The organism is Elusimicrobiota bacterium (assembly GCA_016706425.1).
In the GTDB taxonomy this organism is placed as follows: Bacteria; Elusimicrobiota; Elusimicrobia; order FEN-1173; family FEN-1173; genus JADJJR01.
Genome location: JADJJR010000001.1, coordinates 57,672 through 115,342, shown reverse-complemented (window position 1 = coordinate 115,342; position 57,671 = coordinate 57,672). Strand labels below are relative to the sequence as shown.

Below are 57,671 nucleotides of genomic sequence, written 5' to 3'. Positions count from 1 at the left end.
GAGTCGAAATGGCGGGAGGCGTTGGCCGATGTTGACCCCGTCAAGGCCCTGGGGGACCGCTTCACCGTGTTCGGCAAAGACGGGTCCCGGGACTACTTCACGGTGCAAGGGGCCAATGTCCTCCACATCCGGACCACGGCCGATGGGCAGAGGGCCCTGGACACCCTGCCCCGGGCGGAGGCGATCGCGTTATTAAAGGCGGTTGATGCCGAGGGCGTTGACGCCGTGGTGCGTTGGGGGCGGGGGGGCTGGGGCAAGAAATTGGGGAACGTGGCGGGGTTGGAATGGATCAAAGCCGGGCATACCCGCCCGCCCGCTTACACCAACATCCGCGCCCACGAGCATTTCACGAACCCGGACGCCCCCATTTTCCCCAACGCCGCTCAACTGGCCGGGGACATTTTGGGGTATTTCCGCAACGAGGTTCTCGTGCACCGAATGGACGGGACCACCGTTCTGTTCAAAAGCGCGCTTTCCGCGGATGTTGTCCAAGTGACCGAAAACGGCCAAACGCGCTCCCTCTCCCGGGCGGATGCAAATAAGGCTCTCTCGGCGGCCATCTCCGCCTTCACCACCGACCGGCTCTCGGACGCGGAAGGTCGCTCGTTGGAGCCTGACGATTTGAGCGTCGTCATGGACGACAAAAACTCCATTCTTCCCGGGGCCGTGGAAGCGGCCATCGGCGTGGCCGAGCACCCGGCCAACCAGGGGGTGGTGGGTTTCAACCCCGCCATCGAAGTGGACGCGCCGCGAAACACCCGGGGCGGCTTGGCCGGCGTTTATTTCGCCAGTATCCTGCTCGATTATTTGGACAAATCCCGCTTGATTCATAACCAATACGACGCGCGGTTCAAGGCCGACCTCTTCGGTCGAATGTCCGCGATGTACGGAAAAGTGTTTAAGCGGGCGGCCTACGGCGACTCCTTTACCGACGAGCGTGTCACGGTGGCCCGTGCCTTGTCCCACGACTGGCAGGAAAGCCAGTTCTCCCCGACGGAAGCCGTCTACGGGGACGTCGCCCACACCTTCCAACTGATGTCCCGGACCCAGGACAGGGAAACCAAACAGGCGTTCCAAACCTACCGGATGCAAATGGGCGATCGATACGATCTCCTGCGGTTGGTGATGACTCCCGTCGCGGGCGGGAACGGGGCGATCTCGGTCGAAGTGCAACGGATCAATGAGCAGGGGGAATGGACGACCTGGCGGATTTTTGACGCCGCCGCCGACGAGGGCCCGAGGCCGGTGGTGCAACGAATCGCGGCCTATTTGACCAACGCCATCGGTGTGCGCGAGCGCGACCTGTTGACGTTGGCCGGCGTCGTCGACCGCGATTTCCGTTGGCTGCGGGGCGATCTGCAAATGCAGGCCACCGCCAAAGCCTACGCCCGGGACGCTTTGCCCCACGCCCACCGGTACCACTTGGGCGGAATCGATTTTCGGTTGAACGGCGACCCGTCTTTCTTGATCGTTCTCGCGGCTTTGGTTCCGTTGTGGCTCTTTATGGATCAAGCGATCCTGACCAACGAGACCCTGGCCTACGTGTTGTTCGGCATCACCATGCTGGGCGTCGCGTTCCGCGGGCATTTCTTGTACCCGGCCTACTACGACGCCATCAGTCGCGTCCGAATCGTCACCACCTCGCCGGCGGTGGGGAAACTATTGTTCGCGGGTCTTTTGGTGGTTTTCGGGATCAAAAATTTCTTCATGTCGCTGTTGTCCATTTCCGCGACGACCTTGATGTCCCTGCCCATCGCGATCAAACGCACCTTCTATCTTGAAAGGGTCGCCAAAGTCATCGAATTCGTCAAAAACGTTCCGTCGGTCTGGGTGACCTCGTCGGCCACCGTCGTCCGGGAAATGCTGGGCGTAAAAATCGGCGACACCTGGCGCAGCGAGATCTCCATGATGAACCTGGTGCTTTTTGGCACCCTGAGCTTCGCCGTTTTCGCGGGGTTGATCTACACCGGGAACATTTATTTCGGGGCGCTCTGGCCCCTGGGCATTTCGATCCTGGTGGCGTCCATGCTCACGGGGTGGGTGGTGGCGCATTTCGCGGGGCAGGCGTACCGGCGGGACGATAAAAAAGCCATGCGGTGGCGCTGGCTCCAGGTCTACGGCCTCTCGGCGTTGATTGCCGGCGTCATTTTCTTTTCCCCGGTCACGACGTTTTTGACGGATTCGAAAATCCAGGCCCTGCGCACCCCGCCCGCGGCGGAAGTGGTTCTAAAACAGTTGGCGGATCCCGTCACCAACCCCCGGCCCTACGCCGGCGTCGACATTTCGGGCGGGTTGGCCCTCCAGGTGCAGCGGACCGAACCCATCGCTCAAGAGGCCGCTCCCAAAATTTTGCAGGCGGCCACCAACGTGGGGGCCGGCATCAAGGCCGAGGTGTTCCCCGGGGTCGAATCGCTTCGCCTCACCGGGATCCCGAAACTCGATTTGCCCTTGCCCGGCGATGTGAAAACCAGCCCCTACTCGACCGCCCGGTTCGAGCCGCCGGAGCCCCTCGGCATGCTCAAGAAGCCGCAATTGACTGAAGAACAGACCAAGAAGCTCGCCTATCTCCTTTCGCAGTTGGACCTCATGAACACCGATCTGGTGAAATGGGAGAACGTCGGCATCTACGGCGGCGCCACGGCCCTCATCACGCTGGAGCCCCACGCCGCCGTCGCCCTGAAAGTCGTGGACGTGGGCACCTACCTCAACATGTTGTCCAAGGGGTACCCTTGGCTGCGCGAACCCATGGTGGCCAAGTATTGGGCGCAGACGGCCCTGCTCATGGACATCAACGCCGCCCTGGGCGACACGAGCACGACACCTCAATCGCGGGTTCGATCGGTGGATGAGATCGCCCAGCTGTTGCTTTGGGACAAGATCAAATCCCTCTGGGACCACGATTACACGACCCAGGTCCAAAACGGCCAAACCATGAAGCACCCCAAGAACGACACCGTCTTGATCACGGAACAGGATTACCGGGACCTGGCCGAGAAGGCCTCCGATTCCCTCGACAAATACGAGGTTTTGTCCACCGCGGTCATCAATCTCCATTACGGATTGGGCTACCCGCTGGAAAAGATCACCCCCGACTTGGTGTGGCGGTTCACGAAGCTTTCCTACGAAATTGAGCGGGCCTGGGAAGTCGTGGTGCCGAGCGTGGACGTTCGGCCCGTTCAACTGTTCCCCAAACCCGCGGCGAAATTCCTGCGGGTCATGGGCAACATCACCTTCGTCCTGCCGGTGCGCATCCCCTTCCTTTCGGACGCTCACCTCGAAATGGTTCCCATGGTGACGGCTTTCTACCAGGAGCCCGGGGGGTTGCAGGAATTCCTGACCCAAATGCTCGAGCACAACCAAAAAAACATCACCGACCCCTCGTCCGCGGAATACATGACGACTTTCCTGGAGCGCATCGGGGCGGATTACATCCAACAATTCAGCGACGCGGCGAAACACCCGGTCGACGCAACGCTTTACGGCCTCGTCAAGGACCGGATGACCGAGGATTTGAAAAAGTTCAACAAAACGCCGTCCGAAAAGGATTTGCGTCTCGCTTACCTTCAAACCGAATACAACCTGGGTCGGATCGCATTATTCAACCGCACCAAGGTCCAATCCAAAGACATGGGCGAGATCCGTGCCGCCGCTTTGTCCGTCGCCCGGGAACTCGCCACGGTCCAGACCCTGGCCCAGTCCCTGGCCCCGACGCTTTACGGCACCCACATGAAAATGGAGCCCGGGGTGCTGGAGGTGGAGGGCATCATGCTTTATCTCCTTGAGGGCCAACCCGAGCGCAAGGCGGAGTACCTTCGCGTGTTCCGCGACGTTCTCAAAACCTCGGAGTCCATCGCCGCCGACATGGCCCGGCGGGGCTGGAAAATATCGGACGCCTACACCCAGCACGTGCTGTCGCTGCTCCCGCCCGCGTTGGTGGCGGACATGACGCCCAAAGCCCAGGAGTACAACGTTCTGCGCGACCTCGCGATGCTCCACTTAAACATCCAGAAAAATGAAATCGTTAAGGCGGACCGCACCCCGTACACCTACCAGGAAACCATGCGGGCCCTCTTGGGTGTGCGGGAGCGGGTCAAGGATTTGCGGGTGCCGGAAAAACCAGGCATCCTGGCTACCCTTTTGTTGCATTCCTTGAAAATGAGAACGTTGCACCCGGAGGTGTCTGAAAAGACCTACTGGGAGGGGAACGTTCTTCCCATGCTCCGGTATTGGGCGGCCTGGAGCTCTTCCCCGAAAATCATGGCCACGATCGACGCCAGCCCGGCCTGGGATTGGTACCGCAACAAAATCAACGCCGAAATCGAAAACGAAATGGGCGCGGCCATTGAAGACGCCGAGGTCCGTCAATTCAACGCGGTGCAAAGCATGGCCCAACTGGTGGACGGGATTTACACCGCCTTCCCGAAGTTGAAAACGGAGCACGCGGGGAAACCCAAGCGCGTCGCCGAATTGATGATCACCCTCGCCGAGCGCGCGCGGGCGTACGACGCCCTGTTCGACAACCTCCACGATCTGCCCTCCGACGCGGTCGGTTTTCGGGAATACTACGTGGTTGCCGGTTACGAATTGAACGGCATGGAAAAAAAATTCGACCCCAAAGCGGGGTTCACCAAGGAAGTGGAAGGGTTTGTGCTCCAGCCCATCAACGACCTGTGGAACGCCGGCGTTTACGAATCCCTGCCCGAAAGTTTCATCGAAGCGGTCCGCGCCCGGATGCGGGACACCCAGGAACAGCTGGGAATCGGCGGTCGGGAAATCAAACCCATGGATTTGAAAATTCAGGTGCTGCAGGCGTTTTACAAAATGGCGACGTCCGCGATCTTCAGCGAAAAGGCCCCGGCTCCCCTTCCCGCCTATTCCCCGGCGTTTCTGAAAACCGTCACCGCGGTGGGCCGGGAGCTGATGGGCTACACCCAACTTATCGGCCAACAAACGCGGGGATTGCCGCGGGTCAACAACTACGTCCTTAAAGAGCCCGGCATTCTGGAGAACGAGGCGATTCAAATTTACCTCCTGAAAAAGCGAGGTGGGACGAACTTCAACCAGGGCAATTACATCGCCCACACACGTTTGATATTCCAAAAAATCGACAACATCCTGAGCGATCGACCGGGGATTTTGCGGTCGGAGTCGTTCGGCGCCTATCGGGCCGTCAAATCCGGCCTGTTGTCCCCGCAAGCCAACGAACGCATGACCGAACGGGGCCGGGACTTCCTGGCTCTGCGCTCCTTGGCCAACCTTGTGGTCAACGCTGAGCACAACGGCATGCGGCCCGGCGGGGCCCTGGCCGCGCGGGGGCTTTCGCCCGAAGGCTGGATGGCCGCCTACATCGACGCCTGGGATCATTTCGCGAACGCGCCGAAATACGGCGGTCGCCAATACCAACACGTGCCCTACCGCGAGGAGGGGTTCGTGGATATGGTCGCCCTTCTCAAACAGAAATGGGGGTTCGGGAAATTCTGGGAATCGTACTACTACGAGCGATTGAACCAGGTGGAGCGGTTTATGTCCGACCCGGCTTTTGTCAAATTCATCCGCACGTCGGGGGGGGCGGGCGAAAAAATGCTCTGGGTCATCAACGACGATATTTTCCGCAAATCCGGCATTCGCTTCGCCCCGGACCATCCGATCTTCACGTTCAACGGCGTCATCGGCCTGACCGAGATGTTCATCGACGCCGGAAAAAAGTTCCCCGGCGCGGAAATCAATTATCAGCTTTTGGCCTCGCGGTATCTGCGCTATTACGACCTGTTTTACACCGCCTCCCCGGCGACCGGGAAAACGCGGTTTCCGCATTTGCCCTACCAGGAAGAGGGGTTCATCGAATCCTTGGTGACGGGGGGGTACAACTTCGAATCGAACGGCGGCCGTTTCGAGGACGAGTTGCGCATTATGAAATTGCAAGACGTCGACGCCCTCATGGGGGCAAAATTCCTGGACCTGGACGAGAAACTCGGCGACACGTTCGTCCGGGGCTACCTCGAAGGCATCATCCGGTCGGAATCGACGGTACCGCCGGGGGTCAGCATGCCGGTGATCGATTTCTTCATCCTGCAGAAAATCGTGGGATTGGGCCAAACCTACAACATGTTGACCGGCCCGTCGGCCGGCCCCGGCCAGCCGAGTTCCGTGGACGTGGCGGCGGACGTGCCCGTCCTCAAAACCGCCGCCCGGGCTTTGGTGCACGTCCATCAAGGCGTCCGCCAAAAAACGGCCGACGGCAAAGACCTGTACCCCCGCCTGCGCCCGATCTTTGAAATCCTGGGCGAGTCGGAGAAATGGGTGGGTCGTATGAAGGCGACGGGGTTGATGGAGGAGTCCCGGTTCTCCGAAATCTTCACCAATTACATCGATGTCCTGGAGCGGCACTACGAGGAGTTGAAGGGGACGTACCTCCAGCCCGAACAGGGGCCCGCGGGCGGGCGTTACTTGGGCGAGTTGGGCACTTATCTTCGGGTGCTGAAGGAGAACCTCCGCAAGGACGCCGCGGCCATTGAGGCGCGCTTTGTGACCCGGGCCCAACAGGACCGGCGTTTCGGCATGGCCGCCGAACTGGAAGACGAAAAAGCCGGCGCCGCCGACGAGGAAAAGCGCGCGCAAATCGTTTTCGTCCGTCCGGAAATCGACGAGAGCCAATTCATCCTGGACGCGGGTTACACCATGGATGAGATCGTCCGCGACATGAACAACGAAATCGCGGCCGCGGGCGCGCCGGCGATGAAAGGCGTGACCGTGGACGGCCTCCTCACCCACTATTTCAAGACGCTCAAATATCTTAAGACCGGGCAATACAAGGACGAAATCATTCGCGTGCAGAGCTACCGCGACGCGGAGCGCCTCGGCCGGCTGAACGGCAAAATCAACAACTACGCGATGCGATTTGCGTTCATCGACTACTTGGTGTACTCCCCCCAGGCGGACGCGCGGTTGAAAGAATTTTTCGCCGGCAACGGGATCGCCTCCGTTGAAGAGTTCGTGGACCGTTTCTATGTCAATTTAAAAACCGTCCAATCCACCGAGGGTCTGCGCCAGGCGTTGGACGAGCTGCGCAACGCCAACGAATACTCGGCCGAGGGGGTGGAATTCAGCTACGCCATGATGTTGACGTTGAACCACCGCATTTCGCCGGAAACCCTTCAAAAGGTGGCGGGGCGGATCCCGGACATTTTGAGGGATTACAACGATTTTCTCCTGCGGGATTCCGCGGGCGGCCCCGGGTTGAAATTCCGGGTGGACTCGGCCGTCGTCCTTTACGAGGCCTTGGCGCGGGAGCTGGCCGCCGCGCGCCCTCTGGGCGAAACGGGCGATCGCATTGAAGTCAAACAAAAACGAACCAACTCCCCCTGGATGACGAACACCGTGGTCAAAGCCGTCTACGGGAACCTTTTCGGCGTCTATCTGGACGACGAGATTCCGGAGCACGCAAAATTTTTAAAGGAATGGGAACGCAAGGCCTTCGGGCGGGATTTGAAATCGGTGGTCCAGGAACTGGCGTCTCAGGAGAAGGTGTTGGGGCAAAAGAACCCTTATCTGGACGAGGTCGCCAAAGTGGATCGGGCCATCGGGGAGTTGACCGTTAAGATGGAAACCGCCAGGCGGGATCTGCGGGAATCGCTGGCCGAGGATTATCAAACGCAAATTCGCATCCTCCAACAGATCCGGGCGGGTTTGGAGGAGCGCCTCGGTTACCTGATCCAATTGGGGGAATCCCTGGACCGAACCTATGTTCAAGGCGTCAGCGAGAAAAACCAGGCCGCTTTTGAAATGCTCCTTTTGCTCGCCCTGGGTGGGTTTGGGGTTGGGTTGTGGGGCCTGGCCCGCCGGGGTCGCCTGCCCGCGCGAGATGGGCTGCCCGGCCTGGCGCGCCTGCGGGCGGATTTGGAGGAGCTCAACAAACGGCGCGGCGGAGTCCCCGCCCTGAGCAACACGGCGCTCGCCCTTTACCTGGGCCTGCCCGTGGCGTACGGTTTGATTTTTGGCGTGGGTTTCTCCCCGCGTCTCTACCAGGACACCCAGTCCGTGCTCACGAAAGCCCCCTATGTTTTTGAGGCGCCCGCCGCCACGCGCGACCGTGTGTTCCAGGAATCGGGTTTTGAGGTCCGCCAAAACGAAGAAACGCGCGGCGGTCGGCCGGTGGTGGAACACAAAATCATGAGCGGGGGGTATTTGATCGGTCGGATCGAGGTGTCGACCGGCTACGCGGAATTTATGCCCGGAGCGATTCCCGGAACCGCCGGGGTGGCTTACCCCTTGAGCCCCGGCCCTTCCCTCGTGGTCATGGGTTACGGGGAGACAACGGCCGCCGGTAAAAAAGCGTACCGGTACGGGGCCGAAATGACCAACGTCAAATACCGGGTCGACGAAAACGGTCGGTTGGTGTTGTCGGCGACGCTTCGCGACGCGGCGGGGGTTTTCACATCGAATAACTTCCAAATGGCCATCGGGGTGGTACCGGGCAACACGCGGGTGACCGTCGCGGGCGATTTCGGGGCGCGGCGGGATGTGACCCTCAGCGAATTCAACGTCGGGAGCCTGAATTCCCAAAGCTACATCGGGAAGCCCAACGGGCCGCCGTCCCCCTCCGACCGGTCCCTCTTTGTCGAGGCCCTGGGGGTTTCGGGAGATCGCTACTATTCGTATTTCGGAAACGACCAACCCCTGCCGGCCAACGGCTTGACCACCTGGAACGTCCGCTCTATATCCCTGGGGGGGACCGCCTACAACAACACCCCGAACGTCAAATTGCTTCCGGACACGGTCACCATCACCGATCCTTCGGGGAAGGTCACGCGCGTGGCTCCGGTCGCCACCTACACCCTGCTGCCCCAGCAGTCCACCGCGCGCGACAACATCGCGATCGCCCCCGTCGTGGGCGGGGCCGCCGATCTCACCTTCCGCACGGGGGGCACGATCCAGGTGCGCTACACGGTGGAATACACCCCCGTGGAACTGAAACAAGACGGAACGCCGGCCGCGATCAACGGCACATCGGCCCGGCCGACGACGCCGACGGCCCCGGCCGCGCCGAAGGCGACCGCCTCGGCCCCCGCGCCCGCCGCCGACGTCGATACGGGAACTCCGTGGGCGCGAAACGTTCTGCGGTTTGCCCCCGCCGCGGCGGCCCTGCTCGCCAGCCTGGTCGTGGGGGCGTTGTTCGTCCTGTGGTTCCGACGGGGCCCCAAACCTTCGCCCGAGACGGCGGAACGGACCGACCCGACCCTCGTGCCCGGGGGAGCGACGGGGGCGGAGGACGACTTCGACATCGACTTTAACCCGGACGATTGGAACGCGGGTCCGGCCCTTGATGTCGACGTGCCTATCCCCGGCCTGGAAGAGGAAGCGGGCGACGATTTTGACGTTAATTTTGACGTGGCCGGCGACGGCGGGAACTGGCAGAACGCTTCCGTCTTCGTCGATTTCGCGTTTATGACCACCCCCGGGGCCCCGGTCTTTTGGAATTACCGGACGAAGAACGCGGAATGGGTGCGGGTGGGCGACCTTCCCATCCAACGCGCCGCCACGACGCCGCTGGACATCGCGAAAGACGCGGCGGGACTCCCGAAATTTGGCCCGCGCGTTGAGGTCTTGAGCGAAGGGGCCGTGCGCGGTTTCGTGGTGCGCGCCGCGGCCAGGACGGACGACCTGTCCGCTGTGCTGCAGGCCGTGCTCGACGCTCTGGGGGACCGGGAAGTGACGGTGATCGGCAACAGCGACGAAACGGGCGTCACCATCACGGTGTTGCCCACCGTTCGGTCCCTAAACAGCGACGAGGGTCTGTTGATGGCCGGTGTCCCGGGGATCTTGACGGCTGAGGAGACGGAGCCGCGGCGGGCGTCGCTCTCCATCTCCGCCGAAGATTTTGACGTCGCGCGCCGCGCCGTCACCGAAAGGTTGAACGCCCTGAAATCCACCAGCGAACGGCTGGTGGGTTTGTTCGACGCGGACGCCGCCGCCGGCCGCATCGCCGCTCCCCGCTTGGCCGCTATGGAGACGCGGCGGGACGGCGCTTTCGCGGCGGTTTTGAACACGGCGCGCGCGGCGGCCTTGGCGGGGAATTACGTGGACGATCCCTTGAGCCCCGATCGGCTGGCCGCGGACCGGGCCCGTCTGCGTTTGGACGGTCGGTTGATCCGCACCAACGACAACCCGCCGTTGCCCGGCGCCCTGTTGGATGTTTCCGAGGAGACCAACGAACCCCAAGAATGGACCCCGCACGGGGCACGCCACTTCGTGAATTTACTCCGTCAGGCCGCCGGTCACCTTGTCTTCCGCAACGAAGGGCGCACGCCGGAATCCTCGGGCGCCTCCGTCCTGGATCGGGACCACAACCAATTGGTGCCTCTGGACGTCGTCAATTCCCTGACGGGGGGAACGCTGGCGATGGAATCCGCCCCCCGCGTCACCCTTTGGCAACAGGGGACGGCTAAAGTCGAAGAGCTTCGGGGCGGCTGGCACGGGTTCGTGGTGTCCTCCGATGACACGGGCGTGGGCCTCGAACGGGCGCTGGAATTGGTTTCGCGTTCCTTGAACCTGGGCGCCTACGGCCAGGGCCTGTCGGGCAGCGCGGCGGGGGCCGCCTTGCTTGGTTTCCGGACGGCCGGGGGGTACGCCATTTACGTTCTCCCGCGTCGCGCCGACGGCCACGCTCAAACCGGGGCTCTGGAAATGGCCGGGTTGTTTATCCTGCGGTCCCAAGACGACTTCGCGTCCTGGAACGCCGAACAGGCCATGGAACGGGTGCGGCGCGTCAATGTGACCGAACGTGAATGGAGCGTCTATCTGCGCCGCTTCCACGGCCAGGCACTGGTGGAGGGGCGGGGGTTGCCCGGCCGGGGCCGTTGGCTCGGCTTTTTCATTGGATTGACCGCCCTGGTGTTACTGCTCGCGAGCGGGAACGTCGCCGCCGCCACGGCCGCTGTGGATAGCCCTGTTTTGTCGGCCGGTTCCATGGGCGTTCTGCCCTTGGCGAGCCTGGCTTTGTTGGGGATGGTCGCGCTGCGGGCCCGCTCCTCGGCGGTGCGCGCCGCCTTGGCGATGGTGCGGACCAACGCCCTGTCCGCCGTCCGCGCGGCCGTTGGGCTTGTGGCCCGGGGGACCGAAAAACTGCTTCAAAACGTCTTGAACCGTCCCGTGGCGATCGCCCTGGCCTTCGCCGCCCTCTTCGCCCTGGCCGGGGCGCCGGCCGCCGCGGCCACCGTGGGCGCCGCCGAAACGGGCGCCGTCGCGACCTCGGCCCTTCCTCTCCTGGCCGGCATGGCGGTGGCCGCCCTCGCGGGGGTCGGGGTCTCGGCCGGTCTGTCCTTGCCGGGCCTGCCCAACATTCGGACCCTGTGGGATCTTTTGAAAAGGACCCCGCGGGAAGGTCCCGAGAGCGGGGTCGCCTGGGTGGTCGACCTGCCGCGCAATCAATTCGACCCCGAAGTGGGCGTCCGGTTGTTGAGCGAGATCCGCGGCGTCGCCCGGGAGGCGACCGACCTCAATCACAGCCTCACTCTGGCCATGCCCAACCCCCCGGCCACGGAGAAAGAGCGCGCTCGCCTGATCGCCGCCTTCCGCGAGCAAACCGCCCGCCTAGAGGGGTTAAGCGCCGCCTTTGTCGACCGTCTTCAGATCAACGTGGTGGCGCGGCAGGAAACGACGCTCCGAAACCGGTTGGCCCAATTGGCCGGTTCCCATCGGCTCGTGGTGATCGCCCCGGCCGCCGAAGGGGATTTCTGGCGGAACCTGGGATTTGCCGAGGTCCTTTACCTGGTCAACGCGCTTCTGAACGTGGCTTCCGACGTGGTGCTTTCCGGCGCCGCGGGCGAAGCCGTGGCCGCGGAAATGGCGAGAGCCGGACAGGTCGTCACGCGGGACGCCCAGGGTCGGGTCGTGCTCAAAGGCGCCGCCACGGTGCTCGAATCCATCGAAAACGAGAAACGGGCCATCGAGGCCATCAACCAAGCGGCGTAACCCCGTTTTTTTGCTACACTCCCGACGAGCGCGTCACCGCTGGAGCGCGCCACAAAACGTTGGAAGGACCCCTTGAAAAAAGCCCTTTCCGTCCTCTTGTTTTTGCCCCTGGCGCTGCACGCCCTGGCCGGGCGCACCCCCGTGCCCGAGGCCGTGCAACAGGCGCGCCTGGTCCGATTTAAACCCGCCGTCACCAAAGCGCTCAACCCCGACCTTACGGACACCGAATTCCTCACCGCCATCGCCCGGGATACCTGGGGTTATTTCCGGGACGTGGTGGATAAGGAAAACGGCATCCCCTTGGACAACGTGTTGGTCACCCCGACCCACACCAAGGTGATGAGCTACACCTCCACCACCAACGTCGGTTTGTATCTGATGAGCCTGACCGCCGCGCAGGACCTCGGATTCATCACGCCCGCCCAGGGGGAAGCCCGCGCGCGCAAGGCCATCGACACGCTGAAGAAGCTGTCCCGTTGGGAAGGGCAGTTTTTCAATTATTACGAGACGATCACCCTGAACCCCAGCAGCAAATTCGTCTCGTCGGTCGACAACGGTTGGTTGGCGGCGGGTTTGGTGGTGGCGGCCCAGGCCTACCCGCCCCTTCGCGAGGACGCCGAGGCCCTTCTGGAGGATTTGGATTTTTCGAAACTGTACGACGCCGACGCCGGGCAATTGTACGTCGGTTACGAGTCCGACAAACGCGCGCTGAGCAAGAACCATTATGGTCTTCTGTGCACCGAACCCCGGTTGTCGTCCTACATCGGCATCGCCAAGGGGGATTTGCCCAAATCCCATTGGTACCGGGTGTACCGAACGCTGCCCGCGGACTGGACTTGGCAAAACCAAATTCCCCGGGGGGTCAGCCGGGCGGTGGACGGGATCGATGTCTTTTACGGGTTTTACCGCCACGACAATCTTCGGTTCGTCCCCTCTTGGGGGGGCAGTCTTTTTGAATTTTTAATGCCCACGCTTGTGTTGAACGAGCGGGAGTATTCGCCCGAGGGTTTGGGGGCCAACAACCGGTCCGCCGTGGAGGCCCAAATCCATTACGCCCTGCAAACCAAGCGGTACCCGATCTGGGGCATTTCCCCCTGCGCCACGCCGGATTCGCCCCAGGGTTACAAGGAGTACGGCGTCCCCTTTTTGGGCGCCAAAGGCTATCCCGACGAGGGGGTCGTCACGCCGCACGTGAGCTTCTTGGCCCTGGACGTGGCGCCCGAAGAGGCGATCGCCAACATCCGCCGCCTCGCCGGCGTGAAGGATTTGTACGGCGAATACGGTTTTTACGACAGCGTGAACGTCCGCACCGGAAAAAATTCCCCCCGGTTCCTCGCCCTCGATCAGGGCATGACGTTGGTGGCCCTGGCCAACTATTTGAAAAACGGCAGCGTTCGCAACCGCTTCATGGCCCACCGGCTGATGAAAGAACAGGTGGGCCTGTTGGCGAACGAAACCTACTTCGGCTTTTGATGGCCGCCCGCGGGCCGGGGGCGTTGGGGTTGGGGACACACCCGGACCCGGACTTGACGGCGCCCTATTTCGCCGAGTCCTTGGCCGGCTTGGGGGACGCGTTGCCGGGCTGGGCGATCCGGGTGAATCCGTCGGAACCCGTGGACGCGTGGGTGTTGCTCGCCCCGTCCGAACGCCCGCTCGGGATTGCGCCGGACGCGCCGGTGGTGGTCGTCAGCGGCGCGCTGACGGGGTGGCCGTCCCTGGACGTGAACAACGCCGCCGCCGCGGCCGACATGACTCATTTTCTGTGGTCCCGCGGGCACCGGCGCATCGGTTTCGTGTCCGGCAAGCGGGAAATGCCCAACGCCCGCGACCGGGAAAAAGGATATTGGGAAGAGCTGGCGCGGCGCGGGGCCGGGAACGACGGCCGGGTGTGGGAAGGGCGCTTCGACCGGGCCAGCGGAAGGGCGGCCATGGAGGCCTGGGGCGCGGATGCCCAACGGCCCACGGCGGTGTTCGCGGCCAACGACCACATGGCCCTGGGGGTTTTGGACGTGTCCCGGGCCCGGGGTTGGCCGGTGGCCGTCGCGGGGTTCGATGACATTCCGGAAGCGGCGGCCGCGGGGCTCACCACGGTGCGCCTGCCCGTGCGGGCCCTGGCTCGCCGCGCCGGGGAATGGGTTCTTGGATGGCGGCGCGGCGGCCGCGGCGCCGTGCCGGATCGGGTTTTGCTCGCGACCGAGCGGGTGGAGCGCTCTTCGACGGATTTTCGACCGGCAAAGGACGGGACGGCATGAACCTGAATTGGCAGTTCCTCAAATGGATGAGCGTCTTCATCGTGGGCGCGATCTTCGTCGTATCGACGGAGAATCTCTCGGGCCGGGTCACCGACGCCGCGGGGCCGTCCGTTTACGCCGCCCTCAAAACCCTGCGCAGCCCCGACGCCTCCCACGGTTTCGCCGTGGACAACACGGGGCCCGGCGGTCGCACCTACACCAAACCCACCAACATCGGTCTGGACCTGCTTTCAACCCTGGCCGCCGTCGAGCGCGGCCAGGAGGACCCCTTCCACGCCCGGGAGCACGTCCGCCGGGTGGCGGCCGGCCTGGGCAAACTGCGGACCCACAAGGGGCTTTTTCCCGAATACATCAAATTGTCGACCGACGGGGCCTTCGCGGACACCGAAAACGGCCGCATGCGGGTCTCCTCCATCGATTCGGCCTGGTTGCACTTCGCCTTGAGCGTCGCGGAGTCCTATTACAGGAAAACCGACCCCCTCCTGTCGCGCCGCCTGGGCGACATGGTGCGCACCGCCGATTACACGGTCTTCGTGCGCGACGGGAACACCCGGTTCCGCCACGGAATGACGCTTTCCTCCGAAGACGATGTGGTCTTGGAAGAGTGGCCCTTCAATTACGACAACAAGAACAGCGAGGCCCGACTCCTGATCGTCTTTTTGACGGCCATCGGCAAGGTGCCGGAGACGGTGTGGCGCGAAATGACTTACAGCTACACCCGGGCCGCGGGCCTGCCGGTCGCCGAAGGGTGGGCCATGAGCGCCTTTGTGGAATTGGCCGCGAACGCCTATTTCGACGAATCCCGATTGGCGGCCCGCACCCTGGGCCGCAGCCACGCCAACTACGTCGCGGCGTCCCAGCGCATCGCCGCCGAGCGGGGCTACAAAATTTTCGGCTGGGCCCCCTGTTACAGCCCCGAGGACCAATACAAGGAGTATGGTTTGCACAACCCGGAGGTGGCCACGCCCTACGCCGCGGCGCTGCTCACCACCGTCGACGCACCCGGGGCCTCGCAAAATTTCTATAAATTGGTACAATCCTTGGCGTCCCCCGCGGGGCCCGCGCCCTTTCCGGACGCCGTGGATCCCCGCACGGGGCAGGTGTTGAATCGCCGCGCTCTTTCCCTGGACCAAAATCTTCTTTACCACGCCCTCGCCAAGGACACCCTGCGGGACCTTGTCTCCCGCACCGAATGGGCCCGCGAGGCCGCGCGCTTGATCTCCCGCGTGGACGAGTGGCACCGGCCGTTGCCGAATTAGCCCGCGCGGGCGTCGACACCTGTCGGACTTAGGGAAAACGAAAGGAACACGAATGCGAACAACGACGTTTCGCCGAAAACCGTTTCTTCTGGGCGCGGGCCTGACCTTCCTGGCGGGCTTCGCCGCCGCCACCACTCTGCACAATTTCGACAACGCCCCTCTGGTCACCACCTTCGCCGCCACGGGCGCCACCGTCACGGTGACGAACGTCGCCGGCGCCTCGGGCAACGCGATGAAATTGGCGTTCGATCTGACGGCGGGCGATTACGCCGGCGTCGGACTCAGCGTCCAGGGCTACGATTTCACGGCGTTGGGGGCCACGGCGCTGCGCTTTCAGTACCGCATGACCGGTCCCGCCCAAAACATCGAGGTGTTGCTGGTGGACGGCGACGACGCCAACGACGGCCTCAGCGATCGCCGTCAGGCGGTGTTCGCCCCCACGGTGGACGGCGCCTGGCACACGGCCACCCTTTTCCAGGCGAACTTTTCCGGCGTGCAAAACAACGGCAACGGCTCTTTCAACTGGCGGGAAATCTCCCAGATCATTTTTGTGGTGGCCCGGGGCGGGGGCGCCAACGGCACCGGCGCCCTTCACCTGGACAACGTGGAATTCGTCAGCGGCGGCACCACGGTGCAAGTACTGGACAATTTCTCTTACGACACGGCGGACGTGTACTTTATCGCGGGGTCCCAGGACCCCGGCACTCCGTTTCCGTTTTCCGTCGAGACGGACAACACGGTGCCCGGCGCCCCCGCCGGCAACCGCGTGGGCCGCCTGGATTACACCCTGTCCCCCGCCAACAACTTCAGTTTCCTCGTCCGCGCCCTCAACGCGAACTTATTGGCCGAGCCCCGGCTGCATTTCCTCTGCCAGGGCGCGGGCGCCAACGCCAACCTCGAGATCAAGCTTGTCGACATCGACAACACCTACTACATCCGTCGTTTGAGCGATTTCACCGACACGGCGGGTCGATGGCGGACCCTGTCCCTGCCGCCCACGAGTTTCGAGTTCAACGGGCTGGGGGCCGACGCGCTTTTGAACCTCAAACGGATCAAGGCGATCGAGTTCGTTCTGGCCCGGGGAGAGTCTTCCAGCGGGACGTTTTTGATCGACTCCCTGGAAACCCGGGCGTCCACGCCCATCGACAAGACGAACCTGGGAACGGTCCTGACGGCCGTGGCGACCCCCATCAACCCGTTTTCGCCCAACGGCGACGGCCGCAAGGACGATTTCTTCGTGAACTACACCCTCGGGGAAGCCGCCCGGGTGGTGTTCCGCGTGTTCGGCCTCCACGGCGCGCCCGTGCGGACCATCGAGGTGGGGACGGCCGCCGTCGGCGGCCAGTCGCTGATTTGGGACGGTTTGGGCGATGACGGGCGCACCGCGCAAAACGGCATGTACTTCTTCACGCTGGAGGCGGAGGGCGCGAGCGGCAAAGAGACCTTCCGTCACGTGGTCGGGGTGGTGCGATGAACATTCGAAGAAAAATCGCGGTGGTGTTGGCGCTGCAGGGGGTGGTTTTGACGGCCCGGGCCGCTTTTGACCCGCTGGGTTACGGCGCCGCGGCGAAGGGACTGGGCGGGGCCTACGTGGCCCTCGCCGAAGACGGCACCGCCGCCTACTGGAACCCGGCGGGCCTGGCCCAGGTGGAAGATTCCCAATTCACGGCGTCCCTGGAAGACCTCTACGGTTTGGGCCTGTTGCGCTACGCGACGGCCGGCTACACCCACCCCCGGGTCGGCAAGGGGGTCATCAGCGCCCATCTGCTCCACCTGGACACGACGGGCGAAGCCGATTTCGTGAACTACGCCGAAAGCACTTACCTCGTGGCTTACGGCCGCAAGATCTGCTGCCAATCCCTTTCGGTGGGGACGGGCCTGCGGTATTATAACGCGACGTCGGACGACAACACCGGCACCGGGTTGGGGTTTGATCTGGGCGTCCTGTTCCGCCCCTGGGACGGCCGTGTGCGCTTGGCCGCGGCTTGGCAGGATTTGAACCGGCCGCGCATCGATTGGGAAACCGGCGCCCGCGACCGCCTTCCCTACACCGTGCGGGCGGGGGGGGCCCTGCGGTTGGCCCGCGGCGCGGATTTGGCGGCCCAATACGACAAACGCTACGGCGAGGGCGCGGCCTGGAGGTTCGGCGTCGCCCAGCGCCTCTGGCGGGACACGGTGTCCGTCCGCGCCGGCCTGCACCGGACCCGGGGTCAGGGCGAATGGGGCGCGGCCCTCGGTGGCGGCCTGCGTTTCAAGAAAATCGATTTCGACTACGCCTGGGACACCCAAGACAGCCTGGGCGACGCCCAAACCTTTTCGATCACCGTGAGGTTCGGCCCATGAAGCGCTGGGGACTGATGTTGGCGTTGGTTGTCGGCTACGGGGTGGCTTTCGCGGCCCCGGTGGTCATCGACCAGTTCAACGACGGCAAAAAAGAGAACGCCCTGGGCGGCGCCACGGGCGCCTGGTTCGACCCCGAAGACAAAAGCATTTATTGCCGCGCCGAAAACGACCCGGCGGTGTTCTTCGGCCTGGCCGGCCAATCGCTGCGGCTGGAGTACGACATCCGCAGCCAGCGCGAGAACACCCAACGGCCGACGAATTATTCCGTGGCCTTTCCCGTGACGGTATCCAACCCCGCCTTCAACGGCTACTATTCAATTTTCCCGCCGCAAAACCTCGAACGGCATTCCCACCTGATCTTCTGGGCCAAGGGCGACGCCGAACGCGGCTACCCCCGCTCCTTTAAAGTGGAAATCAAGGACGGCCAGACCGCGGCCGGCTATGTGGTCGAAGGCCTGACGGACCGTTGGCGCCGCTTCGCCATCCCCCTGCGCGAGTTCCGGGGCATCCGGGACTGGACCAACATCAAGGAGTTCGTGATCGTCTTCGCCTCCGAAGCCAACCGTAAGGACGGGGCGATCCATTTGGACGACATTTACTTCGCCGAAAGCGAAGAGCAAAACCTGTCCTTGCCGGCCGAAGAAATGACGATCGCCGAACCGGACCGCCCTTTGACGGTGGACGGCGACCTGCGCGACTGGCCGAAAAAGGCCTGGCACGACATCGCCGACGCGACCCGCGTGGAGTTGGGCGCCCGGAGCGGCAAGAAAGACGCCGCCGCCCGCTTCGCCCTGGCCTGGGACGCGGACAACCTGTATTTGGCCGTTCAATTGACCGACAACGAAATCGTGAACAACGAGGAGGGCGACGCCCTCTGGAAGGGCGATTGCCTGGAGGTGTTCCTGGTTCCCGGGGGAACGGAATTCACGTGGGGGGACCCGGCCGTTTATCAACTGGGTTTCGCCCCGACGTCCGCCGCGGGCAACCCGGGCCGCTGGGCGTGGTTCCAGCGGCGCGCCCCGAAAAACGACGAGACCCGCGTGGTCTGGTCCAAGGACCGCCGCGCCGTGGAAATCGCCCTGGCCTGGTCGTTTTTGAAAATGGCCGGGGGCGTCAACCGGGATTTGGGTTTCACGTTGGCGTTCCATGACGCGGACGCCAAGGACGTGACCCCTGAATGCAAATTGAATTGGAGCTTCGGCACCACGGGCACGCGCCGTCACCGCGTTGGAAAGTTGGTGTTGCGATGAACACAGTCTCCCGTTCCTTCCTGGCGTTGGGCCTGGCCGCGGTCGCGGCCGCGGCGCGCGCCGAGGCCGTTTTGACGGTCGCCGATTTCGACGCGGCCACCCCGGACACCTTTTCGTTCAAAGACGAACGGGGCAGCGTTTTCGCCGTGTCGCCCGCCTACCGGGACGAAGCCAACAAAAAAGGCAACCACCTGGGCATCCGCTACGACATCCAACCCGGGGGCTACGGGGGTTGGGGCGTCGCCCTGCGCGGGGGCGGGGTGTCGGGCTACCGGTATCTGGCTTTTGACCTGAAAGGGGAAAAAGGCGGCGAGTTGTTCGAGATCGGTCTGCGGGACATGAAATCGCAGGAACGCCGCCGGTCCATCGCCCAGTTCACCGACACGCCGAAACGCTGGCAGCGGGTGTACATCCCGTTGACCGAATTCAACGGCGTGAATCTCGCCACCCTGGAAAATTTGAGCGTCACCTTCGCCCCCAAACAGAACGGAAAGGTTTTCCTCGACAACATCGCTTTCGAAGGCGCCGCGGAGAGCGCCGGGGCCGAGGCCGCCCTGGGCAACAAGCTGGTGGTGGACGGTTTCGACCGCACCAACCCCGACCAGGCCTACCGCACCTTCGCGGGGGATTCTTCCCAATTGACCCTGGCGTCTTCTCGGATCTTGTTTGACGGCGACTATTCCATGGAAATGCAGTACCGCCTGGTGACCGACCGGCCCTGGGGCAGTTGGGTGAGCGCCCTGCGCCAGCCGGACCAGCCCCTCAACTGGTCGGGGTTGGACGAAATCAAAATCTGGGTCAAGGGCGACGGCGGGGACAACTTTTTCCGGTTCCGTTTCACCGAGTCGGACGGGGAGATTTGGGAATTCGTCGATAAAAAGGCCCTTTCGGGCACGCGCTGGGTCCTGGTGCCCATGCCGGTGCGGGAGTTCAAAATCGTCGGTCAGCCGCCCAAGGACACGCCGCCCGACCTGTCGGGCGTCAAATCCTTCGAGCTGGGCATCGTCAGCCCCGCCTCCAGCCAGAGTGCCGGCGGAAAAACTTCGGCCGGACGGGTGTGGGTCGACCTCCTTTACGTGACCGGTTCGGCGTTGAAAGCCCCCGGCGTCGTCCCGGCGGCCGCGCCGGCGCCCGCGGGCGCCGCGGTCGCGGCGGCGGCCCCCGCCGTCCGCCCCCAGGGCCTGGCGGCGGGCAACGTCGACTTCAGCCTGTTGGCGTTCACGGAGTATTTCTTCTCGCCGGAGACCAAGTCCCAGGTGAACCATTACGCGAAGCTCATCACCACCGGGAAGCTCGGCAAGTTCAGCGCCCGGGTGGAGATCGGTTCCCAGTCCCAGGAGTTCGGCCAGGCGTCGGCTTTCGTCGGGACGTCCGAAGAAGCGACCGTCAACCGTTTCGCGGCCCTGGAGATGCCGAGCTACCAGGTGTTCGTCACCAACGTGCATCCCCAAATCACTCTTATGACCCTCGGGAATCAATTCATCGATTACGGCGTGGACGTGTTCGCGCCGGTCTTCGGGTTCAAAGGCCTCTCCGGGGAAGGAGACTGGGAGCGGTTCAACTACCACGCGTTTGTCTTGAAGCATTCCCTCAACGGGTTCACGGGCGGCGGACGGGTCGTGTACTTCCTGCCGGACTGGCAATTCAAGGGGCAGGTGGTGTATTGGGAGCACAACGCCAAAAACGCCGCGGCCAGCCAAGTCAACGGCGGACAACTGGAGCCGCCCGAGGACAGCGGCGTCCTGAGCCTGGAGCGTGTGGCCCAGGACGCCGTGTACACCGTGAACGCCACGGGCCGCCTGTGGGACCACCGCCTGCGCCTGGAGGGCCTGTACGGCTACAACGACTACCGCCAATCCGCCACGGCCGACTACACCGATCCCTTCAACCCCATCTTCACCGCCCCCTTGGACCCCGTGATCAAAACCGGCGGTCCTTTGGTGCGGCTCAAGGCCGAAACCGACGGCTGGCCCTGGCGGGGCCTGAGCCTCTCTTACAGCTGGCGCGACATCGGCACCGGCTACAAGCCCCATTACCGTCAAACCCCCGAATTTTACGACGACACGGATTCCGATCAGTTCGGCCACAACGTCATCGTTATCCAGCGCCGCGGGGGGTGGGTTGTGTCCGGGGAAATCGACCGGATGAAGCGCCATTCCAACTCCGATTATTACCGGAACAAAGCCAAATGGGGCGTGGGGTATTACGGATACCGGGGGATGGACGTCTCCGTCACCCAGGACGTCCGCCGCGAAATTTACAAGTTCACGAGCGACCGATCGATCTTCACCACCGACAAAAACGACAAGATCATCGGCACGGAAATCTACGTCCGCGCCCAAATGTCGTCGCGGGTCGCGGGTTGGGTGAAGCCCCGCCAGGAACGCATCTGGCACCCCGCCTCCAACAACAATTTCACCCTCGACAGCCTCCAGGCCCGCCTGGAATACTACATCGCCAACAACGCCAAATTGTTCGCGGACCACAAGATCACCCGCTACGACAACCCCGCCGGGGAGCCCCAGGGGTTCCCCTACGACGACAACTTCACCCGGGTCTCCTTCGAAGTCACCTTCTAAAATGCGCCGCCGCGCCCTTTCGCTCGCCGCGCTGACCCTGGCCCTTTGGGCCGGCCGCGCCGCGGCGGAGGGGCCGCTCGTCGTCTGGGCCATGGGCGAGGAGGGCAAGAAGATCGCCCAAATGGCCCGGCGCTTCGAGGCCTTAAACCCGGGTGTCCGGATCGAAACCCAGGCCGTGCCTTGGGAGGCGGCCCACGCCAAACTGTTGACCTCCGTGGTCGGGGGAATCCCCCCCGACGTCAGCCAACTGGGCACCACCTGGATGGCCGAATTCGCCGCCATGGGGGCCCTGGAACCCGTGGGCGCCCAGGCGGACGGGTCGGTCTTCGCCCGGCGCGACGCGTTCTTCCCCGGGGCGCTCCAGACCTGCGTCGTGAACGGCACCCTCTACGGCCTGCCCTGGTACGTGGACACCCGCGTGTTGTTTTACCGAAAAGATTTGCTGGCCCAGGTGGGGTTCCCCAACCCGCCCAAGGACTGGGAAGAGCTTAAGACCGCGGCGCGCCGCCTGGCCGAGCGCCGCACCGCGGACGGCAAAAAAGCCTACGGCATCGCCCTCGGCGCGCGGAGCTGGAACGAATTGCTGTTGGCCGTCTGGCAGAACGGCGGCGACCCCCTGAAGCCCGCCGCCCCCGAATTCGCCGAAGCCGTGGACCATTACGTCGGTTTCTTCCGCGAAGGCTTGAGCCCGACCAAAGAGGCGGCGGACATGAACCTGTTCCACGCCTTCAAGACCGGCTACCTTCCCATGTTCATCTCGGGTCCCTGGATGGTGGAGCTGACGCGCAAAGAACTGCCCGAGATGACGGGGCGATGGGGCGTGGCGGTGTTGCCCGGCAAAAAGAACCGGACATCGTTCGTCGGCGGCAGCAATTTGGTGATCTTCAAAGATTCCAAAAAGAAAGACCTGGCCTGGAAATTCCTGGAATTTATGAGCGAGCCGACCAACCAGGTCGAATGGATGAAGATCACGACCGACCTGCCTTCCGCGACGAAAGCCTGGAAAGACCCCTATTTCGCCGACAAGCCGCTCATCCAGGTGTTCGGCCAGCAGATGTTCGACACCGCCAGCCCCCCGACGATCCCCGAGTGGGAGCAGGTCGCCAACGCCATCGACGACGCCATGGAAAAAATCGTGTTGGACCCGAGGATGGGTCCCAAGGACGTCGAAGCCTCCCTCGCCGACCTCCAGGCCCGCATCCTCAAGCTGCAGACGGACTCCCACTGGAAGCCGGGAACCTGGCGCACTTTTTGGTGGTGGTTCGGCGCGGCCGCGCTGCTGGCGGCGGCGGGACTGTGGTTGCGCTGGTTCCTGAAGTTGCGCTTGCACCGGTTGAACGGCGGGGAGGAGCCGCCCTTCCGTTGGAGCGAATTCTTCCAGCGCGACATCGTGGGGTATCTTTTCACCGTCCCGGCCCTGATTCTTTTGGTGACTTTCCTTTTCGTGCCCATCGCCGTGTCCTTCCTCATGAGCCTGACGGACCTCAACATTTTCAGCATCAACGAGTGGCGCAAAATCCAGTTCATCGGCATCCAAAATTACGCCCGCATCGTCCAGGACCCGGTGTTTTGGCGGGCCCTGTGGAACACGTTGTACTTCACCGGCGTGGGCGTGCCGCTCACCATCGGCGTGTCGCTCCTGGCGGCGGTGGCCCTGAACCAAAAATTCATCCGGGGGAAACGGTTTTACCGCATCGCGCTCTTCTCGCCCCAGGTCACGACCATCGTGGCGGTCGCCGTGGTCTGGCGCTGGATGTACAATTTTGAATACGGGTTTTTGAACTGGGTGCTGTCGTCCCTGGGCCTCGCTAAGCTCTCCTGGATCGCCGACCCGCACACCTCTCTGCCGTCCTTGATCCTCATGGCCGTCTGGAAAAATTTCGGCTACAACATGGTGATCTTTTTGGCGGGCTTGCAGACCATTCCCGAAAGCCAGTACGAGGCCGCCCGCATCGACGGGGCGAGCGGGTGGCAGAGCTTCCGTTACATCACCATCCCGGGCCTCGCGCCGACCCTGCTTTTCGTCCTCATCATGACCACCATCGGCTATCTGCAGTTCTTCGCCGAACCCTACGTGATGACCAAGGGCGGGCCCCTGGATTCCACCATGTCGATCGTGCTTTACATGTACAACCACGGGTTCCGGTTCTTCAACCTGGGGTACGCCTCGGCCATCAGCTACACGCTGTTCGGACTGATCTTCGTCTTCACCTTTGTGCAGATGCGGTTGAAGAAGACCGGTTTTGAGGTGCTGGGATGAATTCGCGCCTCAAGCGGTGGGTGGCCGACGGGCTGTCGATTTCCGGCGTCCATGTGCTGTTGTTGGCCACGGCGGCGGCCACCCTGTTACCGTTCTTTTGGATGATCTCGACCTCTTTCAAGTCCGGCGAAGGGATTTTTTCCTACCCACCGTCCTGGATCCCGGACGCGCCGACCCTGCGCTGGTACGCCCAATTGATCCGCGAAGTGAATTTCCTCACCCATTTTCGCAACAGCCTGTTGGTGTCCGTGACCATGACGGTGTTGTCCCTCTTCATCAACTCCATGGCGGGCTACGCCTTCGCGAAGCACCGTTTCCGCCACCGGGACAAGATCTTCAATTTTCTCCTGGCGACCATGATGGTGCCCGGGCAACTCACCATGATCCCCGTGTTCCTGCTGTTGAAAAAGCTGGGTTTGTTGAACAGTTACGCGGGATTGATCATCCCGGTCAGCGCCAACGTTTTCGGCATTTTCCTCATCCGCCAGTTCATGATGTCCATTCCCAACGATCTCATCGAATCCGCGCGCATCGACGGGTGTTCGGAGTTCCGGATTTATTGGAGCGTGGTCCTGCCCCTCTGCCGGCCGGTTTTGGCGACGCTGGGCATCTTCACCTTCATGGGGTCCTGGAACGACTTTTTGTGGCCGTTGATCGTGATGGTCCGGGAGGACCGCTACACGCTTCCCGTCGCCCTGGCCAACCTGAACGGCCAGCACCCGACGGATTTCGGCCTTCTGATGGCGGCGGCGGTGATCGTCGTGCTGCCGGTGATCGCGGTGTTCTTGGCCGCGCAAAAATATGTTATTCAAGGGATCGCGACCACGGGCCTCAAAGAGTGAGCGCCGGCGCGCCCCGATTTTGCGGTTAACTTCCTAATTAAGGAGTCATTCCATGAAACGTCTTCACCAAGGAATGGCCTGCCTTTGGGCCCTGAGCCTGGCCCTTTCCGGCATGCCCCTCCAAGCCAAAACGAACAGCAAAGCCAAAAGCGTATCCAAACCGGCCGCGGCGGCGGCGATGGTCCCGGCCTCGGGCGGGGGGCTGTTGTTGGACAATTTCGCGAAAATGGACTGGACCTCGGCCCGGGACAACTCCTCCGAAATTCGGCTGAGCCAGGTGGCGGGCAAGGGCGGTTCGGCCTTGCGCGTCGCCTACGACCTGAAAAACGGAAGCTGGGTGTCGTTCACCAAGGGTTTCGTCATCGACGATTTCCGCAACAAGGCCCTGTCGATTTGGGTGAAGGGCAAAGGCGCCAACAACAACCTCGAGATTAAGCTGGTGGACGAGGACGACACGAATTACGGCGTGAAACGGCCCATCCTCAGCGAGTCCGGCGACTGGGTCCATTTGACCCTCTCGGAAGCCGATTTCAGCTACTGGTGGGGCGGCGACCCGGCCCTGGGCCGCGTGAAGGACATTTATTTCGCCATTTCCAAAGGCGACGGCGGGGCGGGGGAATTGCTGGTCTCGGACCTGCGGCTGACCGCGGCCCCCAAAGAGGGGAACATCCGCAAGGACGGCATGATCTTTGACGGTGGAACCAAAGAAGGCTGGATGGTGGCGAAAGGCGAAGCCTCGTCCATCAATTTGGAATCCACCACGGGCCCCAAAGGCACCAAGGCCTTGGCCTTTAAGTACTCCATCCCGGCCGGTCAATGGGTGTCGGCGCGTCGGTCGTTGAACGCCGACTTGAGCGGCAACCCGTCCATCTTCATCCGCGTGAAGGGCGAGGGGGAACCGAACAACGTCGAAATCAAACTGATCGATCGCGACGATTCCACTTTCGGTAAGGACTTCCCCGGCCTGGGCGCTTCCGGCCAATGGCAGGACATCACCATCCCCTTGTCGGACTTTTCCTACAGGTGGGGCGGCGACAACCGTTTGGACTCCTCCCTCATCCGTTACCTGGACATTGCCGTGAGCGGGTCCGGCGGGGGCGGCAAGATCATCGTGGGCGAGATCAAGATCGTCCGCTAAATTCCCCGAACGTTTGCTTCCGCGGGCCCGCGCCGGAGACGGCGCGGGCCCGCGGTTTTTTCCGTCGAGGAAAAGCCGCGGACCGCCCCCCTTGCGTCGGGGCTTTTTTTAAGCCCTCGCGGGCAATAAAATGTTACATCGACGTTACAACTATTTCGACCTTTCTTCGGCCCCCCGGTTTACAATATGTCCACAAAGCCCCCGCTGACGTGGGCGAAGACCACCCCGCCGGGAGCCCGCAGTTCGCAATCCATTCACAGGAGGAATCCCCGATGAAGAAGTTATTCGCATTCGGCACGGCGGCTCTGGTGGCCGGTTTCGTCACCACGGCCCGCGCCGAGACCATCGTTGCCGTCAACACCGTCGATGCCGTCGCCACAGTCAGCGTGGTCGATGATCTCTACACAGACGTCATGATCATGTCCAACAACAACTTGACAGCCGTCCGCACCTTGAACTTCGGCACCATCAACGGGACGCCGGCTCTCTGGTCCAACAAGCCTCTCCAGGCCGTAAAAATTAAGGTGGACGATAACGCCCCGTCTTGGCGTTTGCGCACCTACACCGACAACTTCCCCGCGACGACCCCGACCACCACCACCTGGGGCTGGAACTTCGGCGGTATGAAGGCCGGTGACGGCAACAAAGCGGCCATGGGCTGGATGATCCTCCCCGACACCGGCACCCACGCCGGGGGCGGACCCGGCACGGGCGACCCGCAATTCGGCTCGATCAAAAGCACCACCACCGGGTTGATCACCGGAGGCAACGGCTGGACCTACCTGAAGGACTTCAAAGACTACAACGATCCCTCCAACGATGTCATCGTCGATGGAAAGAACACCAAAGACGAAAGCTTCACCGGTTCGGACGCGGGGGGCTATTGCAACATCGCCTTCGGTAACCCGTCCTCCACCACCATCGTACGCCCGAACGTCAACCCGGGCAACGAGGCGCTTCTGGGCGGCCGTCTCGCGGACTTCTATTATTACGCGGAAGCCAACTTCAACGGATCGGCCGGGGGGGATTACGCCACCACGGTCAAGTTCGACCTGATTAACGAGTGACTTAACGCTCCGACGCCGGGGGGGGGACCCCCCCCGGCGATCGGGGGGTTTCCCCGTGCGAAGATACATTTTCTTATTGTTGATACTGATCGAGGCCGGACGTTGCCTCGCCGGTTCTTTTATTCAAACCAGCCCCACCACGGTGGAAATGTCCCTGGGGCCGGGGCGGGTTAAAAAGGGCCGCATCACCGTTTTCAATCCCCGGGCCAGCGAAACCCTGGTGGATGTTTCCGTTGTGGATGGTTGGCGGCAACAAACGGGCCAAAGCACACTGGCCCCCGATCTTTGGTTCAACATAAAAACAAAAAAAAATTTCGTCTTGCCTCCCAACGGACATCGTGTTTTAAAGTACCGCGTCAAGGCTCCCGCCGATTTCAAAGGGGAGACCATGGCTTTCGTCTTTTTTCGTCTCCCCCCCGACCAAAAAGGGGGGGGCGTGGGCATCCAATTGGGATACGCCGTCCCCTTTTACATGGCCGTGCGCGGCACCGAGGAATTGACGTTGACTCTGGACAAGCTGGCCGCGTACCCCCTGGGCGACGGCGGTTGGCGCTACGGCGCCACCCTGTCTTCCCAAGGGAACGTCCATGTGCGTCCCCACATCGAGGTCACGTTGTTTAACGAAGACGGTTTGGAACTCGACCGAACGGCTCTGGAACACGGGCCGCCGATCTACCCCGGCCGCACGCGGGAACTTTACGGGAAATGCGCTTTGGGCGACCGCGCTCCCGGACGATACAAAGCCCGGGTCGATGTGACGTTCACCCCTTTGGCGGGGGCAAAACAATCCCTTCGGGGCGATTTTGATCTCGTGATCGGGCCGAACGGCCCTGTGTTTACGCCGAGTGCCGGGGCCGCGAACCCGTAACTTTGTCGCGGCGGCCTTGGGAGCGATTTCCGTCGCCGCCCGGGCCGTGGACGTGGAACCCGAGGCGTTTTTGTTTCGGCTTGCCCCGGGGAAAAAAGCGGTGGACCGGCTCTTCATTCGGAACGACACCGCCGAGCCGACCGTCGCCCGGATCGAGGTGGAAGGCGACGACGCGGGTTGGTTGAAGGCGTCGCGCCGACCGGTTCGGCTGGGGTCCGGGCAGAGGAAAACCGTTTTTTTGAAGGCCCGCGCCGGCAAAAAGGGGCAAGGTGAACGGACGGCCGTTGTCGTCGTCACGGTTCCCGGCCCGGAGGGCAGCGAAATTCGGGTCCTTCGGCGCGCGTCTCTGGTGGTGGCGGGCTTTGAAAGGCCCCGGGTGGAAGTGAGGTCGGTGGTGGCGCGTCGGACGGACCGGGACGCCCGGGTGCGCGCGGAGGTTCACAACGCCGGGAACGTGACCCTGCGCGTCAAGGTCGTGACGGAGTTGTATTTCACCAACGGCCGGCGCCGGAGCACGCCGCCGACGGAACTCGTGCCGCTGGCCCCGGGCGCGACGGCCGCCGTTGAAATGGCGACGCCGTTGACGGAGGGGCCGTGGAACGGCTTCGGCCGGGTGCGGGTGTTTTTTTTGGACGGGCAAGGGCGGACCCTCGCCCATGACCAGGAAATCGGACCGGAGGTGTTGGAACAGTGATTCGGGTCGGATCGGGACCTCATTCATGGAAGCGGTCGGCGGTTCTGGGGATCGCCGCGGGGGGACTCTTTTTGACGGCGGCCCCCGCGCGGGCGGTCACTCTCGATATTCGCCGCGTCGACACCGACGCGTCGACGACCGGATTGAATTTCGGTGTTCTCCCCTCCAGCGTGACCCACCACACGGCCCCGGTCTATTTGGACATCGGCCATTCGCCGTCCTCCTTTCGGCGTGTGTACCTCTACACGGACAACACGGGCCGTTACGGAAAAACCCAACGCGGATTGGTCGGCGCGGGGACGGGCCCCCCCCTGCCATTGTTTTTCCGGAATTTCCCTGAAAAGCCCATCGACGGCTCCTTCCGCGAAAGCGAGGCGGCGTCGTGGTCCCCGGTGATTGAAAAGGGAGAGGCGGATTTCGACGTCCAGAAAGGGACGAAGGCCCTGATCGTCCCCACGGCCGGACGATCCCGGGTGTACCTGGGCCTTGACCTCTCCCGCAGGGAATTCGGGGGGAGCTACGGCACGCGGCTGTTTTTGGAGGAATCCAGTTTGGTATCGGACATCCAGGGGCCCGCCCTCGCGCACACGCCTTTTCAGGACGTGATTTTAATCGACATCCCCATGGGGGTCGGCGGAACGGTGGTGGAGGAATCCGCCGGGACCCTGGCCACGTTTTTTTATCGCATGGAGGGGGCTCCGGTTTTCCAAAATGTTCCGGTTGTTTTGCGGCCCGTGCCGGGGGATCCATTCCATTACACCATGGACGCGGCCTTGCCCGCCGGGCTGCCGGCCCCCGGCGTGTTGGAATACTATTTTGTGGCCGTGGATCAATACGAGAACGACACGCGGTTGCCCGCCGACCACCGGGAATATTTCCGGGCGAACCTGGTGCCGCAAAACCAGACCGTGGTCCGCCCCATCACGAACGCCGGGGGCCGCGTGGAGTTGGCCGTCGGCGACCCCCGGCTGCCCGGGGTGACGTTGGATTTGCCCGGGGGGATCGGGGTGCGATCGGTGACGGTGTCCCTGGAGCCGACGGCGACTCAGCCGACGTTGCGGGGGATTTCACCCGTGCGGGCCTTTGAGCTGGGCCCCGACAACATCAACTTCAACCGCCCGGGATCGATTTCCCTGCCCTACCCGGACGCCGACCAGGACGGCGTGGTGGACGGCACCACCGTGAACGAGAACGATTTGCGGATCTTCTGGCACGACGGCGTCGATTGGCGGTCCGTGGGCGGCCGGGTGGACACCGCCGCCAACCGCGTGACGGCGCGCATCAGCCATTTCAGCCTCTACGCCCTCTTCCCGTTCAACTTGGGCGTCACCGCCGAATCCGTGCGGCCCAAGGAGCGCATCCTCACCCCCAACGGCGACGGTGTGTGGGACGACGCCGTCTTTGACGGCATCAGCGACGCCGACGGTGACTACACGATTGAAATCTTCAACGTGCGGGGTGAGCGCGTGCGGCGGATCGTGAATATGAACAAATGGAACGGCCGGGACGATGACGGGCAGATCGTGGAAAACGGCACATACGTCTACCGCTTAACCGGCCAAGGCATGACGGTGACCGGCATGATCGCGGTGGCGCGGTGAGGGCGGCCATGACACGAACGATGAAATGGGCGTGGTTCCTGGGGTTGATCGCGGCGGCGCCCCTGCGCGCGGCTTTTGAGGACCCGTTGTGGTCGGCCCGGTCGGCCGCCCTGGGCGGGGCCTTCACGACCATCGACGACGACCCCACGGGGGCCTTCTACAACCCGGCGGCCCTCGCCTCGGCGCGCCCGCGCGGTATCAATTTCGGATACGCGAAGCTGTTCGCCGGGGTCGACAACGTGGATTTGTCCCTCAACCAGTTGGCCTATGTCCAGCCTCTCCCGGAGGGCACCACCCTCTCGTTGGGCTGGGGCAGCGTGGTGGCCGGCGGCTTGATGCGTGAGGACACGGTGGCCCTCGGGGCCGCCCAACGTTTCGAGAACGTCCCGCTCATCGAGGTGATGTCGGCCGGTGTGTCGCTGCGCTATCTCTCCCAAAAATACACCCTCGACGCGGCCCGGAGCGCCGGGGACCCGGTGTTTCGCGACGGCGCCCAGAGGGGCGTTATGGCCCTGGACGTCCACGCTCACGTTCCCGAAGTGGACGCGCGCCTGCCGGGCTTGTCCGTGGGGGTGTCCCTGCGGGCGCTCAACAAGCCGGACGTCGGCGTCGGCAACAAGGTGCGCTTGCCCACCGAGGCGGCCTTCGGTCTGCGGTACCGGTGGGGCCGATGGAGCCTGCCCCTGGACATCGTCGCCCGCGACGGGGAATTGACCCCCCACGTCGGCATCGAGGGGCGGTTGGCCCAGGAGCGGGTGGCCCTGCGGGCGGGCACCGACACCCACCAAGCGGGCGCCGGGTTGGGCTACACCCACACTCTGCGGAAAAATCTGCAATTGCAGGTTGATTACACGTTCCTGTGGCCCTTGGAATTGGAGAATTCCTCCGGGTCCCACCGCGCCACTATTGGAGTCAAATTTTGAACCGCCGCCCCGTCGCCCTGTTAACTTTGCTCGCTTTCGCGGCGGGTCTGCGCGCCGATTTGGTCGCCACCAACACCGTCAATGCGGCGGCGGTGAAGACGAGTTTGACCGTCGATAATTTTGATGACGCGGACAACGTCAACGACGCGGGCGGGGCCAAGGGGGCCATGGAGCCGGAACACGATCCACCCTACAACTCAATGGGTGTCACCTACGACACGGGCGTTCGTCTGGGCGCGTCGGGGTCTTCATTGAAGGTGCAGTACAATCTGACCGCGGCGCCTTGGAACGGTTTTTGGAACCAATTGGCCCCGGGCGCGGCCCCCCGGGACCTCGCGTTGTACAAAACCCTCGTGTTCTGGGTGCGCGGCGCGACCGGCGGCGTGGAACACGCGAAAATCGAATTGGCCAACGCCTCCAGCAAAGGGATCGTGTATTTGAACGACGCGGCCGGGCCCGTGACCAACGCCTGGCGGGAAATCCGGATCCCATTGACGTCCTTCACGGCGGCGGGGCTCAACTCCCTCGCCAACGTCAAAGAGGTGAATTTTGTTTTCGAAAGCGGCTACGCCGCCGATCACGGACTCTCCTTGACGGGCACGGTTTACATCGACGGCCTCGAATTTTCCACGCTCGACTGACCCCCGCCTGAAAATCGCGACTTTCAACGCCAACTCCATACGATCCCGCCTGCCCGTGGTGTTGAAATGGTTGGCGGCCGAAAAACCCGACGTTCTGGCCGTTCAGGAAACCAAAGTCATGGACGACGTCTTCCCCCGGGCGGATTTCGAAAACGCCGGTTGGTTGCCGGTGTTCCGGGGCCAAAAAGCCTACAACGGCGTGGCGTTCCTTTCCCAAAATCCTTTGACGGAGGTGGACCCCAGTTGGGATCCCTCGGGGTCGGGGGAGGCCCGGGCGTTGACGGCGCGCCTCGGGGATTGGTTGCTCATCAACACCTACGTGCCCCAGGGATATGAGCCCGATTCGCCCAAGTTCCAGAACAAGCTCAAGTTTTTCGAGGGGCTCAAAAAGCTTTTCGCGCGCCACGTGGCGGCGGATCGGCCGGCCCTGTGGATGGGCGACATGAACGTGGCGCCCACCGACATCGATCTGCACGATCCCGTGCGGAACAAAGAGCATGTGTGTTTCCACCCCTTGGCCAAGGCCGCCTACGCCCGGGCGAAGGGCGACCTGTGGGTGGACCTCTTCCGGGAAAAAGAGCCGGGTCCCGGCCATTACACCTATTGGGATTACATGTTTCCCACCGCCTTCGCGAACAACCGGGGTTGGCGCATCGACCACATCCTCGGCACCCCCGCCGCCGTCGACCGCCTGAAAAAAGTATGGATCGACAAAGCCCCCCGCGGCTGGGAAAAACCCTCCGACCACACCTTCGTCGTCGCCGAATTTAAATCCACGTGAAAACCCGTTTCAGGGTTCTTGGCTCCGGCGTCCTTTTTTGGGGGGCGTGGGGGGCTTCCCTTTGGCTGTTGAGGGGCGGTCCGATGGGTTTTGTATTTCCAATGGCCGCGGCGGTCTACCGATTGCGCGAGCCATTGCGGCGGGGATTGAACCGATGGTCCACGGGCCTGGCCTTTTGGCTGGCCGGGGGAATCGGGGGGCTTTTAACGGAAGCGTTCGCGATAGGCGGCAACGTGGCTAAACCGCCGGCCGAGAGGATTTTGATGCACCCCCACCCGGCGGTCGACCTGGTGTTTGGGATCTTTTATTACGGCTTGTTTATGGGCCTCTGGTTGATTCTCCGCCGGAGGTGGGGGTTCTCGGTGAAAAACGTTTTTTTGGTTTCGGGGTTGTTCGGGATCGCCACGGAGCAGGGGGGCGCCATCGTCAAGGGGATGGCGACCGACCCCGTCCTGGGAAGTCTCACGGCGTTTTTGGTGTCAAGTGTTTACGGAATTTTTCCCGCCCAGGCGATGGGCCTGACCCAAAATCGATGGCCCCCGGCGCCGCGCCCGGGGTTTCAAGCGCACGCGGTGGCGGCCTTTGGATTTTTTGTTTTTTGGGCTTTTTATGGTCTCGTCGTTCATCGTGGGCTTTTGTTGGTCTTCCCGAAACCTTAATATCTTCAACGCCATGGCCATCCGTTGTGATATCCATTTGAACGGCGGGCACCGCAAGTTGATCCTGGCCGCCAAGCCGGAGGAGCCGCCCGCCCATCTCGCCTTGAAACTGGCCGCCTTCGTCCTCTGCTGGGGGGAAAACCCCATCGTGGACCCCTCCGCCAAGCACCCGGCTCTGCTCAACCAGGAGTTTCGGCCCGACTTGATGGCCCTGGACGACGGGGGCGGCGTGGCGCTCTGGGTCGAGTGCGGTCCCACCTCCCTGAATAAATTGGAAAAACTGCCCCGCCGGTTCCCGCACGCGCGGTTCCTGGTCCTCAAAGAAAGCCGCCGGGAAGGCGACCGGTTGCGCCGCGATTTAACGGAGCGGCGGAGCCGGGGATCGGTCACCGTCTGGTCCTGGCGGGAGGAGGATTTCGCCCTGTGGGCCGGGGCGCTGGAGGAAAAAACGGAGATCTACGGCGAGGCCGACGGGCGGTCCCTCAATCTGGTCATCAACCAAACCCCCCTGGCGGCGGATCTCACCGAACATTGACGCAAGCGAGGGCCGGGCCTATAATGCTTCTATGTTCGAGAGCACGTACCTTTACGCGGTTTTAAAGCAACGTTTCGGCGAACAGCGCCTCCGCCGCCAACCCGAAATGGATTCCATCATGATGGACCGCGAACAGGACCTCCAGTACTCCCGCGACGGGCAGGACGGCGCACTCGCGGTCCTTTACGAGTTTATCCTCCATGTCCTTCTTCGCCGGGCGCCGGCGACGGGCGAGGCCCTGGACGTGGCCACGGGGTCCGGCCAACTGTTGTCCAAACTGGCCGCCTCCCTGCCCGGCCTGCGTTTTTTGGCCACGGACCTATCGCCCCACATGTTGTCCCTCGCCGAAGCCAACGCCCGCCGCGCCGGGGCGGCCAACGTGGAAACCAAAGCCCACAGCATGTTCGACCTGGACTCCCTGGGCCGGGGCCCCTTTGACCTCATCACCTGGTGTTTCGCGGCGCACCATTCGCCCACCGGTGACGACGCGGTGCGGGCCTTGAACGGCATGGCCCGGCTCCTCAAGCCCGGCGGGACCCTGTTCGTTTTTGACATTCAACGCCCCAAAACCGGCGACTTGGCGGTCGCTTTCGCGGATCGCTACAACCGAACCCAGGGCGTTTGGTATTACCAGGACAGCCTCGATTCCTACAAGGCGGCGTTTACCTTCGGGGAATTCCGCCGCGTTCTGGAGAGGTCGGCCCTGAAAAACTGGCTTCACGTGGACCCCCGACTGGGAAACTTTTTTCAAATGGCGCTCATCACGTCCACGCGACGGAACGACGCGCCGGCGCGGCCGGCCTTGCCCCGTCTGTGGCAGCGCCGCGACCACGCCCTCATGCGCCTGGGGTTCGCGGGGCGATGGTGACCCCCTCCTCTTTGGAGGATTGGCGCCCCCTCCTCGCGACCGGGGTGCGCGCCGTTTCCCCCTACAACAGCCAGCCCTGGCGGTTCCGTGTCGTCGAAGACCGCCTCGACGTCTTCGTTCTGCGCACCAAAAACTTTTTTTTGAAACTGCAGGGCATCTCGCCCATGACCCTGGGTTTCCTGTTGGAAAACATGGACGCGGCGGCCCGGGCCCGGGGTCAACGGCTCGAATCGGAATTTTTAGGGACGACCTTTGGCCTGGACCATCCGGTCGCCCGGGTTCGGCTCTTTCCCGGCGCGCCTCCGGACCCGTCGGCCATGGACGGGGTGTTGGATCGTCGAACGAACCGGGAGGTTTTCCGCGCGGAGCCGCTGGCCCCGGCGACGCGGGAGGCCTTGACGCACTCCTTGGCCTCGGTGTCCGATGGGGTCGCGGCGGCGCGCCTCCTGGAGGGGGAAACGGCGGCCACGCTGGTGGACATTTTGGCGGATCTGGAGGCCCTGCGGTTCGGGAACCCGAAACTATTGACCGAGGCCCTGGAATTCATCCGCGTGGGACAAGAGGAGAACGCGCTTCACCGCGACGGGCTGGACGCCGACACCCTGGCCTTGCCGCCCCGCCTCCGGCGGCTCCTGCCCCTCCTGCAGCGGCACCCCCGGTGGGTGGGGGCCGTGGCGCCCTTCACGGGGCACTTCCACCGGTTGCGACAACGGGCGTTCCTTCAGGGACAATCCGGCTTCATCGCGTTCACCACCGGCGCGGGCGACCCGGCCGCTTTTGTGGAAATGGGGCGGCGGATCCAGCGGACCCTCAACGCGTTGTCGCGCGCGGGCCTGGACGCCCAGTGCCTTTTGAGCGGTCTTTACCTTTTGCACCTCGCCTTTGAGAATCCCGAAATCTTTTCCGCCGAGGAGGCGCGAACCCTGCTCACCTGCCGACGGGATCTCGAACTGCTTTTGGGCGTCCCCGACCACCGGATCGCTTTCCTAATCCGCATCGGGCGCGCCGACGGGCCCGCGCCGGCGTCCCTGCGCAAGGATTTGTCCGCCTTCCTTTTGGAGTAATCCGTCCTTGTGAAACGGCCCGCCCGCACCAACAACGAATGGGCGCACGCCGCCCCCTCGGCCATCCACGGCCGGGGCCTGTGGGCCCGGCGGGACATTCCCGCGGGCACGGACGTCGTCGAATACGACGGGCCCCGGGTGGAGGCCGGGACCGGCCGGCGTATGGCGAGGGAAGGCAACGCCTACGTCTTCCGTCTCAACCGCCGGGAATGCGTGGACGGTTCCGTGCCTTGGAACCTGGCCCGGTTCGCGAACCATGCCTGCGATCCCAATTGCGCGAGTGAAATCCGCGCCGGCCGCATTTGGCTCAAAACCCTCCGGCCCCTGGCCAAGAACGAAGAAATCACCTACGACTACGGTTATTCCTTTAGGGACGATCCGGTGCCCTGCCGGTGCGGCTCGCCCCGCTGCGTGGGACGCATCGTGGCCGCACGGCACCGGTCGCTTTAAATCGGGGGGGAGCCCGCCGGGGGGAGGGAGGTCAGGGGGGTTTGGTAGCGGCGGCGGGCGGTGACGAGCAGAAGGGCGTTCATGACGAACATGTCGCCGGCCGCGCCCACGGCCATGATGAGCAGATTCAAACGGCCGAACTCGAAAACGGGCACGAAGTGGCCCAGCATCAACACCCCGAACCCCGCCGACAGGATCAGAAGAGAGGCCGTCGAGCCTTCCCCTTTCAACAACAAGACTTCCTGCACCGCCTCGCGGATGGGCCGGTGTTGGAGCCGGCGCTCCCGCAGGGCCACAAAATAGTGCACGGTGTCGTCGACCACCACCCCGAAAGCGCAGGAGGCGATGAGCAGGGTGCCTGTGTCGAGGGGAATGCCCGCGGCGGCCATCACCCCGAAGTTGACGACGATGGGAAACAGGTTCGGCACGAGGAACAGCACCGACAACGCCATGGACCGCAACACCACCGCCATCACGATCCAAATGAAGAGCACCGCCAAACCGAGGCTTTGCAGTTGGTCGCGCATGTACACGTCAACGGAATCCACGGCGCGTTGAATTTCCCCGGTCGTGCGGAGGGTCAGGTCCGCGGGGGCTTCCCGGCGGGCGAATTCGTGCGCCGCCGCGATCAGGCGGGTGTTGGCGCTCGTGCGGTGGTCGCGGACGCGCACCGCGACCCGGGCTTCGGCGAAATCCGGCGTGACGAGGTCGTCCAGGTCGTCCCCGTCGTAGAGCAGCAGGTATTGCTCCGCTTGGCGGCGGCGGTCGGGCAACCGATCTTGGGCGGGATCCCCGTTGTGAAACTCCCGGTTCATTTCTTTGAAGAGGTCGGCGACCGAAAGCGTTTTATCGACTCCGGGTTGGTTCGCCACAAAGCCTTGAAACCGGTCAAGGAATGCCAGGGCGGCCGGTTCTTTGAACGCGCCCGGGGATCCCTTCACCGAGATTTCCAGCAAACCCACCCCGCCCAGTTTGTCCTCCACCCGACGCACGGCCCGGGTCAGCGGGTCTTTTTCCGGGAAATAGGCCAGCAGGTCCGATTCCACGGTGAGACCCCGGGCGGACCAGGCCGACAGGCCGAAGGCCACCGCCCCGAGGAACAGGATCCGGCCCGGGAACCGTTGCACCGCGCGGTTGACCCACACCAAAAATCCCGCCACGAGGCGGTTGTCGCTCTCGGTGCCGACAGCGCGGAACACGCGTTCCGGCCGGAAAAAGAGCACCGCCGGGGCGAGGAACCCGAAGGTGAACAGGAACTCAAGGCCCATGCCCGCCGCGCCCATCCACCCGAACTCGCGGATGGCCGGGGTGCGGCTGAAGGTGAGCGAGAAAAAGCCCAGGGCGGTGTTGAGGCTGGTGACGAAGCTGGGGCGTAGGATTTCCCGCAGCGCGGCGTTGAGCGCGCCGGCCGGGGTGTGCCGGGCCAAAAGGCGGCGGTCCAAATGGGTGAACACGTGCACGGTGTCCGTGAGGGCCAGGGACATGATGAGCGGCACCGCGATGGAGGAAATGACGTTGAGGGAAAAACCCGCCGCGCGCGAAAGGCCCAGCGTGGCCCCGAGGGTCAAGGCGACGTTCGCCAACGCCAAGCCGATGAGGCGCGGGTTGCGGAAAACGAACCAGGACACCACCCCCACCAACAGGAACGTGAGGGGAATGTACCTTTGAAAATCCTTCATCATGTATTCCACGACCGACACGTTGGTCACGGTCCAGCCCGCGAGGTCAAAGGGCCCCATCGACCGGTGCCGGTCGAGCACGCCCTTCACGGCGGCGAGGGTCCGGCGGCGGTATCCCTCGTCCGGGGGCGGGTCCTGGACGAAAACCACGATGGCGGCGGTGACGCCGTCGGGCGAAACGAATTGTTTTTCGTAGAGGCGGTGGCCCGTGGCGCGGGCGCGCAACCGCGCCAACCCAGCGGGGTCCGTGGGGACCTCGTGCAGAAACGGGCGAACGATGAAAGCGTCCTCCTCGCCCCGGATGTCGGTGACGTTGGCGAGACTTTTGACTTCCTTGACCTCCGGCAAATCGGCCAGGCCCCGGGTGAGGGTTTTGAGGCGGTTCAGGCCGTCGGCCGTGAAGAGCGCGGGGTCGTCGTAGGCGACCACGAAGAACTCCCCGTTCGGGAACCGTTCGCGGAAGGCCGTCAAAAAGCGGCCGTTGTCCGTGTCGTCGATGAAGAAATCGTCGACGGTGTGGCGCGCGCGGATTCCCGCGGCCCCGGCGGCGAGCAGAAGGCCGATCGCCAAGGTGGCGGCGGCCAGGGTCCGGGGCCGGGCGGTGATGAAATCCGCCAACACGGGCACGGCGACGTCGGCCCGGAAGGCCCGAAGGATTTTGCGGACAAGCGCGGCCATTCCGGGATTTTAGGAAAAAACGGTTCGCCGTGCGGCGGGAACGGCGCGGCGGAAATGGTAAAATGGAACGATGAGCGATCCGAACATCTCCGTTGAAATGGCGGCGGCCCGGCAGGGGCCCCGCGTGCAGCGCGAGCGGCCCGAGGCCTTGGCTTCGGTGCGCAACATCGTCGCCGTGGGCAGCGGCAAGGGCGGGGTGGGCAAATCCACCATCACGACCAACCTCGCGGTGGCCCTCGCGGCTCTGGGGGCCCGCGTGGCGGTGCTGGACGCCGACATTTACGGGCCCAGCCAGCCCGCCCTTCTGGGGGCGAAAAAAACCCGGGCCGAGGGCGACGGCGAACATCTGGTGCCCATCGAACGGCACGGCATCCGGTTTATTTCCATGGGGGTCGTGATGGCTGACGACGCCCCGGTGGTCTGGCGGGCGCCCATGGCCGTCAAGGCCCTTTACCAGTTCCTGGCCTACGTCAAATGGGGGGATTTGGATTATTTGCTTATCGACATGCCCCCCGGCACGGGCGACGTGCAATTGTCCCTGGCCCAACAGGCGCCCTTGACCGGCTCCGTCGTGGTCACCACCCCCCAGGACATGGCCCTGGGCGTGGCCCGCAAGGGCCTTAAAATGTTTCAGCAGGTGAAGGTGCCCCTCGTGGGCGTGGTCGAAAACATGAGCGGTTTCATCTGCACGAATTGCGGCACGAAACACGACATTTTCAAAAAAGACGGCGGTCAAACCCTCGCCCGGGAGGCGGGCGCGGCGTTCCTGGGCGCGATTCCCCTCGAAGCCGACGTGGTGGAAGGAAGCGACGCGGGCGACCCCGTGGTGCTCCGGCGACCGGCCGGCGCGGCGTCCAAGGCGTTTTTCGCCTTGGCCCGGGCCTTTGAAAAGGAAATCGCCCGCTTGAACGCGCTGACCCCCGCCGACGAACCTTTGCGCGCGGACACGACCGCGGCGGGCGAACTCGCGATCGAGTGGGCCGACGGCCACAAAAGCGCCCACTCCCCCTGGCCGCTCCGGACGGTGTGCCCCTGCGCGGCCTGCGTGGACGAGGACACCGGCCGCCGGGTGTTGGACCCTTCCCGCGTGCCCCTGGACGTGAAGTTGGCGGGCGTCACCCCCGTGGGACGTTACGGCGTGGGGTTGGCCTTTTCCGACGGGCACAACACCGGCATTTACACCTACGACAAATTGCGCAAGACCTGCGAATGCGCGGACTGCCTCGCGAAACGCGGCGCCGTGCGTTCCTTCCCCGTTTGACCCCCGTTTCCATCACCGCCGCCGTCTCGCCCACCGACGGGCGCGTGTGCGCGTTCACCCTCGACCGACCGGTGACCGAAGGGTCGGCGCTCTGTCGGAACGCGAACGAGGCCGCCGATTCCCCGCTCTTCGAAGGCCTTTTCGCCCTGCCCGGGGTGGTCCAAGTTTGGGCGACCGGCGACCGGGTGACCGTCGCCTTCGCGGAGCCCCCCGATTGGGCCGTCGTGGCCAAAGAGGTCGGCCGGGCGATCCGCGCCGCCCTGGCCGACGGGCGCCCTCCCATTTCCCCGCGACGGCCCGCGCCGCTCCCGGACGATCTGACCGAACGGGTGACCGACGTTCTTTACCGCCGGATCAATCCCGGCCTGGCCCAGCACGGCGGCCGCGCGGAGTTGGTGGATGTGAAAGGCGGGGTGGCCCGCGTGCGGCTTTCGGGCGGGTGCCAGGGCTGCGGCGCCGCCAAGATGACTTTGAGTCTCGGCATCGAGCAAACCCTGCGCGGGGAAATTCCCGAATTGCGGGGGGTGGAAGACGTGACCGACCACGCCGCCGGGGAACGCCCCTATTACCCCGGCGAAGGCGCCAGCCCTTTCGCTTGACATAGGGGGGGGATAAGCCTACAATCCCCCACATCATCGCTTTGCGCCGGGGAAGCCTGTGAAAATCAGGCACTGCCCCGCAACGGTGAAGCCTCGCTTCATGGATTCCGGCCGGAACCACGCCGGAATGACCTGGAAGACGAGGATAAGTCCGGTCTACGGCGCAAAGCCCATCCTCCGCCCAAAGGCGCCTTCGCGGGAAGGTTTTTGCGTACCCCAACACGGTCCCGCCCGGTTGGGGTTTTTTTGCCCTTCCCCGCGTTCGCGAACGGTCTCTTATGCGTCGACTCTTGTTCGGGTTGTGCCTGGCCCCCTGGCTCCTCCGCGCCGAGGCCCGCCGCGTTGTGTCCCTGGTCCCTTCCCACACCGACATCGTGGAAGCTCTGGGGGCGGGCGACCGCCTCGTGGCCGTGTCGGACGCCGACAAGGGCCGCGACGCCCTGCCCCGCGCCGGCGGCCTGGCCCCGCGCTGGGAAGTCCTCGTTTCCCTCAAGCCGGACCTGGTGCTGGCCGACGTGTCCCACCGGCGGTTCGCCCCGGAATTCCAACGCCACAAAATCCCCGTGCGTTTTTTCCCCGCCACGCGGGCGGGCTCCCTCCAGGACGTTTTTGCGATCATTCTGGAGGTGGGCGCCGCCCTCGAGCGGCCCGCGGAGGCGCGGCGGCTCGTGAGCGATTTGACCGCCCGCGTCGCCCGGCTCGACGCCCGGCTTCCCTTGGGTCGGCCGCCCCGGGCGATTTTTGAATTGTGGCCGCGCCCCCTCCAGGTCGCCGGCCAATCCAGTTTGCCGGGGCATCTTTTGGAACGGGCGGGGTTTGTGAACATCGCGCCCCTCACCCGCGGCGACACCCCCCTCATTTCCTGGGAATTCGTTCTCAAAGAAAAGCCGGACTATCTTTTTCACACCGGGGTTCTGGCCGCCGAAGATTTTTTGGAACGGCCGGGCTGGAAAACCCTGCCCGCGGTCGAGGAGGGGCGGGTCATCCTGTTGGACCCGGATCCGTTCTCCCGCGCGGGGCCCCGGGCCGTGGACGCCCTGGAACTGTTGATGAAAATACGCCGGGGGCAAACGGAATGAGAATCCCCCGGGCCGCGACCCCGTTCATCCTGTTGACGGGGGCGGTCGTTTTCGTCCTGGCCCTGGCCGGGGGCGCCGTGCCCCTGGAGGGCGGCCTGTGGCACGCCCTGTTCTTCCCCGGTCCCGGGCGCGATATCCTCGTTGACCTTCGATTGCCGCGGGTGCTGTTGGGCGGCGCGGTGGGGGCTCTTTTGGCCACGGCGGGCGCGGGCCTGCAGGGCCTCTTTCGCAACCCCTTGGCCGACCCTTACTTGCTGGGCGTCTCGGGCGGAGCCGCCCTGGGTTCGGTGATTGGGCTTCTCCTGGGGTTCGCCCAGCCGCCCGCGGCCGTGGCCGGCGCGGTGCTGTCGTTGGGCGCGGTGTTGGTGTTGGCCCGCGGCGATGGTTGGGGCGGCGCCCCCGCCGCGACCCTCATGGTGCTGGCGGGGGCCGCCCTGCACGCTTTCACCTCGTCGATCCTGGCGTTTATTTTGTCCCAAACCCGACGGCAGGAGGGGCTGGGCCTGCTCTTCTGGCTCCTGGGCAGTTTGGAAGCGCCGAGCTACGCCCGCCTTCTCCCTTTGCTGGGTCTGACCGCCCTGGTGTTGGGGGGGCTTTTCGCCCTGGCGCCCACGCTCAACTTGCTTTCGTTGGGGGATGACCCCGCCCGCTCCCTGGGCCTGGACCCGACGCGGGTGCGGTGGGGGTTCCTCTTGTTAACGGCCGCGGCCACGGGGCTGGCGGTGACGTTGAACGGCGTGGTGCCCTTCGTCGGTCTCGTCGTGCCCCACGCCGCGCGGCTCCTGGCCGGGTACGACCACCGTCGCGTTCTGCCGCTCTCGGCTTTTTTGGGGGCGGGGTTGGTGGTGGCCGCCGACTGGATCGGCCGGACCGCCCGCGCCCCGGAGGAGATCCCCGTCGGGGTGGTGACCGCGCTCGTGGGCGCGCCGTTCTTTTTAATTCTCCTGCGGCGGGAAAGGAACAAATTGGGATGAACCTGTTGACCGCGCGGGGTCTCCGCTACACTTACCCGAAATCCAACGGGGACCGGCCCTTCCAATTGGAGGGGATCGATTTCGCGCTGACCGCCGGGGATCTGCTGGGGGTGTTGGGCCCGAACGGAGCGGGCAAATCGACCCTGTTGCGCCTTCTGATCAAAGGCCTTTCGCCCGCCTCCGGCGAGGTGTTTGTGGAGGGAACGGCCCTCTCCGCCCTGTCTCAACGCGCGGTGGCCCGGGCCCTGGCCTGGGTGCCGCAGGAGCTCGACGCGCTCTTTGCCTTGACGGTGGAGGAGATGGTTCGACTGGGTCGTTATTGCCGGGTGGGCGCCTGGGGACGTCTGTCGGCGGAGGACCACCGCCAGGTCGCCCGGGCCCTGGAAGAGACCGATTTGACCCCGCTTCGCCATCGGCCGGTGAGCCGGTTGTCCGGCGGGGAACGACGCCGCGTCCTGTTGGCGCGGGCCCTGGCCCAGGAGCCCAAAGTCCTGTTGCTCGACGAGCCCACGGCCCACCTGGACCCCGGCCACGTGGCGGAGCTGGTGTCCGTCGTCAACCGTCTGCGGCGGGAACGGGGCCTGGCGGTGGTGGCCATTCTGCACGACGTGTCCCTGGCCCTCTCCTGGTGCCCGCGCATTTTGGTTTTAAAGTCCGGCCGGGCGGTGGCCGCCGGGTCGACCGCCGCCACGCTGACCCCCGCGCTCCTGAAAGAAGTCTACGGCGTCGCGGCGCGTTTCTTCCCCGACGGCGCGGGCGCCCCCGCCGCGGTCCAATTTAATCACTCGTTCGAAAGGGAAACACCATGATAAAAAAGGCCCTGTTGGCGCTGTTGATTTTGCCGATCGTCGCCCGCGCGGCGGAACCGGAAGGCGAAGAGGAGGGCGTGTTCCTAAGTTTGACGCGCACCCAAGCCGCCCTGGACGACCTGCCGGCCCAACGCACCGTCGTGACCCGCGCGGACCTGGAGCGGTCCGGGGCGAAAAACCTGGCCGACGCCCTGGAGTCCGTTCCCGGCGCGGTCTTCAACCGCACGGGGACGGTGGGTTCCCTCGCGAGCCTCCGTCTGCGGGGCGTGCCGACGTCCAACCAGGTGTTGATCCTGATCGACGACCAGCCCCTCAGCGGCGTGGCCGTTCAAAACGTCGACCTGTCGCAAATTCCCGTGGGCAACATCGAACGCATCGAAGTCGTGCGGGGCGGTTCCTCCGTCCTCTACGGGGCCAACGCCATTGGCGGCGTGGTCAATGTCATCACCCGGCGGCCGGCCCCCGGTCCGGTCAAAACCCGGCTCACGACCGAATGGGGTTCCTTTTTCACCCAGACATACCGGGGGGAAATCGGCAAGGCCACGGACCGCCAATCCGTTTACGTTTCCGCCGGGCGGGATTTGTCGGAGGGGTTCCAAAAGAACGGGGACTCCGACGGCATCCACGTGACGGGCCGGGCCGGGGGTCGCGGTGCCCACGGCGGGGTCGTCCTGTCCGTGGCGAGGATCGACAACGAGACGGGCGCCCCCAACGGGACCCCCGTGCCGTTGGGCGAATGGAACGGGAAACGGGAACGCGAAGCCAGCGACCCCGACAACCGCGTGGCGCAGAAAATCACCCGCGCGCGGCTCTCGGGGGACTGGATGTTGGGGGAATGGGGGACGCTGTTGCCGTCCGCCTTCATGAGCGGCCACGCCTACGAAAATTTTGGGGGGGCTTTCCCGAGCGATCATTTTGAGCGGACGGCCGGCGGCGAACTGCGTTTGCGGGCCGTGGCCGGCTGGACGGTGGGCGGGAGTTACGAACGGGACACCCGCACCGGTTCGGGCGGCGAAACCCCCACCCACGTGGCCAACTGGGCGCTGTTCGCCCAGCAGGAATGGAAGGCCGGGCCGGTGGGCCTGACGCCCGCGGTGCGCTTCGACCAACACAGCGATTTCGGCAACATCACCAATCCACGCCTGACGGCGGTGTTCCGGGCCACGGAACGCTGGCGGTTTTCGGCCTCGGCCGCGCGTTCGTTCCGCGCGCCGACGTTTCTGGATTTGGTTTACCCCGGGTTCTCGAACCCCCAACTGCGGCCGGAGGTGTCCTGGTCCTACGACGCGGGGCTGGAATGGGGCGGCGCTCATGGGCGCTACGCCCGGGCCACGGGCTATTTCGCCAAGATCACCGACCGTATCGTCGCGGATTTCACCACCGGCTTCGTGCCCTACAACCGGCCCCGGTCGGAACTGTCCGGCGCGGAGTTGGAGGCCGGGGCGCGTTGGGGTGTTCTGCGGGCGCGAACGTCCTACGCCTACTCGCGCTCCGTGGGCAACAGCACGACGTCGAGCGATTATCGGCCCACCCGCCTGGCCCCCCGGCACGTGGCCACCGAGGAAATTCTTTGGGAAACCCTCTCGGGGTGGACCTGGCGGAACGCCGTGCGGTACGTGCACAAACAGTTCAGCGGCGACGGGGAAACCGGATCGAAACTCCCTTCCTTCACCGCCTGGAACATGGGCCTGACCAAGCGGATCCTGGCGGCCCGGGCCTGGGTCTCCGCCGACAACCTCACGGACAAGCACTACGCCGAGTCCGTCGGGTTCTCCGGGTTTAACCCCCAGCCGGGCCGGACCTTCCGCGCCGGCGTCACCATCGAGTTCCAGGATTAAGGAGGTGTCGGACAAGTAGAAATTGCCTAAAATAGACTAATCAACAGGGTCCGGGGTGAACCCCGGAGGATACGGATGGTCGGGCCGCCATTCCAGCGAATCCCACGGCGCACGCCGCGGGGGGCGATGGGATTGGCGGCTTGTTTTTTGGGGGGGGTGGGAGGAAATTCCGTTAATGCAGGAAACGATATTTTCCGCTTGGGGGGGATTCGCTTTAGCGGCGGCTTTCGTGGTCGCCGCGGGAACCCTCATCGGCCGTCTCAGCGGGGAATTGGGGGAGCGCTTCGGCCTGGGGCGCGCCTGGTCGGGCGCGGTGCTGCTGTCCTTCGCCACCACCCTGCCGGAATTGGTGACGACGTTCACGGCCGTCCAACGAAACGCCCTGGGGTTGGCTTTGGGCGGAGTGACGGGCACGATCACGTTCAATTTATTCATCCTGGTCTTGGTCGATTTGATCGAGCCGGAGGGCACGCCCATTTATCCGCGTTTGTCTCAGCAGCATTTGGCGACCGGCCTGCTGGGATGTCTTTTGTTGGGTGTGTTGGTTTTGGGTTTGTCGCTGGGGTTGGCCTTCCCCGCCGGATCTTTGGGAGTGGGGCACGGCTTAGCGCGAGCGGCGCCGTTGTTCCTGTTGGTGTTTTATTTTCTGGGTCAACGGGTGCTATTCACTTTGGCGCGAGGAACACCCCGGGAGGAAACCCCCCTTCGGCTACGTACGGTTTTTGACCGAGCGCCGACCGGCGCGCTGATCGGGATCTATGTTGTTGTGGCGGGGGTGATTTTGGCGGCGGGCCGTTCCCTCGTCGGATCGGCGGAGGCCTTGGCCGACCTCCACCGGTGGGGCGACACCTTCGCCGGGGCCTTGCTTTTGGGCGTGGTCACCAGCTTGCCGGAAATTTCGAACGCCGTGGCCTGCGCGCGCCAAAAAGAATTTGATCTTGCGTTGGGCAATGTGTTGGGGGCGAACGCCATGGTGTTGGTGGTCTTGGCCGTGGTCGCTTTGGTTCGCCCGGGGGGGCCGTTATTGGCGGCGGTCCCAGGTCGCGACGGTCTGGCGGCCGTGGCCCTGGCCGGAATAGGCATTGTGATGCAAGGAACGCTCCTGGGCGCCCTGGCCATTCACAGCGCGCACCGGGTGTGGCGCGTGGGGTTGGCGTCAATCCTTTTGGCGTTTATGTATCTCTTGAGTTTGGTGATCACGCGCGAGTTCGGTGTTTTCGGATGAGACCACTTGAAATTCATTAAAGGCGGCCCTATGAAGATGACTTTGCAGTTCATCCTCTCCATGATCGTCATTGTGTGTTGTGTCGCGGGGGGGTCATCCTATTTGCTCGTCCGGCAGGAAAAACAGCGCCAAACGGAGGAGTTGGACCGCCGATCATCGCTCTTAGCGGAAAGTTTAGAAGAATCCGTGGCGTCCGCTTTGTCGCGCAAGGCGGAGGCGGACTTGCAACGGATCGTCCGACGGCTTGAAAATCGATCCCGGTTGGCGGGCGTCGTCGTTTACGACGCTGTCGAGAGGGCCGCGGCCGGGACCTCTACGGTGATGAAGACACTTCCTGAAAAGCCATCTCTTATTAGTGAAGTCATGGACACCCGGTCTCCCCGAGGTCTCTATGTGCGTTGGCGGGGGAAAGCGGATTATGTGTACGCCGCGCCGATATTTGATGAGACAAAGACGCTCGGCGCTCTTTTGATCGTGCACGACGCCACCTACATCCGAGGGCACTTGGCCCGCATTTGGCGGCACACTTTTGGCCGTGTTCTCGTGCAAACGGCCCTTATCACACTGGTGCTGTTGGCTTTGATGCGATGGAACGTCTTCGAACCCGTGCGGCAGATGGCGGAGTGGATGAAAAAAATGCGGGCGGGGGAGACGGCGGGGGCGCCCCCCCAACTTCCCAATTCGGATCTGTTCGCCCCGTTGGCGCGCGAGGCGTCCCGGTTCGCCAAACACTTGAACCAAGCCAAAAACGCGGCGGAAGAGGAGGCTCGTTTGCGCCAAACGGCGGAATCCCTCTGGACGGCCGAGCGGTTGAAGGAACACGTGAGGTTAAAACTCAACGGGAAACCCCTCGTCGTTGTCTCCAACCGGGAGCCGTACATGCATTCCCGCGAGGGGCGGGACATCAAGTGGATTGTTCCCGCCGGCGGTTTGGTGACCGCCTTGGACCCCATGATGCGCGCGGCGGGAGGCACCTGGGTGGCCCACGGGGCGGGGGACGCCGACTGGGACACCGTTGATGAAAACAACCGGCTCCGCGTGCCTCCGGACGATCCGTTCTACACCTTGCGGCGGGTGTCCATCACCAAAGAAGAAGAAAACGGTTACTACTACGGGTTTGCCAACGAAGGGTTGTGGCCCCTGTGCCACATCGCCCACACGCGCCCGATATTCCGCGCCCAGGATTACGAGGCCTACCGGGCGGTCAATGAGAAATTCGCCGACGCGGTGTTGGGGGAAATCGAGGGGATCGAAGAGCCTTATGTCCTGATCCAGGATTATCACTTCGCCCTGTTGCCCAAGATCATCAAGACCCGTCGACCCGAGGCGCGGGTGGCGATTTTTTGGCACATCCCGTGGCCCAATTCCGAAGCGTTTGGGATCTGCCCTTGGCAGAAGGAGTTGTTGGCGGGCATGTTGGGGGCCGACGTGGTGGGGTTCCACACCCAATTCCACTGCAACAATTTTATGGAAACGGTGGATCGGGTGTTGGAATGCCGAATCGAATGGGAGCGGTTTACGATCCACCGCGAAAACCACGCCACCTTGATCAAACCGTTCCCGATCAGCGTGGATTTCCCGGGACAAAACGCGACCCCGGTGGATCGGGAAGCGGTGTTGAAACCCTTGGGAATCAAATCCCGGTATTTGGCCGTGGGGGTCGAGCGGATGGACTACACCAAGGGGGTGTTGGAACGCCTGGCGGGATTGGAACGGTTCTTCGAAAAGTACCCCGATTACCAAGGCGATTTGACTTACGTGCAAATCGGCGCTCCGAGCCGAACTCACATCAAACGCTACCACGACTTTTTGGCGGAGGTGGACGCCGAAGCCGAACGGATTAACTGGAAATTCAAAAAAAGGGATTGGCGTCCGATCGTTTTTCTTAAACACCACCACAACCACAAGGAGATCCTCCCCTATTACCGCGTCGCCAACGCGTGTTTGGTGACCTCCCTGCACGATGGGATGAACCTGGTGGCGAAAGAATTCGTCACGGCGCGGGACGACGAGGGAGGGGCGCTGATTTTGAGCCCCTTCGCCGGAGCGGCGCGGGAGCTGCGGGACGCGCTGATCGTCAACCCCTACGACACCGAACGTTTGGCGGACGCGGTGCGGTTCGCCATTGAAATGAAACCGGAAGAGCGCACGGATCGGATGCGACGCATGCGCGAAATGGTGCGGGAGCACAATATTTACCGCTGGGCCGGGGAGCTGATTGAAGAATTGACCCGTGTGCGTTTGGGGGTCGATGCCCTCCCGCCGAGCGCGCTGTGAACGGTCGGCCCTTTTGGCGCCACGCCGCGGGAGCCGCCCGGCGGGCGCGCGCGGCGCGCGCCGTTTTATGTGTTTTGGATTTCGATGGAACCCTGGCGCCCCTCGTGGACCATTCCACGCGGGCTCAATTGCCCAAGGCCACGCGTCGCGAATTGAGGCGTTTGCGGCCCGTGGCTTCGGTGGCCGTGATGAGTGGAAGAGCGTTGGCCGACGTGCGCCGGCGGGTGGGCCTGCGGGGGATCGCTTACGGGGGCAACCACGGGGTGGAACTGGCTGAAAATGGAAAATTGTTTTTGCACCCCCTGGCCCAAAGGCTTAAAGGGCATGCGGGCGAATTGTTGATGAAAGCCCGACGCCTTTTGGCGGGCATTCCCGGGGTGCATGTGGAGGGCAAAGGGTTCGGTGTCAGCGTCCATTACCGACGGATGCCCGACAAGGCCCGCGCGGCTTTTGAGACGCTGTTGCGGGTTCTGAAAAAAGAAACCCACGCCCTGTCCTTTCAGTGGACCCGCGGCCACAAGGTGTGGGATCTTCGGCCACCCACCGGGTGGAACAAGGGGATGGCCTTGACCCGTCTCTGGCGGGGCTTCGGCCGGCCTTTCGTGGTGTGCCTCGGCGACGACGTGACCGACGAGGACATGTTTCGCGCGGTGCGGGGGAAAGGGTTCGGGGTGAAGGTGGGCGCCGGGCGAACCCAGGCCCGGTACCGTTTGGGGTCCCAGAAAGAGGTCCTCCTCTTCCTGCGATGGTTGTCGAACCAGCTAACGAAGGAGGCCGTGCAATGACGTCCTTTCGGTTTTTCACGCGTTTGTCTTTGCGCTTCGTTCGTGATGAGAAAGCCAGAAACGCGGCGGAATTGTTGGAGGGTTTGAAATCCGTCTCCGAATCCTCAATTTATTACCACACCCACCGATTCCTCCAGCGTCACCAATTTCTCGTGCCCGAACCGGCCAACGATTTCTCCTATTGGGCCTCGGCGTTTCTGGGGCATCCCGCCCTGGGGCGATCCTTGGAAGCGGTGGACACCCTCCGGTTTGCCTCATTGGAGGATTTAAGGGCCGCCTTGATCCAAGCGGTGGCGCCCTTTGCCGCGGACAAACAAACCGCGACCGAAGAAAAATGTTTCCAATTTATATGGGCCCGCCGGTGGTCGGTCCCCACGCCCCACACCGCGGCGACTTATCGGGAAATGGCCGAAGGCCTACGCCGGGTGACGGTCGCAAGCCTGTATCTGCATGTTTTTGAAGCACGGCTTCGTTTGCCGCCCGGGGAAAATGACTTCTCGGTGTGGCTCGCGCGAGAGAAAGGCGCGACCGACCTGGCGCGGAAGTGCCGTGAGGTGTCGCTGACGCACAAAACACTGGAAGATGTTCGTCGGGAATTGATTCGTTTGTTTGAAAACGCGGGGGATGCCCATGCAACGGCTTGAAGATTACCGCGCGGTGGTGGGGTCGGACGTTCTGGAAGAGTTGATCCTTCTGGCCAAACCCTTGGCGGGACGGCGGGTGGTGAACATCAATTCCACGGCCGTGGGAGGCGGGGTCGCCGAGATTCTGACCGGCATGATTCCCCTTTTAAAAGAGTTGGGGCTCGATGCGCGGTGGGACGTGATGAAAGGGGGCGAGGTTTTTTACGCCGTCACAAAAAAAATGCACAATGCGCTCCACGGGGATCCCGCGACGTTCGAGCCGAAAGACTTCGCCGTTTATGAGGAAACGGTGGCGCGAAATGTGGACACTTTGCCCCTGGGCGGGGACGTGGTGTTTGTGCATGACCCCCAACCCGCCGCCTTGGTGGAAAACCGGGGTCGTTGGAAAAATAAATGGATTTGGCGTTGCCACATCGATTTGACTCGACGGAATTCCGACTTGTGGGCGTATTTGAAGCCCCGGGTGGAGGCCTATGACGCGGCCGTTTTTTCGGCGCCTTCATTCGCCCAAAATTTACCCATTCCCCAGGCGCTGATCGCGCCTTCCATTGATCCTTTGAGTGATAAAAACAGGCCGATGGCTTTGGAGGATGCCCGCGCCGTGGCCGAACGGTTGGGGGTGCCCCTGGACCGTCCTTTGGCCACTCAAGTCTCCCGATTTGATCGCCTCAAAGACCCGGTCGGAGTCATCAAAGCGTTTCGAATGGCTCGGAAGGAAATTCAAGCCCGGCTTTTGATTGTGGGCGGGGCGGCCGACGACGACCCGGAAGGAAAGGAGGTCTTAAACGAAGTGCGAACGGAGGCCGGGAGCGACCCGGATATTATTGTTTTGAACTTACCCCCCACGAGCCATCATGAAATCAACGCGCTGCAACGGGTCTCATCGGTGATTTTTCAGAAATCCTTGCGCGAGGGGTTCGGGCTGACCGTGGCGGAAGCGTTGTGGAAGGGCGTCCCCGTGGTCGGCGGGGCGGTGGGGGGGATTCCCCAGCAGGTGATCCACGGCCACACTGGGCTTTTGGTGTCCTCTGTTGAAGAGGCCGCGGCCGCGCTGGTTCGGCTGATCCAAGAACCCGCGTGGGCCCAGGCCCTGGGCCGCAACGGGCACGCCCACGTGAAGCAAAATTTCCTCGTCACCCGGCACCTGGCGGAATACCTGATGTTGTTTCAGTCCGTCCTTGAGCCGGGCGACCATATTGTGCGTTGGGGATGAGCCGGCAAAGGAGCCGGCCGATCCCCGTAACAAGATTGCGATGGGCACAGGCGGACGTGCTATGATTGTCTCGTCCCGGGCGCGGGTCACGCGCCAGTGATTTTAGCGGGGGATCCTACACAGGGAGGTCATATGAAAAAAGCCGTAAAAGCGAAAAAGAAAGCCACCAAGAAAAAAGCCAAGAAACGAAGCTAAATAAAAAATCATTTCAAAGCCCGATCGAACGCGGACGCGTGGGTTCGGGTTCTTCAACCTCTTGGCTCCGCCTCGGCTATGCCGCGCCGGAGCCAAGAGGTGTTTTTTTCTTGAATCCTTTTGGGGGGGGCCGGCATCTAAAGAGTGTAACCCCGAAAAATTCACAGGAGCTCAATCATGGACGTGGAACGGACGTTGCGCGGCATCGCCGGTTTTTTTGTTGTGTTGAGCGTGGGGTTGGCCCACGCCCATTCCCCGAAATGGCTTTTCTTCACGGCTTTCGTCGGGTTGAACCTTTTCCAATCGGCCTTCACCAATTGGTGCCCGATGATGGCGATCCTGCGCAAAATCAACGCGCGGCGACCGGCCTGACGCCGTGAAACGCGCGCTCGGAAGTCTGGTTTTGTTGGCGGCCGCGGCAACGGCCGCCGAGCCGCGGTCCCTGGCGGACATCGCCCGGGAGGCGGTGGAGCGGGCGCCCGCCCTGCGGGCGGCCCAGTCGGCCATCGACATGGCCCGGCGGGCCCGGTCGGAGGCCCGCGCCCAGGCGTATCCCCGCCTCGACGCGGGGTCGGCCTTCACCCGCGGCGACGGGCCCGTCTACGCCTTCGCCTCGCTCCTCGACCAGCGGGATTTCGGTCCCGGCAATTTCACCATCGGAACCTTGAACCGTCCGGGCTACGTCTCCAACATCAAAAGCCACCTGCGGGCCGGGATGCCCCTTTTCACGGGTTTTGAAATGCAAACCGCGCGTCGCCTGGCCGGGCTGGCCGTGACCCAGGCCGAGGTCCAGGCCCGGGGGGTGCGCGACGAAATCCGTCGGCGTGTTTTGGAAGCGGGCCTCGCCGCCCTGCACGGCCGCGCCCTCGCGGCGGCCCTCGCCGACCGAATCAAAGCCTCCGAAGAAGAAGTGGCCGGCGCCCAGCGCCTGCGCGCCCGGGGCCTGGTGTTGGGGTCCGATTATTTCGCGGCCGAGGCTGTATTGTCGGGATTGAAAGCGGGGCGTGTCCAGGCCGAAAAAATGGCCCAGGGCGCCGAGGAGTCCCTGGGAATCCTTCTGGGCCACAACGCGCCGGCCCCCGTGCGGGGGACTTTGCGATCCAGCGGTCCGGCTTTGCCGACAGCGGAACGGTTGTGGGGGCACGCCCGGGACCACCGGGCGGACCTGGCCGCCGCGCGCCTCGACGCCGAGATGGCGGGAAAATCCGTGGACCGGGCCCGGGCGTCGCTTTTTCCCACGTTGGACGCGATGGCCGAGGCCCAGACGAACACCGCCGATTTTTCCTCCAACCCGTCGCAACGTCTTTTGATGCTGCGGGCCCAATGGGCCCTGGGCGATCCGTCCGCCGCCGCCCGCCGGGCCAAGGCGCGGTTCGGGGCGGAAGCCGCGGAGGAACGGCGCGCCGCTTTGGAAGAACAGGCGCGGGTGGAGATTTTGCAGTCGGTCCGCGCCCACGAAGGCGCGGGAGAGGCCCTGCCGCTCTTGGACGCCACCGTCGACCACGCCGCCCGGTCCCTGGAGGCCTTTCGGCCCCTCTACCGGGAAGGGCGGCAGAGCCTATTGGACGTGCTCCGCGCCGAGGAGGCGCTGGCGCGGGCCCACTCCGCCCGGTTGGAAACGCTGGCCCAGTGGCACTTGAACCGCGTGCGGGCCCTGGCGGCGGCCGGCGCGCTCGACGAAGGCGCGTTGACGGCCCTGTCCGATTCCCTGGAGAAATGACATGACCTCCGAACAAAAACACCTGGGCTTGGCCGGGCAGTTGGCCCAAAACTTCATCCGATCCAAACTCACCGTGCTGATGGTGGTCGCCAGCCTGGCCTTCGGCCTGGTGGCGACGTTGGCCCTGCCCCGCGAGGAGGAGCCGCAGATCAACGTCCCCATGTTCGACGTGTTCGTCGGCATGCCCGGGGCCTCCGCCCGGGAGGTGGAGGAGCGGCTGATCAACACCGGCGAACGGAAGTTCTGGGAAATCCCCGACGTGGAATACGTTTATTCCACCGCCGAGGCCGGGCGGGCCATGTTCATTTTGCGCTTCAAGGTGGGCACCGACCCCGAAGAGGCCATGACCCGGGTTTACACCAAGACCTTCGCCAATCAGGATTTCCTGCCGCCCGGGGCGACCTCCCCCCTGGTCAAGCCCCGCTCCATTGACGACGTGCCGATCCTGGCGCTGGACCTGACGGGCGGCGACGCCTTCGCCCTGCGCCGCCAGGCGGCGGCGCTCCGCCAGGAAATCAGCGCCGTGCCGGGCGTGTCGGAGACGGAAATCATCGGTGGGCACCGACGGCAGTTCCTGGTCCATTTCGACCCCGCCGCCCTGACCCGACGGCGGTTGACGCCCCTGGAGTTGGCCGGCGCCCTCCAGGCCGCCAACACGCGTCTGCCCGCCGGCACCGCCCGCGAAGGCGACCGGGTGGTGGCCGTGGAAACGGACGCCCGGGTGCGCACCGCCGAGGATTTAAAAAGAATCGTCGTGGGGGTGTCGGGCGGCGTTCCCGTGACCGTGGCCGACGTGGCCCGCGTGACGGACGGCCCGGACGAGGACGAGCGTTTTGTTTCCGCCTGGACGAAGGACAAGGAGGACGCCCCCGCCGTCACCCTGGCCGTGTCGAAACGCCGGGGCCAGAACGCCACCCGGGTGGCCGAGGAGGTGCTGCACCGCGTCGATGCGTCGCGCTCCGTCCTCTTGGCGCCCGAAACCCAGATCGCCGTGACGCGCAATTACGGCGAGACCGCGAAGGAAAAATCCGACGAGCTCCTTTTCCACATGGCGCTCGCGACCCTGTCGGTCACGATCCTGATCGCGTTTTTCCTCGGCGCCCGCGAGGCCCTGGTGGTCTTGATCGCTATCCCCGTGACCCTGGCACTCACCCTCCTGGTCTATTACCTCCTGGGGTACACCCTGAACCGCATCACGCTCTTCGCCCTCATCTTCTCCATCGGGATTTTGGTGGACGACGCCATCGTCGTGGTGGAGAACATCCACCGCCATTTCGCCATGAAAGACGGTCGGTCGATTTGGCGGCTTTCCGTGGACGCCGTGGCCGAGGTCGGGAATCCGACGATCCTCGCCACCTGGGCCGTGATCGCCGCGATCCTGCCCATGGCTTTCGTCTCGGGCCTCATGGGGCCCTACATGCGGCCGATCCCCGTGGGGGCCAGCGTGGCCATGCTGTTCTCCCTCGGCATCGCCTTCGTCATCAGCCCCTGGGCCTTCGCGCATATTTTGGAATGGTGGAAACCCAAGAACACGGGGTCCCACGGCGCCGGGGAGTCGGCCCTCGACCGGCTCTACCGTCGGTTCATGGGCCGCCTGTTGAGCGACGCCAAGGCCCGGTGGTCCTACCTGGGCGGCATGGTCGTGTTGTTGTTGGCCAGTTTCGGGCTCGTTTACTTCAAGGCCGTGACGGTCAAGATGCTGCCTTTCGACAACAAAAACGAGTTCGAAGTGGTGCTGACCCTGCCCGAGGGCAGCGCCGTGCAGCGCACCAAGGCCGCGGCCGACGACATCGCCCGGGTCCTTTTGAAAAACCCGCACGTGGAGCGGGTGACGTCCTACGTGGGCGCCGCCGCGCCCTACAACTTCAACGGCCTGGTGCGGCATTATTTCTTGAGGTTGGCCCCGCACCAGGCCGACCTCACGGTCAATTTAACCCACAAGAAAGACCGTTCCGCCCAGAGCCACGCCATCGCCTCGGCGCTTCGACCCGAGGTGCAAACCGTGGCGGACCGCTACGGCGCGCGCGTCCAGGTGGCGGAGGTGCCGCCGGGGCCGCCGGTGCTCTCAACGCTGGTGTTTGAAATCTACGGTCCCGACAACGACCGACGCGACCAATTCGCCCGGGACCTGCAGGCCTATCTGCGGACGGCCGAGGGCGTGGTGGACGTGGACACCTACGTGCCCTCCCCCGAACCCCAGCGGACCTTGGCCATCGATCGGGAAAAGGCGACCTTGAACGGCCTGCCGGCGTCGATGGTGGGCCAAACGGTCGGCCTGTCCCTGGCGGGCCAGACGGTGGGCCTGGCCCACACGAACGACAAGGAGCCCGTGGAGATCCGCCTGCGCCTGCCCGTCGAAAAACGCGCGGGCCTTTCGGGCGTCAAGGACGTGGCCCTCATGTCCCGCAACGGCACCCTGATCCCCCTGGCGCGCCTGGCCGAGGAGCGGCGCGGCGAAAAAGACCCGCCCATTTACCACAAGAACCTCCAGCGGGTCAGCTACGTCATCGCCGACGTGGCCGGCCGTCAGGAGAGCCCGGTCTACGCCATCCTTTCCCTGCGAAAGAACATTCAAGAACTGGCGCGGGAAAAGGGCTACCCCGTGACGGAATATTTCGCTTCCCAACCCGGGAATTCCCTCGAACAGGCGCTCAAGTGGGACGGGGAATGGCAGATCACCCACGAGGTCTTTCGGGACCTGGGGTTGGCCTTCGCCTTCGCCCTGTTGTTGATTTACGTGTTGGTGGTGGGGTGGTTTAAATCGTTTACGATCCCGCTCGTGGTGATGGTGCCGATCCCCTTGACCCTGGTGGGCATTCTGCCGGGGCATTGGCTCATGGGCGCACTCACGGGCGGCGGTTTCTTCACCGCCACCAGCATGATCGGGTTCATCGCCGGGGCGGGGATCGTGGTGCGCAACTCCATCATCCTGGTGGATTTCATCCACCTGCGCCTCGCCGAAGGCATGCCCTTGAAAGAGGCCGTGATCGACGCCGGGGCCGTGCGTTTCCGTCCCATGCTTTTGACGGCGGCGGCGGTGGTCGTGGGCGCGGGGGTGATCCTCTTCGACCCCATCTTCCAGGGCCTGGCCGTGGCGCTCATGGCCGGGGAGATCGCCTCCACGCTCTTGTCGCGCATGGCGGTGCCGGTGCTGTACTACATGCTCGCGCGGCGTTTCCCCCCGGACCGCCCCTAGAAAAGCGTTGTTGGTGGTTGCCTTTTCCGCGTTTCCCGCCTATGCTTTGCAAGCGGGCGTTCGACACGCCCGCGGGTCCGAAACAGGTTTCACTACATCGCACGGGGAGGCGCCGGCATGGATTGCGTGAATTGCGGAAAATTGTTGTCGGAATTGCGGGTGGACGATTTGACCGTCGATGTGTGTGGGGAAGGCTGCGGGGGCGTTTGGTTTGACGCCGCGGAATTGAAGAAAGTCGACGAGAAGGCGGAGGGGCACGGCGAGAAATTGTTGAAAGGGCTCCCCGCGGCGGGTTCCAGCCGACGCAACAGCGAAAAAGGCCGTTGCCCGCGGTGCGGGGTGGGACTGCGACGGTACTTTTTTTCCCCGGCGAAAACCTTTGAAATCGATGAGTGCGCCCAATGCGGCGGCGTTTGGTTGGACGGCGGGGAGCTGGCCGCGCTCCGGGATCTGCCCGGTTCCGAAGAGGAGCGCCGCACGGCGGCGCGGAACCAATTCGACGCCATGTTCCGCACCGAATTGGACGCCCTGGCGAGTCAAACCCAGAACGATTCCGATCGGGCCCACCGGTTCGCACGGGCGGTGCGCTGGGTGTTGCCCAGCACCTGGCTTCCCGGCAAGCAAAAGGGCGGCGCTTTTTAGTCGCCCGGGACGCGCGGGATCACCGGGCGCGTTTCGGCGGGTTTGGGTCCTTCCCTCCCTTCAGTCGGTCAGGTTCCCGAATTTCCCTTCGTTGTAGTCGGCGACGGCCCGGTGGATTTCCTCCGGCGTGTTCATGACAAAGGGCCCGTAATGGGCGATGGGCTCCTCGAGAGGCTCGCCGCTTAAGAACAAGACCACGCTGTCCGCCTCCGCCGTCACGCGAACCCGCTCTCCGTCGTGGTTGAAGAGCGCGGCCCGGGGCGCCTCGATGGGCGCGCTGTCGTTCACCCGCACGCGCCCGTCCAAGACCAAAAGCGTGGCGTTGTGGGATTTGGGCGCGAAGAGATCCACGCGTCCCCCCGCCGTCAATCGAACGTCCAACATATGAACATCGGAATGGGTTTTCGCCGCGCCCGGGGTCTCCCCGTGGCGGCCCGCGATGACCCGCACGCGCGCGCCCTGTCCGGGCAGGGCGACGTCGGGGATGGCCGCCCGATCGAGCGCTTGGTAAAGGGGCGTCGTCATCTTGGCTTTCCGGGGCAGGTTCACCCAAATCTGGGCCATGTGCATGACCCCGCCCCGCCGGGCAAACTCCGCCTCATGGTACTCGTTGTGCAGGATTCCCGCCCCGGCCGTCATCCACTGCACTTCGTCCGGATGGATCACCCCGGCGTTCCCGGCGCTGTCGTGGTGGGCCACCGAGCCCTGGTAGGCGATCGTCACGGTCTCGAACCCACGGTGGGGGTGCGAGCCGACGCCCCGTCGCTCCGTCGTGGGGGAATAGGTCTTCGGCGTGTGGTAGTCCAGAAGGAA

The 57,671-nt window shown here is 63.9% G+C and carries 40 protein-coding genes and 1 riboswitch (2 of these 41 cut by a window edge); of the genes, 38 read left to right on the top strand and 2 right to left on the bottom strand.

Annotation, left to right across the window (positions count from 1 at the left end; translation table 11 throughout):
• The 23 genes from IPI56_00420 to IPI56_00310 form a co-directional block, all read left to right on the top strand.
• Positions 1 to 11,970, top strand: the 3' portion of a protein-coding gene (locus IPI56_00420; GenBank protein ID MBK7544205.1) for a hypothetical protein. Its footprint begins 7,011 nt before the window's first position; only the last 11,970 of its 18,981 coding nucleotides appear in the window; its start codon lies beyond the left edge, outside the window; the stop codon is at positions 11,968 to 11,970.
• Positions 11,971 to 12,042: 72 nt separating this feature from the next.
• A complete protein-coding gene (locus tag IPI56_00415) occupies positions 12,043 to 13,443 on the top strand; it encodes a DUF3131 domain-containing protein (GenBank protein ID MBK7544204.1) in 1,401 nt (466 codons plus the stop codon).
• Entirely contained in the window at positions 13,443 to 14,222 is a 780-nt protein-coding gene (locus tag IPI56_00410) for a substrate-binding domain-containing protein (GenBank protein ID MBK7544203.1), read from the top strand. Before IPI56_00415 ends, IPI56_00410 begins: the two co-directional genes overlap by 1 nt.
• A complete protein-coding gene (locus IPI56_00405) occupies positions 14,219 to 15,481 on the top strand; it encodes a hypothetical protein (protein MBK7544202.1) in 1,263 nt (420 codons plus the stop codon). Before IPI56_00410 ends, IPI56_00405 begins: the two co-directional genes overlap by 4 nt.
• A gap of 52 nt (positions 15,482 to 15,533) precedes the next feature.
• Positions 15,534 to 16,955, top strand: a complete 1,422-nt coding sequence (locus tag IPI56_00400) for a hypothetical protein (GenBank protein ID MBK7544201.1) — start codon at positions 15,534 to 15,536, stop codon at positions 16,953 to 16,955.
• On the top strand, positions 16,952 to 17,824 hold the full coding sequence (locus tag IPI56_00395) for a hypothetical protein (protein ID MBK7544200.1): 873 nt from the start codon (positions 16,952 to 16,954) through the stop codon (positions 17,822 to 17,824). Before IPI56_00400 ends, IPI56_00395 begins: the two co-directional genes overlap by 4 nt.
• Entirely contained in the window at positions 17,821 to 19,074 is a 1,254-nt protein-coding gene (locus IPI56_00390; GenBank protein MBK7544199.1) for a hypothetical protein, read from the top strand. The genes IPI56_00395 and IPI56_00390 overlap by 4 nt, the downstream gene beginning before the upstream one ends.
• The gene (locus IPI56_00385) at positions 19,071 to 21,653 is read left to right on the top strand and encodes a hypothetical protein (protein MBK7544198.1); all 2,583 of its coding nucleotides are present in this window, start codon (positions 19,071 to 19,073) and stop codon (positions 21,651 to 21,653) included. The genes IPI56_00390 and IPI56_00385 overlap by 4 nt, the downstream gene beginning before the upstream one ends.
• A gap of 1 nt (position 21,654) precedes the next feature.
• Positions 21,655 to 23,913 (top strand): extracellular solute-binding protein, encoded by a 2,259-nt coding sequence (locus tag IPI56_00380; protein ID MBK7544197.1) that lies wholly within the window; start codon positions 21,655 to 21,657, stop codon positions 23,911 to 23,913.
• Positions 23,910 to 24,755 (top strand): carbohydrate ABC transporter permease, encoded by an 846-nt coding sequence (locus tag IPI56_00375; GenBank protein MBK7544196.1) that lies wholly within the window; start codon positions 23,910 to 23,912, stop codon positions 24,753 to 24,755. Before IPI56_00380 ends, IPI56_00375 begins: the two co-directional genes overlap by 4 nt.
• A gap of 52 nt (positions 24,756 to 24,807) precedes the next feature.
• Positions 24,808 to 25,893 (top strand): CIA30 family protein, encoded by a 1,086-nt coding sequence (locus IPI56_00370; protein MBK7544195.1) that lies wholly within the window; start codon positions 24,808 to 24,810, stop codon positions 25,891 to 25,893.
• A 272-nt stretch (positions 25,894 to 26,165) separates the two neighbouring features.
• On the top strand, positions 26,166 to 26,960 hold the full coding sequence (locus IPI56_00365; protein MBK7544194.1) for a hypothetical protein: 795 nt from the start codon (positions 26,166 to 26,168) through the stop codon (positions 26,958 to 26,960).
• 55 nt (positions 26,961 to 27,015) lie between these two features.
• Entirely contained in the window at positions 27,016 to 27,828 is an 813-nt protein-coding gene (locus tag IPI56_00360; protein ID MBK7544193.1) for a hypothetical protein, read from the top strand.
• Positions 27,829 to 27,844: 16 nt separating this feature from the next.
• Positions 27,845 to 28,522, top strand: coding sequence for a hypothetical protein (locus IPI56_00355; protein ID MBK7544192.1), 678 nt, complete (start codon positions 27,845 to 27,847; stop codon positions 28,520 to 28,522).
• The gene (locus IPI56_00350; GenBank protein MBK7544191.1) at positions 28,519 to 30,123 is read left to right on the top strand and encodes a gliding motility-associated C-terminal domain-containing protein; all 1,605 of its coding nucleotides are present in this window, start codon (positions 28,519 to 28,521) and stop codon (positions 30,121 to 30,123) included. Before IPI56_00355 ends, IPI56_00350 begins: the two co-directional genes overlap by 4 nt.
• A gap of 8 nt (positions 30,124 to 30,131) precedes the next feature.
• A complete protein-coding gene (locus IPI56_00345) occupies positions 30,132 to 31,046 on the top strand; it encodes a hypothetical protein (protein MBK7544190.1) in 915 nt (304 codons plus the stop codon).
• Positions 31,043 to 31,687, top strand: a complete 645-nt coding sequence (locus tag IPI56_00340) for a hypothetical protein (GenBank protein ID MBK7544189.1) — start codon at positions 31,043 to 31,045, stop codon at positions 31,685 to 31,687. The genes IPI56_00345 and IPI56_00340 overlap by 4 nt, the downstream gene beginning before the upstream one ends.
• Positions 31,688 to 31,694: 7 nt before the next feature.
• Positions 31,695 to 32,468: an exodeoxyribonuclease III gene (xth, locus tag IPI56_00335; GenBank protein ID MBK7544188.1), complete on the top strand. Its 774-nt coding sequence runs from the start codon at positions 31,695 to 31,697 to the stop codon at positions 32,466 to 32,468.
• 83 nt (positions 32,469 to 32,551) lie between these two features.
• The gene (locus IPI56_00330; protein MBK7544187.1) at positions 32,552 to 33,127 is read left to right on the top strand and encodes a hypothetical protein; all 576 of its coding nucleotides are present in this window, start codon (positions 32,552 to 32,554) and stop codon (positions 33,125 to 33,127) included.
• 13 nt (positions 33,128 to 33,140) lie between these two features.
• Positions 33,141 to 33,662: a YaeQ family protein gene (locus tag IPI56_00325; protein MBK7544186.1), complete on the top strand. Its 522-nt coding sequence runs from the start codon at positions 33,141 to 33,143 to the stop codon at positions 33,660 to 33,662.
• A gap of 31 nt (positions 33,663 to 33,693) precedes the next feature.
• Positions 33,694 to 34,530: a class I SAM-dependent methyltransferase gene (locus IPI56_00320; GenBank protein ID MBK7544185.1), complete on the top strand. Its 837-nt coding sequence runs from the start codon at positions 33,694 to 33,696 to the stop codon at positions 34,528 to 34,530.
• Complete coding sequence (locus IPI56_00315; GenBank protein MBK7544184.1) at positions 34,524 to 35,594, top strand: hypothetical protein; 1,071 nt, start codon at positions 34,524 to 34,526, stop codon at positions 35,592 to 35,594. Before IPI56_00320 ends, IPI56_00315 begins: the two co-directional genes overlap by 7 nt.
• A 9-nt stretch (positions 35,595 to 35,603) precedes the next feature.
• A complete protein-coding gene (locus IPI56_00310; GenBank protein ID MBK7544183.1) occupies positions 35,604 to 36,044 on the top strand; it encodes an SET domain-containing protein-lysine N-methyltransferase in 441 nt (146 codons plus the stop codon).
• Here the strand turns inward: IPI56_00310 and IPI56_00305 are convergent.
• Complete coding sequence (locus tag IPI56_00305) at positions 36,041 to 38,401, bottom strand: MMPL family transporter (protein MBK7544182.1); 2,361 nt, start codon at positions 38,399 to 38,401, stop codon at positions 36,041 to 36,043. The two genes, IPI56_00310 and IPI56_00305, sit on opposite strands and share 4 nt — an antisense overlap.
• A 97-nt stretch (positions 38,402 to 38,498) precedes the next feature.
• Here IPI56_00305 and IPI56_00300 point away from each other — a divergent pair, with 97 nt between their 5' ends.
• The 15 genes from IPI56_00300 to IPI56_00230 all read left to right on the top strand — a co-directional run bounded on the left by IPI56_00300 (position 38,499) and on the right by IPI56_00230 (position 56,858).
• Positions 38,499 to 39,662: a P-loop NTPase gene (locus tag IPI56_00300; protein MBK7544181.1), complete on the top strand. Its 1,164-nt coding sequence runs from the start codon at positions 38,499 to 38,501 to the stop codon at positions 39,660 to 39,662.
• Positions 39,663 to 39,847: 185 nt separating this feature from the next.
• Positions 39,848 to 40,261, top strand: coding sequence for a NifU family protein (locus IPI56_00295; protein MBK7544180.1), 414 nt, complete (start codon positions 39,848 to 39,850; stop codon positions 40,259 to 40,261).
• Between the two features lie 49 nt (positions 40,262 to 40,310).
• Positions 40,311 to 40,380: riboswitch (cobalamin riboswitch) on the top strand.
• A 159-nt stretch (positions 40,381 to 40,539) separates the two neighbouring features.
• Positions 40,540 to 41,340 carry an ABC transporter substrate-binding protein gene (locus IPI56_00290; protein MBK7544179.1) on the top strand — a complete coding sequence of 267 codons (801 nt, stop codon included), beginning with the start codon at positions 40,540 to 40,542 and terminating at the stop codon, positions 41,338 to 41,340.
• Positions 41,337 to 42,314 (top strand): iron ABC transporter permease, encoded by a 978-nt coding sequence (locus IPI56_00285; GenBank protein ID MBK7544178.1) that lies wholly within the window; start codon positions 41,337 to 41,339, stop codon positions 42,312 to 42,314. The genes IPI56_00290 and IPI56_00285 overlap by 4 nt, the downstream gene beginning before the upstream one ends.
• Complete coding sequence (locus tag IPI56_00280; protein MBK7544177.1) at positions 42,311 to 43,123, top strand: ABC transporter ATP-binding protein; 813 nt, start codon at positions 42,311 to 42,313, stop codon at positions 43,121 to 43,123. The genes IPI56_00285 and IPI56_00280 overlap by 4 nt, the downstream gene beginning before the upstream one ends.
• A complete protein-coding gene (locus IPI56_00275) occupies positions 43,120 to 44,961 on the top strand; it encodes a TonB-dependent receptor (GenBank protein MBK7544176.1) in 1,842 nt (613 codons plus the stop codon). Before IPI56_00280 ends, IPI56_00275 begins: the two co-directional genes overlap by 4 nt.
• A gap of 175 nt (positions 44,962 to 45,136) precedes the next feature.
• Positions 45,137 to 46,186, top strand: a complete 1,050-nt coding sequence (locus IPI56_00270) for a hypothetical protein (GenBank protein MBK7544175.1) — start codon at positions 45,137 to 45,139, stop codon at positions 46,184 to 46,186.
• A gap of 30 nt (positions 46,187 to 46,216) precedes the next feature.
• A complete protein-coding gene (locus IPI56_00265) occupies positions 46,217 to 48,463 on the top strand; it encodes a trehalose-6-phosphate synthase (protein MBK7544174.1) in 2,247 nt (748 codons plus the stop codon).
• Positions 48,460 to 49,248: a trehalose-phosphatase gene (otsB, locus tag IPI56_00260; GenBank protein ID MBK7544173.1), complete on the top strand. Its 789-nt coding sequence runs from the start codon at positions 48,460 to 48,462 to the stop codon at positions 49,246 to 49,248. Before IPI56_00265 ends, otsB begins: the two co-directional genes overlap by 4 nt.
• On the top strand, positions 49,245 to 49,892 hold the full coding sequence (locus IPI56_00255) for a hypothetical protein (GenBank protein ID MBK7544172.1): 648 nt from the start codon (positions 49,245 to 49,247) through the stop codon (positions 49,890 to 49,892). The genes otsB and IPI56_00255 overlap by 4 nt, the downstream gene beginning before the upstream one ends.
• Positions 49,879 to 51,105: a glycosyltransferase gene (locus IPI56_00250; GenBank protein MBK7544171.1), complete on the top strand. Its 1,227-nt coding sequence runs from the start codon at positions 49,879 to 49,881 to the stop codon at positions 51,103 to 51,105. The genes IPI56_00255 and IPI56_00250 overlap by 14 nt, the downstream gene beginning before the upstream one ends.
• Positions 51,106 to 51,477: 372 nt before the next feature.
• Positions 51,478 to 51,672, top strand: coding sequence for a DUF2892 domain-containing protein (locus tag IPI56_00245; protein ID MBK7544170.1), 195 nt, complete (start codon positions 51,478 to 51,480; stop codon positions 51,670 to 51,672).
• 4 nt (positions 51,673 to 51,676) lie between these two features.
• Positions 51,677 to 53,020, top strand: coding sequence for a TolC family protein (locus IPI56_00240; GenBank protein ID MBK7544169.1), 1,344 nt, complete (start codon positions 51,677 to 51,679; stop codon positions 53,018 to 53,020).
• A 1-nt stretch (position 53,021) separates the two neighbouring features.
• Positions 53,022 to 56,216 carry an efflux RND transporter permease subunit gene (locus IPI56_00235; GenBank protein MBK7544168.1) on the top strand — a complete coding sequence of 1,065 codons (3,195 nt, stop codon included), beginning with the start codon at positions 53,022 to 53,024 and terminating at the stop codon, positions 56,214 to 56,216.
• 117 nt (positions 56,217 to 56,333) lie between these two features.
• Entirely contained in the window at positions 56,334 to 56,858 is a 525-nt protein-coding gene (locus IPI56_00230; GenBank protein MBK7544167.1) for a zf-TFIIB domain-containing protein, read from the top strand.
• 60 nt (positions 56,859 to 56,918) lie between these two features.
• On the opposite strand, the gene IPI56_00225 is transcribed toward IPI56_00230, so the two are convergent.
• On the bottom strand, positions 56,919 to 57,671 hold the 3' portion of the coding sequence (locus tag IPI56_00225) for a pirin family protein (protein ID MBK7544166.1). 120 nt of this gene lie beyond the right edge of the window; 753 of the gene's 873 nt are visible here — the last part of the coding sequence; the start codon falls outside the window, past its right edge — the gene reads right to left on this strand; the stop codon is at positions 56,919 to 56,921.

Excerpts from the sequence above, each read along its gene's own strand:
- IPI56_00410 (MBK7544203.1), top strand. The coding sequence starts at position 13,443 with ATGGCCGCCCGCGGGCCGGGGGCGTTGGGGTTGGGGACACACCCGGAC.
- IPI56_00405 (MBK7544202.1), top strand. The coding sequence starts at position 14,219 with ATGAACCTGAATTGGCAGTTCCTCAAATGGATGAGCGTCTTCATCGTG.
- IPI56_00400 (MBK7544201.1), top strand. The coding sequence starts at position 15,534 with ATGCGAACAACGACGTTTCGCCGAAAACCGTTTCTTCTGGGCGCGGGC.
- IPI56_00395 (MBK7544200.1), top strand. The coding sequence starts at position 16,952 with ATGAACATTCGAAGAAAAATCGCGGTGGTGTTGGCGCTGCAGGGGGTG.
- IPI56_00390 (MBK7544199.1), top strand. The coding sequence starts at position 17,821 with ATGAAGCGCTGGGGACTGATGTTGGCGTTGGTTGTCGGCTACGGGGTG.
- IPI56_00385 (MBK7544198.1), top strand. The coding sequence starts at position 19,071 with ATGAACACAGTCTCCCGTTCCTTCCTGGCGTTGGGCCTGGCCGCGGTC.
- IPI56_00380 (MBK7544197.1), top strand. The coding sequence starts at position 21,655 with ATGCGCCGCCGCGCCCTTTCGCTCGCCGCGCTGACCCTGGCCCTTTGG.
- IPI56_00375 (MBK7544196.1), top strand. The coding sequence starts at position 23,910 with ATGAATTCGCGCCTCAAGCGGTGGGTGGCCGACGGGCTGTCGATTTCC.
- IPI56_00370 (MBK7544195.1), top strand. The coding sequence starts at position 24,808 with ATGAAACGTCTTCACCAAGGAATGGCCTGCCTTTGGGCCCTGAGCCTG.
- IPI56_00365 (MBK7544194.1), top strand. The coding sequence starts at position 26,166 with ATGAAGAAGTTATTCGCATTCGGCACGGCGGCTCTGGTGGCCGGTTTC.
- IPI56_00345 (MBK7544190.1), top strand. The coding sequence starts at position 30,132 with ATGACACGAACGATGAAATGGGCGTGGTTCCTGGGGTTGATCGCGGCG.
- IPI56_00330 (MBK7544187.1), top strand. The coding sequence starts at position 32,552 with ATGGGTTTTGTATTTCCAATGGCCGCGGCGGTCTACCGATTGCGCGAG.
- IPI56_00325 (MBK7544186.1), top strand. The coding sequence starts at position 33,141 with ATGGCCATCCGTTGTGATATCCATTTGAACGGCGGGCACCGCAAGTTG.
- IPI56_00320 (MBK7544185.1), top strand. The coding sequence starts at position 33,694 with ATGTTCGAGAGCACGTACCTTTACGCGGTTTTAAAGCAACGTTTCGGC.
- IPI56_00315 (MBK7544184.1), top strand. The coding sequence starts at position 34,524 with ATGGTGACCCCCTCCTCTTTGGAGGATTGGCGCCCCCTCCTCGCGACC.
- IPI56_00305 (MBK7544182.1), bottom strand. The coding sequence starts at position 38,401 with ATGGCCGCGCTTGTCCGCAAAATCCTTCGGGCCTTCCGGGCCGACGTC.
- IPI56_00300 (MBK7544181.1), top strand. The coding sequence starts at position 38,499 with ATGGCGGCGGCCCGGCAGGGGCCCCGCGTGCAGCGCGAGCGGCCCGAG.
- IPI56_00290 (MBK7544179.1), top strand. The coding sequence starts at position 40,540 with ATGCGTCGACTCTTGTTCGGGTTGTGCCTGGCCCCCTGGCTCCTCCGC.
- IPI56_00285 (MBK7544178.1), top strand. The coding sequence starts at position 41,337 with ATGAGAATCCCCCGGGCCGCGACCCCGTTCATCCTGTTGACGGGGGCG.
- IPI56_00280 (MBK7544177.1), top strand. The coding sequence starts at position 42,311 with ATGAACCTGTTGACCGCGCGGGGTCTCCGCTACACTTACCCGAAATCC.
- IPI56_00275 (MBK7544176.1), top strand. The coding sequence starts at position 43,120 with ATGATAAAAAAGGCCCTGTTGGCGCTGTTGATTTTGCCGATCGTCGCC.
- IPI56_00270 (MBK7544175.1), top strand. The coding sequence starts at position 45,137 with ATGCAGGAAACGATATTTTCCGCTTGGGGGGGATTCGCTTTAGCGGCG.
- IPI56_00265 (MBK7544174.1), top strand. The coding sequence starts at position 46,217 with ATGAAGATGACTTTGCAGTTCATCCTCTCCATGATCGTCATTGTGTGT.
- IPI56_00255 (MBK7544172.1), top strand. The coding sequence starts at position 49,245 with ATGACGTCCTTTCGGTTTTTCACGCGTTTGTCTTTGCGCTTCGTTCGT.
- IPI56_00250 (MBK7544171.1), top strand. The coding sequence starts at position 49,879 with ATGCAACGGCTTGAAGATTACCGCGCGGTGGTGGGGTCGGACGTTCTG.
- IPI56_00245 (MBK7544170.1), top strand. The coding sequence starts at position 51,478 with ATGGACGTGGAACGGACGTTGCGCGGCATCGCCGGTTTTTTTGTTGTG.
- IPI56_00235 (MBK7544168.1), top strand. The coding sequence starts at position 53,022 with ATGACCTCCGAACAAAAACACCTGGGCTTGGCCGGGCAGTTGGCCCAA.
- IPI56_00230 (MBK7544167.1), top strand. The coding sequence starts at position 56,334 with ATGGATTGCGTGAATTGCGGAAAATTGTTGTCGGAATTGCGGGTGGAC.